Source organism: Endozoicomonas sp. (assembly GCF_965196975.1).
Classification (GTDB): Bacteria; Pseudomonadota; Gammaproteobacteria; order Pseudomonadales; family Endozoicomonadaceae; genus Endozoicomonas.
The window spans coordinates 115,343-173,013 of the sequence record NZ_OZ239981.1 but is presented as its reverse complement, the minus strand read 5'-3'; the positions used below and the strand labels follow the sequence as shown (position 1 = coordinate 173,013).

Genomic DNA, 57,671 nt, shown 5'->3' with positions numbered 1-57,671 from the left:
AGATGACTCTTGAAGAATTCAAGCAAAACCTGGAAGCCGATGGTCTGTCATTCAGTCAGGCTCGTGAAGAAATCCGCCGTGAAATGATTCTTAACCGTGTTCGTCAGCGTCAGGTTGCCCAACGTGTTCAGGTCAGCGAACAGGAAATCGATAACTTCCTGAGCTCTCCTGAAGGTCTGGCTCAAATGCAGACTGAATACCGTCTGGCCCATATCCTGATTGCAACTCCCGATAATGCAACGCCAGATCAAATCCAGAGTGCAGAACGGCGTGCTAATGATCTGTCCAAACAACTTCGTCAGGGAGCTGATTTTCAGGCCATGGCGATTGCTAATTCCAAAGGACAGAATGCATTGGAAGGAGGCGATCTTGGCTGGCGAAAAGCTGATCAGCTGCCCACCCTGTTTGCCGAACAGGCGATTAAAATGTCCAAAGGACAGACATCCGCACCTATCCGCAGCCCAGCCGGTTTCCATATTTTCAAACTGATGGATACCCGTGGCAATGAAAAAGTAGTTCAGAGTCAGATTCATGTCCGGCACATTCTGATCAAGCCTAACGAGATTCGCAGTAACCTGGAGTCGCAGATGCAGGCCAAGAAACTGTATGAGCGGATTAACGCGGGCGAACCGTTCAGTGAGCTTGCGAAAGCGTATTCTGATGATACCGCTTCTGCACTTAACGGCGGTGATATGGGATGGATTTCTCCTGAAACACTGGTTCCTGAATTCCAGACTGTAATGAACATCATTCCTGAAAAGACGGTCAGTGAACCATTCCGCACTACCTACGGCTGGCACATACTTGAAGTGCTGGGTAAGCGACAGTCTGACATCAGTACTCAGGTACGCCGTAACCAGGTAAGGGAACTGCTCAGCAATCGCAAGTTTGAAGAGGAGCTGCAAGTCTGGCTTCGGGAGATCCGCGATCAAGCCTACGTTGAGATTCAGCTCTGATATGACCGTCTCCGCTGACTTTATCAACCCCATCCCCCGGCTGGTAATAACTTCCGGGGAACCTGCTGGCATCGGCCCTGATCTTTGCCTGATGTTGGCAACACAACGGCATCAATTTTCAAAACCTGTACAGCTAGTAATAGCTGCTGACCCGGAGTTGCTGGCACAACGGGCAAAGCAGCTGGGCCTTTTGGTTGACTTTCAATTCTTTAATCCAAATATAAGAGAGCCTTCCAGAGAAAATACCCTTCTGGTAGCCCCCGTTTCTATGGCCACCACCGCGATAGCAGGTTCAGTGAACCCTGCTAACAGCGAATATGTTCTTGATACACTGACGCTTGCGCTTCAGGGATGCTTGAATGACCTCTTCGACGGAATGGTGACAGGTCCGGTTCACAAAGAAGTTATCAATAGCGCAGGAATTCCATTCAGTGGCCACACAGAGTTTCTTGCTGACCAGACACATACTGAAAAAGTGGTGATGATGCTGGCTACAGAGGGATTAAGAGTCGCTCTGGCAACCACACACCTCCCCCTTTCGCAGGTGTCTTCAGCCATTACTCATCACTCTCTTACTCAAGTCATTCACATTCTCCATCGAGAGTTACAGGATAAGTTTGCGATTAGTTCTCCCCATATTCTTGTATGCGGGCTGAACCCCCACGCCGGTGAAGGTGGACACCTGGGGATGGAAGAGATTGAGACCATTATTCCCGTTCTGAAGAATTGCAGAGCACAGGGAATGAACCTGACGGGCCCCTTGCCCGCTGATACCCTGTTCAACCCGAAACTACTGAAACAAGCTGATGCAGTATTAGCCATGTATCATGACCAGGGATTACCTGTACTCAAATACAAGGGCTTTGGGCAGGCAGTCAATGTCACCCTTGGACTTCCAATCGTAAGGACTTCTGTTGATCATGGAACTGCTCTTGACCTTGCCGGTACGGGAAATATTGACTCAGGAAGTTTATACACAGCAATTGAAACTGCACTGGGCATGGTGAACATCCCCATACCGTGCTGATAGGAGAAATGGGTTCTGAGCCTACCTCCTAGCAAAAACAGCAGCCGGGCGTTATCATTGCCGGTTTAACAGATATCCATGCCATAGATTTGCTATGGCCGATTGTCATCGACAGTTTCTCCCCAGATGAGCAATACTCCTCATGCCTCAGACAGCCGTTCCTTATCATAAGGCCCGCAAACGTTTCGGCCAGAACTTTCTTCACGATCACGGTGTAATCGGAGAGATCGTTGCATCGATCAACCCAAAACAGGGTGAGCATCTGGTTGAGATTGGTCCCGGCCAGGGAGCCCTGACAGCTGACATTCTTGAGCGTGCCGGTGGACTGGATGTTGTCGAGCTGGACAGGGATCTGATTCCTACCCTGCTCCTGCGCTTTGGCCTGAACCCAAACTTTCATATTCACGAAGCCGATGCGCTGAAATTTGATTTTGCCAGCCTGAAAACGGATGAGCGCCCTCTGCGAATCATTGGCAACCTGCCCTATAACATTTCAACCCCACTCATTTTCCACCTGCTGAGTTTTGAAAGCATGATTCAGGATATGCATTTCATGCTGCAGAAAGAAGTGGTTCAGCGCCTGGCTGCCGCACCGGGGGAAAAACATTACGGTCGACTGGGCATCATGGCTCAGTATTACTGCAAGATAGATTACCTCTTTACTGTTGGCCCCGGAGCATTCAAGCCTGCTCCCAAAGTCGACTCAGCCATTGTGCGAATGACCCCATATCATGAACTTCCCCACCCCTGCAAAGACATCCAGAAACTGGAACTGATTGTACGGGATGCTTTCAGCCAACGACGCAAAACGATCCGTAATACACTTAAGCAACACCTCAAAGCGGAAGAACTTGAAGCATTAGCTATTGATCCTGCTGCCCGACCAGAAGTGCTAACTCTTGCCGATTTTGTTCGAATTGCCGACTATTTAATCGATAGATGAAGTTAATAGCCCCATTATCAGGGGCCCTCAGGAAAATTCAATGGCCACTTATGCAGTTGGGGACATCCAGGGTTGTTATGACCCTCTGCGTCGCCTGCTAGACAAACTCAAGTTTGACCCTGACCACGATGTCCTCTGGGTTGCGGGTGATATGGTCAATCGCGGCCCAAAATCTCTGGAAACACTGCGATACCTGAAAAGTCTTGGCAACAGCTGCATAGCCGTTCTCGGGAATCACGACCTTCACCTTCTGGCCGTGGCTTGTGGTATTCGCAAGCAGAAAGGCAAAGACACCCTGACTGAACTGCTCACAGCACCTGACGCCGATGAACTGCTTAACTGGCTCCGCTTTCGCCCGATGCTACACCACGATGATCAGCGCGGAGTCACCATGGTTCATGCTGGCATCCCTCCAATCTGGACCATTGAACAAGCTATTGAACAGGCTCGAGAACTGGAACAGGCACTGCGCTCTGAAGACCACATAAAATGGCTGAGAAAGATTTTCAAAAACGCCAAACCCCAACCATGGGACAATGACCTCAAACTTAAGAAAAAACTACGGCTCACCGCCTCCTACTTTACCCAGATGCGCTTCTGTAATGCCCATGGCATGCTGGATCTTGAAAGTAAGGGGTCTACGCCTGAAAGCGGCTACGCTCCCTGGTTCAGCTTCCCGGAGAGCCCTTGCTATAGGGAGCAGATTATTTTTGGCCACTGGGCTGCCCTTGAGGGCATCAGTGGCCACGACAATATACACGCTATTGATACCGGCTGCGTCTGGGGTAAAAGCCTGACCGCCATTAACGTGGACACTTTTGAACGAACCGAGGTATTCGGTTAATGGCCATCTGAAATTGACCGAAACAAACAGTAATCAGTTCTCATTTTCAGAGGATTACCAGAATTTCTGCCCCCTCTGATATAAACTTGAGGTAAGTGAACTTATAATCTGCCAATCAGCAGAACAGCTATGGATCGCGCATAATATGGCCGCAAAACCAACTAAAATAGTCACTTTTGTCTGGCAGGGGAAAGACAAATCCGGCCGAAAGACTAAAGGTGAAATGCAAAGCTCCAGTATTGCGCTGGTTAAAGCTGAACTCAGAAAACAAGGTATCGTAGCCACAAAGGTTGGAAAGAAGCCTCCCTCTCTTGGCCTGGGAGGGGGCGGTAAGATAAAACCATTGGATATTGCCCTATTTACCCGGCAAATGGCCACCATGATGAAAGCTGGCGTTCCCCTCCTTAATGCTTTTGATATTACCGCTGAAGGGATTGAAAAAGAGTCAATGCGAGACCTTGTCGGCAAAATTAAGAATGAAGTAGCCGGCGGAAGTACATTTGCTGATTCACTAAAGAAACACCCGGATTACTTTGATGACCTGTACTGCAGCCTTGTCGCTTCTGGAGAACAGTCCGGTGCACTGGAGACACTGCTTGATCGCATAGCTACCTACAAAGAAAAAACTGAAGCATTAAAGGCCAAAATCAAAAAAGCAATGAACTACCCCATTGCGGTAGTGTGCGTAGCCATGATTGTGACGATCATCTTGCTGGTTAAGGTGGTTCCACAATTTGAGGAGGTTTTTGCAGGTTTTGGTGCTGAGCTACCCGCATTTACACAGATTGTCATCAATATTTCAGAGGCCGTCCAGAATTACTGGTATTTTGCCCTGGGAGGACTTGTCACTTTTGGCTTCCTGGCCAAACGAACACTGAAATCTTCTAAAGCTGCCAGAGACGCAGTGGACCGTCTGGTTTTAAAGCTGCCTATCATAGGGGAAATACTGGATAAATCTGCCGTGGCCCGATTTGGTAGAACATTGGCCACTACATTTGCTGCAGGCGTTCCGTTGGTAGATGCTCTTGATTCTGTAGCAGGTGCCGCTGGTAACGTAGTATATGCAGAAGCAACCCAGAAAATTAAAGAAGATGTCTCTACCGGGCAGCAATTGCAGTTTGCCATGAAAAGCTCTGGAATTTTCCCGGCCATGGCAGTCCAGATGGTATCAATCGGTGAAGAGTCTGGTGCCTTGGATGAGATGCTTGAGAAAGTGGCCACTTTTTACGAAGATGAAGTCGATAATATGGTTGATGGCCTGACCAGCCTTATGGAACCCATCATTATGTCAGTGTTGGGCGTGCTTGTTGGTGGCTTGATTGTTGCTATGTACTTGCCAATTTTCCAGATGGGTTCCGTTGTTTAATCCTCAGATACTCAGAGGGGGAGGCAACCCTCCCCCCTTTAGAAGTTCCTTCTCTTCCAGCTCGATAACAGATAAAGGCTGCGTTCAGCGCCTTCCTCGTCGAAACATCTTGAAAAATTCATAAGAAGGGTCATCCAGCCCCGGCTTGCCGATATTGGAACCAGCAATAAATGGATGTTCCAGGTTAACAACAGTCTGATCCTGAATATTCACCCAGTCCGCTAATACAGCGCGATAGGAGAACTTCCAGAGACCATCGCGTTTTTCATACTTATCCAAATATCGACCACCAATTAACACATCGAACAAACCCTGTTCGCCCTCGGCCTGATGAAAAGCAAGCACATACACCTCACCCTCAGCCTTGTGACCATCCAATTTGATATTATGGGTCGTGACATTGTGATGGAGTATTCTCATCGGTGCCTGAATGTCAGGCAGTTTGTCAATGAAGTCCATGGCAGGCCCATGGAAAAAAGCACCATGATCATCAATGGCGTCTTCATGGTAAAGCGAGCGCATTTTTGCATGGTCGTGACGGTCAGCAGCATTACAGTATGCCTGAACCAACTCCCGTATTGACTCTTTATCCAGCAATTCCCTCAATTGATTTTGAAGTTCATCAGTTACTTTATTATTCATTATTTTTTACGGCCAACTGTTCAAAGATCAGGGGGATGGACAAAGCTATCCCCCCAACTTCTGCTATCAGGGCTAGCCAGTAGTCTGCGGGCTTTGCTTTGCCCCCATTCGCCATTGCAGGGCAACCAATACCATAACGACTAATGCTCCCAGCAATGCACCTCCATATGGATTAAATAGCAGTACAGGCAGACTGGCCAGAGACATCAGCCGCTCCCATACGTAAAGCCTCCTCAGCAGATAACCTTCAATGGTCATTGCCATCGCCATAATAATGGCAACCGTTTGCAGGGTTGCTATAGCGAGCCCGAACAGATCCCCGGTGGTATTAATCAGCCCGGTATAGGCCATCATAATTGGAATGACAAACAAGCCCGCTGCCAGCTTAAATGCCTCAACCGAGGCTTTCATCGGGTTGGCATTGGCCACTCCGGCTCCTGCAAATGCAGCAAGCGCAATAGGAGGTGTTACGTTCGAGGTTTGCGACAACCAGAAAATAATCAGATGAGAGGTTAACAGTGGCAAACCAAAATCACCGAGTAGAGGTACAGCGATAACGGCAAGCACGATATACGCGGCAGTAACCGGCAACCCCATACCAAGAATCAGTGCAACAAGGCTGATCAGCAATAAAGCGGTAAACAGATAACCACCGGAAAGTGCCATAACAAACTGGGTAAACTGCAGTCCAATTCCAGTCTGCCCAACGACACCAACAATAATACCGGCGGCACCACAGGCTACAGAGATAGGAAGCGCCAGCAATGCCCCCGCCTTCATACCTTCAATGACCTTCGGAATACTGACACGACTGTGTTTTCGTAAAGCGGCAGTGACCAATATGGCTGCACAGCCAGCAACACCAACCAGTAAGGGGGAGTACCCCATCATTAGCAATGTAGTAATCAGCACAAGGGGTATCAAGAAATGAGCCCCCTGTTTCATCACCTTAAGAACGGCTTCTGTACGACTGACCGTTTGTAAATCCAACTTACAGGCCATGATATGCACATAAAGCAGTGTACAGAAGAAATAAAGCAATGCCGGAACAATGGAGGCAATCATAATGTCGCTGTAGGGCACACCGGTAAACTGTGCCATCACAAAAGCACCCGCGCCCATGATGGGCGGCATAATCTGCCCACCCGTAGAAGCTGCCGCTTCAATACCTGCCGCCTGCTCTGGTTTGTAACCCAGCCTCTTCATCATTGGGATGGTGATTGACCCGGTGGTTACCGTATTGGCAATGGCAGATCCAGAGATTGAGCCCAGCCCGGCAGATGCAATGACAGCCGCTTTCGCAGGTCCACCTCGATATTTGCCGGCAATGGCAAAGGCCAGATCAATAAAGAACTTACCGGCCCCCGTAACTTCCAGAAAAGCACCGAACAATACAAAGATAAAAACGGTTGTGGCCGCTATGCCCAGCGCTGAACCAAAAATACCGTTACTGGAGAAAATCTGGAACTGTACCAATTCCTGAAGCGTGTAAGCCTTGGTTGCAAGCGTTCCCGGAAGCAGATCGCCAAATGCACTGTAAGCCAAAAATATGACTGCAATAATCACCATGACCCAGCCTACAGTGCGTCGACAGGCTTCTAACAATAAAAGCGCAAAAACAGCACCAGCCATCAAATCCAGTTTGGCCAGGCCAAACAGAAGGTAGTTAATATCGTTATAGTCGAACTGGATGATCTGGTATCCGGCAAACACGGCCAGTGCACACAACCCAAGATCCACGAGTCGACCAGCCACTATAATCGGGGTGCCTTTTTGTTCATTCCTGGCGTCTTTAATCAGCGGATAGTGAAGGAAAATCAGCACCATCACCCAGGTCAGGTGAGCAGGCCTAAAGTACGTTGCAGAAATGGTTGAGGTCACACCCTGCCAGATCTGAAAAACTGACAACATCACTGCAAGGGCCAGCAACAAATAGCCCTGTCCCTGATTAAGCCTGCTCATAGAATTCGTCCAACAGATTTTGAAGAGGGGTAGGGGTAGCGATAGCAAACCGGCTGTCGCTACTCTTCAGTACTGAATAATAATTATTGAATGCTGTTCAGATACTTCTCTGCACCTGGATGAAGAGGAACTCCAGCCAACTGCTTGGCATTAGCCGGGATGGTGGCTTCAGCTACTTTTACGACCTTCCGGACTTCATCCATGTTTTCATAGGCAGCCCGGGTCAATTCAAAAGCCATGTCATCCGCCATATCTGCCCGCACCACCAGCACGTTCCAGATACTCAGCGTGTCAGTGGCTGGTACATTGTTATAGATACCTTCAGGAATGGTGTACTCACTGTAGGCGGGATACTCGGCGATAAATGCCTGCCTTTCTTCCTGAGAGACTGGAATAACACGCAGCTTATGAGTTAAAGCGATCTGGGTAACCGCGCCAACACCCTGTCCACCAACAATAAAGCCAGCATCAATCTGACCGTTGGCCAGCGCATTGGTGGTTTCAGAGTAATTGAGGTATACGGCATTGATATCCTTTTCAGGATTAATCCCCAGCGTTTTCAACAATGCCGCCGAGGTGACGGCAGTGCCTGAGCCTGGCGCTCCCAGGGAAACGCGCTTACCTTTCAGGTCATCCAGTGCCTGAATATCAGAGTTTTGCAGTGTCATGGGATGAACAAGGTTTGGATAGAGCGCAAACAACACTTTTACCGGCATTTTAGAAGGAAATTTACCCTCCCCCTGATAAGCATCCATTACCACATTTCCCATGGCAATGCCGGCCAGCATATCGCCACGGACAACCTTGATCGTGTTTTCAACTGAAGCGGCAGTCACCTCGGCTTTTACATTGATGCTATTCACTTCGTCCGACCAGACTTTGGCAAGTGCACCACCAAAGGGATAGTAAATACCACTTTGTCCACCAGTACCAATGGAATAGTTTTGTGCGAAAGCAATCATGGGCAACAGCATTGCGAATGCAGCAGCTATCCGTCTCATGTTGGTCATTCCCCTTTTACAGGTCACTTTGTAGTTATTAGCGGGCGGGATCTTCCACCCAGCCTTCGTTGTTTGAGCAGAGCTTACTATAGGAAGCGCTGATGGAGAATACTCTTTGAGAAAGGATCTCTGCCTCAACAATGCATTCCATTGCTGTAGTGCAGAAAAACGCCACTGATCAAAAAACAACCAACATCAGGATGAAACAAGACTACCGGTAGTCTCTCTGGTTTTCCTCACAAGACTCACAATCTTATCCACAGAATCTGTGGTTAAGTTTTTTGAGAAAAAATCATCGCAATAATTATTCCTGGGAGTGGCCGCCCACCAATAATAGCGCCATGTATGCTGATATCTACTAGATGTAAAATAGACGTATATCTACAACATCCGACACACCCTATTTATTATTTTTCGATGAAAAATATTTTTATTATGGAAAGCAACTTTAGACACATACATCAGCACAATAAATGAGCAAAAAATAAGGCGTACATATCAATTTACACAAGAATAAACCATTAAAAACCAGCCCGTTATTACGAGCATCCCACAGTTATTGCTAAAAAAAACTTCAATCAGAATGATGGTCCCACATAATATAGAAATTCGGAGCACTCAATGAAGCGCGTTCTCCTAGGGACAGTTCTGGCTACTTCTTCTGCAATGGCTTTCGCTGGCGGCAGTTATGTAACTGGTAACGTACAGAGCCACAGTAAAGATATTCACGGTTCCAGCATGACTTCCACTCTGGAAGCAGGCCACACTTTCGACACCACAGAGCGTGGCGGCCTGACCGTGCTGACTGAGTTTGATGGCATCCAGATTGGCAATGCTGTTGAAGGCAAGTCCAGCAGCCCTTACATCACTCTGGGTGTTGAACAGGCTTACAGCCTGACTGACAACCTGTGGGTTGCCGCTGGTTACCACCACCTGCTGCACGACGGTGACTTTATCCAGGCACGTCCACTGGTGAAAATTGGTTACAACTTTGACAATGGCGTAGCCATCAGTAACCGTACCCGCTGGCACCTGGACCAGACCAATGCTGCTGGTGCCGAAGATGATGTACGTACTGACAATGCCATCAGCTACCAGATGCAGAGCCAGCCAGTTCAGCTGAAGTACAACAACGTATATATGTGGGATGCCAAGGTAATGGACCACGAGGTTCGTGCAACCTGGACCAAAGCCGGCGTTCAACCCTACGTTGAGTGGCGCAATCAGGCTGACGACGCCAACAACGCCCTGGTACTGGGTGCTTCCCTCGGCTTCTGATTCAGTTACCTGTCCCCATTAGTAACTGATGTGCCGAAGGCCCTCAACTTATGTTGAGGGCTTTGTTACAGTCCGTTGCAGAACCATTGCTCTTAGCTTTTCAGCAGCAACACTAATTCTAATTCCCAGTTTGTGAAAAACTTCCGGTTTAGTATTCACCAGGGTCTGCCTTGAAAACTTTTTCAGAATACGCCCTTTTCTTCCTAAACCAACCTCCAATAGTTTTGGATCACACTCTTGTATTTCTCCACAAGCAAGCTCTTCCTGTCGAAACACATCAAGCACGCTGAATACAATCTCAGGAACAGAAGAAATAAAATCTATTTGTTTCTCAGTAAAAGGCTTTCTAAACCCATCCATTAATAACAGAGCAATTTCATCCAGTTTATCTAACGATACGAATGCTTGATGTAAACTCAAAACTTCTTGTTTTTGTGGTGTACACTCCAATCTTTCTTGCCCATATACAGAGTCAATAGCAACAGGGCAATGAAGATTACCTGTAACTCTTTTTCGTTGATTCTGAAGATCTGTCGAAGAATCAAAGTAGTCAATGCCTTGATGGCAATGATTGCTGAATAGATTGCGCCCTTTGGGGATTCTACAGCTCTGTATGTAATAATCCCCAAGAACTCGCTTGAACTGCGATCCATTCTCCACAAAATGTAATGGGCTATAAGTCCCTCCCTCATAAGGGTGTACTAGAAACTCTCTGTCAAGTGGAAAAGTATCTATAGGATGACCACCGAATATAGGAGTTAAGGATTGCATCACGTCAAAAGACTCAGGAGACATTTTGGATTGAAGATCATCATCCGGGCGTACTGTAAAGTTAGGAAAAACAGCATCTAAACTATACATCAAGTCCTCTTTTTTTAGTTACCTAACCATTTAACAGACCAATACAACCCATTTGCGTTCCATGCTCATAATCATCGACCTGAAAGGCAACCATAACCAAAGCCCCATTAAAATCTCGACCGATGACATTGAACCCCTGGCTCTGGAGCAAATGCGTAAAGAGACCGGTCTTCCATTTATCCACAGGTAAATAGCGGGTATGCCGGATATTCATCTCGGCACTGTCGCAACGGTCGGCTCTGTCATCGCTAAGGTAGATGCAGTGATCCCTTCAACTGTAGTTGTAGATATTGGTTGTGGAATTTAAACCCTTTACCCTGATCAAAGAGGCTATTAACTGTCACCATAGTTTTGTGGAAAAGGAGTGGCATGAAGGTCATGCACGCTAGGATAACGCGTAAAGACGCTAAAAAAGCCTTTACCGTGGACGATCTGATCGAGGCTGTACATACACTTCAAAAAATCGTCAATATCAAGGGCTAACTCATTTTCCCCCAGCACCCTAATCATTATCCTGCTTCTGATTTTCCTGACCTTGGAGCAGGCACTCCTGCCCAGCTCAACACCAACAATTTGAGACTAAAAATCAAAAAGACCAGAAAAAATAATTCATTAATAAAAAATAATCAGCAGATGCCGAAGTTAAACCTATACCGCTGGAGATATAACAATGAATGACCCCCAAGCCCGGTTTGAGCAACTGATTCAGCACTTGCGCGATCTTACTGGACTCGATTTTCCTTTGGAAAACAATAGCTGCACACTGGTTGACAGTAATGATGATGAGAAGATTGTGCTTGAACTTCCGGAAAAAAGTGACCTTCTCTTACTCCACAGGATGATGGCCAGACTCCCTTCAGATCCAGCCATCCGAACAGGTAGGGCTCTTCAACTTCTGGCACTGAACAGCCACCCGGAAAAACTTCGCGGAGCCTAGTTCTGTATTGATAACGAAGCCAGAGGCATTCACCTGATGCTGGGACAGTCGCTGGATAGTCTGAGTGACGGCAACTTCGAAAACTTGATTTTCAACTATGTTGAGCTGGCAGATAATCTGGCAAAAGAGATGCAGGAAGAAGAACAGGAACTTGGCCAGTCACCACGCCCCAACCTGCAAAATCCGGGGATACAAGTATGACTTCTATTACAGGACCATCCATTAACCCAGTTCCTGGCCAGAACCAACCTTCTGGGCAAATAGGAAAAACGAATGAGAGTTCTGATATCGCCCAGCTATTTAATGGCTGCAAGTGTGATAACAGTAAAAATTCTCTTTCCCTTGAAGGAAACTTTTCTTCTCTTTTCAGCGCTGCAGACAACGTTGCAGACCTAGCAGCCGGCAAACCTGGACAACCGATAAACAGCAACTCTGAAACAAGTACCCTAGACAGAGCACTCGATGTAACAGGTAAAATACTGGATGTTGGGTTGAGAATCGCAGATTTTATCATCTAGAGTAGAGAACATTATCAAGAGTCTTTCCAAGTAGGTAGACAAGCCGTCTTCCCCTCCTCTGCAACTACACCCAGATTATGGAAAACTACCGTAATCCCCGATATTCTATCGCCCTGATTTCATTAAGTTACAAGCTCATTCTCCAATGATCATAACACCCGAAGTAAAGAATGTTGTGGCACTTAACTGTTTCCCTCTCGGCTGTAAAGAAGCGGTTCAACGACAGGTTGACTATATTAGTTCCCAGCCAAAACTGAACAATGGCCCAAAACGTGTTCTGGTACTTGGAGCGTCTTCCGGGTTTGGTCTGGCTTCGCGTATTGAAGCCGCGTTTGGCGCTGGCGCTGATACGCTGGGCGTCTCTTTTGAACGGGGGCCTTCTGAGCACCGACCAGGAAGTGCAGGATGGTACAACAACCTTTATTTCAGGGAGATTGCTGAAGCCCATGGCCTTTACGCAAAAAACCTGGTGGGAGATGCGTTCTCGCCCTCCATGCGGGAACAGGTTCTCAACACCATAAGAAGCGACTTTGGTGGCAAGGTAGATCTTGTGGTTTACAGCCTGGCAACCGGCGTTCGTCCCGATCAAGATAACGGTAATCTTATCCGCTCAGCAATCAAACCCGTGGGGGCACCCTACACCGGGCTGACACTGAATATCGAAAAGGAACAACTTGAAGCAATAACGCTTGAGCCTGCATCACTTCAGGAGATTGACAGTACTATTAAGGTGATGGGTGGTGAAGACTGGGCAGACTGGATTGAGCTGCTCAACCATCACGAAATGCTGGCAGATGGTTTTAAAACCGTCGCGTATTCCTACGTTGGCCCGGAATCGACACAGGCCATCTATCATAAGGGCACCCTGGGCCACGCGAAAAAAGATCTGCAATACCATGCAGAAATGATGCATGAATGGTTAAAGCCATTGGGCGGTGATGCCTGGGTGGCCGTCTGCAAAGCACTGGTCACCAAAGCCAGCGTATTTATCCCCGGCCTGTCGCCTTACGTTATGGCTCTGTTCAAAGTCACCAAGGAAATGGGGCTACATGAAGGCTGCATTGAACAGATGTGCCGACTTTTTGCCACCCAGTTATACGCCCCGGCAGGCCCAACCCTGGACTCAGAGCGAATGATCCGTATGGATGATTGGGAGCTTCGTGATGATGTTCAGCTGCAGGTCAATCAGTTACTGGCAGAAATGACACCTGAAAATTTCAAAGAGCTTGTTGACTACCAGGGACTTCGTCAGGATTTTATGCAACTCAACGGCTTCGACTTTGGCAACATTGATTATGAGCAGAAGTAAGTAGTCGGAGCTTAACGGAATTATTGTTCAGACAAATTTGGGCGACAGATCCCAGTTTGCAGTTCAGTATTTATTTTCCTTAGGCTTCAAAGGTTTGATTACAGAAACAGTCATGCCAATATTGGACTATTAAAATATCAGGTACTGGTCAGGGAGGACTGGCCAGCCATACTGATAACCATCAGGGAACTGTGTGAATGTCGCCGATTATAGAACTTATTGAGACCTCAACCCCTTACCTGGCCTTTGTGCTGACCATCTTTGGATTGATTGTCGGTAGTTTTCTCAATGTGGTGATTCACCGATTGCCCATTATGATGGAAAGGCAGTGGCAGCAACAGAGCGAGGCCATCTTGCACCCCGAAAAGGAACCCGAACCACTGCCTGCCTATAACCTTGTCGTGCCTGTATCCACCTGCCCTGCCTGTCAGCATAAAATCCGTGCCTGGGAGAATATTCCAGTCATCAGTTATCTATTCCTGAGGGGGAAATGCTCGGCCTGTAAAACCCCAATTTCGCTCCGCTACCCAGCCATCGAGATTCTCAGTGCCGTCATGACGGTGATGATTGGCCTTACCTATGGCGTTACATTACACACCCTGATCTTGTGCCTTTTTGGCTGGTCACTGCTGGCCCTGACCATGATCGACTACGATACACAACTGCTGCCTGACGATATTACCCTACCTCTTCTCTGGGCTGGCCTGATTGTCAACAGCTTTGGCCTTGTCGTCACGCTTGAACAGGCGCTATGGGGAGCGGTTGCCGGCTATCTGTCCCTCTGGAGTGTTTACTGGGTATTCAAACTGCTTACTGGTAAGGAAGGCATGGGCTATGGCGACTTTAAACTGCTGGCGGCACTGGGAGCCTGGCTGGGCTGGATGAAGCTGCCCCTGATCATTCTGCTCTCTTCACTGGTTGGCACCATTGCTGCGATACTGTTGATCGTTACCAAACGTCAGGAACGATCCAACCCGATTCCCTTTGGCCCTTATCTGGCCATTGCTGGCTTTATTGCCCTGGTGTGGGGCGATAAGTTGATTGAGGCTTACCTGAGCTTTTCGGGATTGAACTGATGACAACTGAATCTTCACAGCATCCTCATCAACCACTCTCTCAACAAAAACGCCCATTCACTGTCGGTGTCACGGGCGGTATTGGCAGTGGCAAGACGGCAGTGACCGATTTTTTTGCCGGCAAAGGAATTCGTATTGTTGATGCAGATATCGCTTCCCGCGTGGTAGTTGAACCAGGAAAACCGGCTCTGGCTGAAATTGAGCAGCGTTATGGTTCGGAGATTCTGGTCGACGGCAGCCTTGACCGTAGAAAGCTGAGAACCATCATCTTTGATGATGCTGATGAACGAAAGTGGCTGGAAGGTCTGCTACACCCTCTCATCCGGGATCAGATTATCCTTGAGCTGACTCATGCTGAATCCCATTATGCTGTGCTGGTTTCTCCGCTGATGCTGGAAACCAGTCAGCATGAACTGGTAGACCGTGTGCTTGTCGTGGATGTGCCAGAGAGTATCCAGCTATCCCGCACGATGGCACGGGATCAGATGACAGAGGAACAGACCCGACAAATCCTCAATACTCAGATGAAACGAGAACAGAGGATTTCCATGGCGGATGATATCGTTGATAACAGTAGTTCTATGGCCCAGCTACACCAGTCATTGGACAAACTGCATCAGTATTACCTGAGCCTCACTTGAGGCTCAGGTTCCTCGGTAGCCAACAGTTAGTTAAACGCCAGGTCTCCACCCATTGGTGATCGGATAGCGACGATCCCGACCAAACCCTCTCGGTGTAATTCTGACACCAATCGCTGCCTGCCGACGTTTGTACTCATTGATATCCACCAGCCTCAGAACGCGATAGACCGTATCCCGGTCGAAACCTTCCTTCACAATGAACTCGGCACTCTGATCCTGCTCGATATAGAGCTCAAGAATACGATCCAGCTCATCGTACGGTGGCAGGCTGTCTTCATCCACCTGATCCGGGGCAAGTTCAGCGGAGGGCGGACGATCGATCACTCTCTGGGGAATCACATAGCCACGGGTATTACGGTACTCAGACAGTTTAAACACCAGCGTTTTCGGTACATCTTTCAGGACATCAAAACCACCGGCCATGTCACCGTACAGTGTGGCGTAACCCACCGCCATTTCACTTTTATTTCCCGTGGTCAGAACCAGATACCCCTTCTTATTGGAGATCGCCATCAGCATGACACCCCGGCACCTCGACTGAAGGTTTTCTTCCGTCGTATCCCGACCATAACCGGCAAACTCAGTGTTCAGAGTGTCCATAAAGGCATCAAACATGGGTTCAATCGGCAAAATCTTATATTCAACGCCCAGAATTTTCGCTTCTTCTGCCGCGTCCTCAAGGCTCATATCGGATGTATAACGATAGGGCATCATGACCGCCTGAACCCGGTCTTTACCCAGCGCATCAGTTGCCACGGCCAAGGTTAAAGCAGAATCAATGCCTCCAGACAGCCCCAGCACGATACCTTTAAAACCATTCTTATTGACATAGTCCCTGACGCCAGTCACCAGAGCATCATAAACCCTTGAGCAAACTCCAGGGATTTCAGCAACCTCTCCCTGGTCAAAAGCCATGGAGCCTTTATCAAAGGAAACGCAGAAAAGCTCTTCGGTAAAATACGTTGCCCCAAAAGCCACTTCACCATCGCCATTCATCGCAAAGGAGCCCCCGTCAAACACCAGTTCATCCTGCCCCCCCACCAGGTTGGTATACAGGACGGGAAGACCTGACTCCAGACAGCGCTCTCTGACCACCTGCTGACGCAGAGACTGCTTGTTCATATGGAAGGGTGATGCATTCAGACTGATAACCAGATCGGCTCCCGCTTCTTTAGCTCGGCGAACCGGCCCCTGGTACCAGAGATCCTCACAGATCAAAAGTGCAATATTCACGCCTTTGCAGCAATAAATAGCCGTGTCCTGACCTTTAACAAAATAACGTTTTTCATCAAACACCTGATAATTGGGCAGATGCTGTTTCCCGTAGCGGGTGAGAATCTCACCATCACGCATCACCAATGCCTGATTTTCAAGACCGTGTGACCCCATCAGAGGGACACCGATAATCAAGTCAATCCCCTTAACCACTCTGAGTCGACTCAGAGCCTGTTCTACCCGCACAATCAGACTGGGCCGCAACAGCAGATCTTCTGGCGGATAACCACAAAGGGTCAGCTCCGGAAAGACAACAACATCCGCATCCAGCTGATCCCGGGCCTGCTCGGCAGCCTCAATGACACGGGTCGTGTTCCCGTCAATGTCGCCCACCACCAGATTCAGCTGGGCCATGACCATATTGAGCTTTGCTGACATGGAAATACCTGTCTATCCCTTTTTAGAAAACATCTATCACCTCAAGGGGCGGTATTGTCTTGAATGTAATAGCGTCTGTAAATTGAAATACAAAATGAAGGCCATTAAGCCATATATAAGAGGAGGGATAAAGTGAACTGAATAAGGCGATATAAATTCCAGGAAAGGCAAGGTTAACCGTCTGAGCCGAAGTCAAAGTCCATACGTTCAGTTGCCGGCTGCATATAATTACCTTGAATGAAGTGAGCCCCAAACTGCCATATGGGGGTCATCTCTTCTGCAGTCTCAATACCGGGAACAATTATTTGGGTGCCTGCCTCATTAAGGGCTTTAATCATTTTTTGAAGCTCTTCGACATTATCACTATCGGTGAGTTCTTCAGTAAAAGATTCATCAAGCTTTACCAAGTCAACATCCAGGTGAGCAATGGCTTCCAATGGGTTCAAACTGCAACCAAACTCGCTGACTACCGTCTGACAGCCCATATCTTTCAGGGACCTGAAAAAACCAGGTATTACCTCTGAGTAACGGGCTAAATTCTGTTCGCTCAGTTCAATAGCAACAGCGCTGGCAGGAATCCCTGCGGCTTTAAGGGCTACCTTCATCCAGGGCAGGAATGTATCATCCGTTGCTGAAAACCCGCCAACGTGCATCAGCAAACGAGTATCACTTCCCTCCTTTCGCTTTGCCATCAAAGCCTTACTGGCTTCAATAAGCTGCCATCGATCCAACTTATTCCACAGATTGATCTTTTCCAGTTTGGGCCTGAAAGTCGATGCCTCATGATCTCTCCCCTGGGCATCTGTCATAACAAAAGAAACTTCGTAATATTCTGCGGAGGAGCCAGCAAGGGAGATAACTGGCTGGTAACTCAATCTGAATTTTTTATTTCTAAGTGCCTGACTGACCATACCAGCAAGCTGTTTTTCAACAGAACGAACTGAGCTTATCTTGCGCTTCTGGTAAAAGCACAATTGATTACCACCTTCTTTTTGTGCCAGCACAGTAGCCTGACGACTTTGAACCATCAGTGTTTTAGCATCATTAGTGGTATCACTGAGAGTAACAGCTCCTATTGATAATTTAACTGACAACAAATGCTGATCAATGACAACATGTTCTCCAGTCACCGTGGTCAGGAGCTTATCAGTTAATGCCTTAACCTCCTGCTCTTCACCCTCTCGGAGCAGGGCTGCAAAATTACCACCACCTACGCTGGACACCGGATGAATTCCTCCCAGGCCAGCAGTTATTTTAGAGGCAACTGCCTTCAGCAGCTTATGACTAACCTCTTTACCGTGCTGGTCGTGAATCGCTTTCAGCGTTTCTATATGAATACAGCACAGAGTGGCTTTCCCCTTACCTGAAACAGCCCTCTGAATAGCAACATCCAACTCCTGATCAAACTGCTTTCGATCTAAAAGACCCGTTTCACTGTCCGGTGCAGATTTTTCAATGGTTTTATCTGTACCACCCTGTCCTGCTTCCTGCTCATTGAATTTAATTTGCAGGCTAAGCGTAAATTCTCCATTAAATGAAGTCGGAGAGATTACCGCCCTAGTTGGTACTTCAGAACCGTTCTGGGCAACCAGCGGGCATTGAATGACAGCCAGAGCCTGTCCACTCTCTTCTATACCGAGCAGAAATTCCTCAACATCCTGCTGATCATTGGTACTGATTAAATCTTTGAACAACTTTCCATCCAGAGACTCTTCTTCAGGAAGCCCCAGTAGCTTCAAAAATGCCGAGTTGGCGTATTGAATGCGACCACCATTAACGTATACCACCGCATCAACCTGGTCATCCAGTAAGAGCCGTCGCTGCTTTTCTGATTCATGCAGTGCAACACTCATCCGCCTGTGATGACGCCTTATCTTTAGATCTTCCAGTTCCTTCTGTGCAACAGCAAGCAGGTAGTCATCACTCCCCAATGGAATAACTGCACGGGCCCCCATCTTCATTAAGGAAAGGTGATCGGTTTCATTATCTGGTGGCAACAAGATAATTCCCGGCAGATCCACATCTTTTTTATTAATATAATCAAATATTTGAGAAAAGTTTAATGGTACTGGAGGCTCTGTCATTAACAGCAAATCCCAATGCTGATGCCCAGACATAGCGGAAGTCAAATCATCCAGAGAGTTAATAAGGCTTGCACGGGTTGAATAGCCAGACTCACGAAACACATTCAGAAATGACTCTGCCTCCCCAGGGGATGAATCAATAATCAAAAAACGGATTGTATCCCTAACACCCGATGCCATGGACAAAAAATCTCTCCCTTATCTCAGGATAAGTTATCGACTATGCCTTCTGAAATTAAATAAAAAGAAAGTTTCTATTTTTAACAAATAGAGAGGGGCGATTAGCACCAACGGAGTGAATTAATTGATTAGAAAAATACCATTTTGTATTAAAATCAATAAAATAAAGGTAACTATTCAGCACCCAGCAAAGGCGTATTGTTGTAATTTCGAACCGCTTTAAGAAGCGCCTGAAATATGTTCAACCCCTGCTTTTTAGCAGATGATAAATAGCTTCGGATTCGGGTAAACATGGTACCTCCGTCTTCGCTTCTGAAGCAGCCTGAGATCTTCTGCTTAAGTTTGGCCATCCTGGCATCACGTTCACTGCCATTGTTATCGAAGGGAATTGAAAAGTCCGACATGAAGCGCAACGTTTCAACCTTAAACTCAATAAGCCTTTTGAACAGGTTGTAGGCCTTGGTATTCCTGACCTTCTTACGTCCAAGCACCTGTCGTTGTTTTTCCATATAAGCGGTTTCCTTCGTGAGAGCCCTTTGAAGGATTTGGTCGTATATCGTCTCAATGCGAAGCTGTATTGCACCAGGCATTTGAGTCAGACCGGCTGCTTTGTATTTCTTGCAGAAGTGCCAGGAGAGCGTAAGCAATTTCATCAGCCGCAGAGCCAGCTTATTCGCATCCCTATCGACAACTCCCTGAAGCTCTCTCAGATGATGGGCATTACAAAGCACATGCACTGCCGCATAGGCAAAGTAGGACTTCCAATGATCGTGAACCAGAATGCCTGCAAAAGTCAGCAGGATGCCCATTGCATCCATTGCTTCACAACCTCGCCTTTCTGAGAGGTAGTAAAGCGTCCATTGGTCATCTCGCATAATGTGTAACCACCACAGTGAACCGTCAACCCGCATGCCAGTTTCATCCGCTCCTGCAACCGGACTTTCTTGTAAAGCATCGCGGATACTCTGCTCAGTAGAGGCCAGGTTCTCATGGGTATAGGCAACAAAATTGGCAACAGAGCCTGCGCTGACACTCATGCAATAAATAGTATTGAAATACTCAGACACCCGGTGATATGGGATGAAGTGATACTGGTTTAAATGAACAGCCATTGCCTGAGTCACTTCTCCGTATTGAGCAGCGGCTTTCACTCCTTGGGGAAACTCAGCGGTGTTCCGTTTACCACAAGGACATACTTTAACGTCTGCCCAGTACGCGGTAACTTCAAATTCTCCGGGTCTACCTGGATCAAAAACCTGTCGCTCAATGTATTTGGTGGGTTTAATATCGATAAGCGAAGACTGGCAACAGCAACATTTTTCAACCTTCAGATGCCTGACATAATCGGGTAAGGCGACACGTCTCAAACAAGAGCCTTGATGACCTTTCTGGCCACCTGGTTTATTGCCTGAAGATGGTCTAAGGCTTTTGGGGTTCGGTGTTTCCTGTGAGGAGCAGGGGGCTTCTTTGGAAGATGTATCACCTTTATCACTCCCTTTTTTACTGGGCTTTTGATAACCATCTGACGATGGTGGCTTACTACTGTTTTGACTGTTTTTATTAACCCTTTCTTCCAGTTCGCTGCAACGTTCCCGTAAAAGCGCATTCTCGGTCCGAAGCTCTTCATTCTCTTTAAGGAGAGCTTCGGTAAACGGAGTAGCTGGGAAGTCTGGTTCCATACTGGAGATTTGTTAGAAAAATTGAGTATAAGATGATGGTCGAAAAATCAGAAAATTCCAGATTTATATGAAGGGTGCTGAATAGTTACAAATAAAGTTACCAACACCCCGTAGAAGTTGCCCCGTTTGAGTTTGTACTACCTCGTCTACCAACATTATCTAATGTTAATGTTCTGCAATTCGTATCCAGAAACTGAGTACTTGTATTTACTGCTGTTGCCGTCAACGTAAATGTACTGTCTGTCGCCGTCAGTGTAATTGCATAATGTCCCTCTGGAGATGCACTTCCTCCCAAATCATTAATATCGGTACTATACCTATTATCGTATATATAAAACCTTTCCTGTTCGGCTGCAGCAGCGGTAAGCGCTACATAAGCATCTGACCGTCTGCTATCTTGCACATATGATTGGTATGCAGGCACTGCAATTGCTGATAGAACAGCAATAATTGCAACAACAATAATAAGCTCAATCAAGGTAAAACCCTTATCTATTTTCCCCATCTCATCACCGTGGAATATTATGAATTTGTCTCCAAGATTGACGGCCTGGATCAGAAATACTGTACTCTAAACTCGTACTAGAGATGTTACCGGCTTCCCCCTGAACAATAACACTGGTTTGTCCATCACCAGATCGGTAAATTATAGGGGCTGGAGCCATACCAGCACCTAAAGCAATTCTTTTCACTGATATACTTGAATCTGTAATAGTTCCTACTGTTAACACCCTCTGAATATTTGCAGGAATAGCAGTTCCTGTCTGATAATGCTGGGCTCTTAGAAAGCTACTTCCATCAACCTGACATTGATCGGCAGGAGGTTGATATTCCGTAAAGAGCAGTAGGGCGAATGTACTGACTGGAGAACTAAGACTTTTATTACTTGGATTACTTCCATCATGTTCAAATAAATTAATCCAACCAGCTTCATTCTTAATTCCATTCCTTAAGGCAGTAAAGTTATCTACGGTTACACCAGGGCTTATGGTAAATGTTGATGAAAAGTCTCCATTTGCAAGGACCTCAATATCCGAGGTATCAATCAAGTCACTTTTCAACACTTGCCCAAAAGTAAACCCAGATGAATTTTGGGGTTCTTTAACGCCAAAGAAATACTCCTGGGATGTATCCAGACTATCACTTCTTATCAGCTCACGCCCTGTTCCAGAAAAAACCCAACGCTCATTATCATTATTTGTGATTGCCAGGGGCTTTGAAGTAATTGGCCTGCCAATATCAAGAAAGGTATTAACCGTCCAGTTATTCGGTGATGGATCTTCAATGTTAATTCTCATCAACTGTCCACTGAGCGTCGACGTTTGTACACTGCCAAAATAGACTGCATCATCATAATTGTTATTATCCCAGTCAACTACAGACATGTCACCAGAATAAGAGTTTGCCAAGCCAGTATCATAAGGATTAAAGCCGCTTAAAAACTGATTAGTCTTCAGGTTATAAACAAATACTTTCAGGCTCTGATCACTGGTGGCATTATCGAGAGCATTTCTAATTCCAGTTGAACCACTTCCTCTAGGCCCAGAACCAAACACTAAATACCATTCATTGGTTTGTGGGCGGCTGTAATCTCCAGAGCTATCAGGAAGCCTCCTCTGGATAAGCTCTGGTCTCATGGTGGTAAAGCCCATATCAGGATGGGTAATTTCGGCTAGAACTTTGGGTGGTTTTTCAGGGTTGGTAATATCCATCACAACATACGCAGAACGTCGGGTTACCGTACTTCCCCCGATGGATACGTCTATTGGCCCACCACCAAGTCCCATACCCATTACCAATACCGTTCCCCACCCCTTAGGATGATCCGCATCGTCTGGGAAAATATTCGCATCAAAAATAAGTGGCTGACCATCCATATAATAAACATGGGGGTAAGACGGGTCAGTTAACCATTGCAAGTGAGGCAGAAGGTTCATTGGTGCATAAGCCCATATCTCTCCACCTAAACGATGACTGGTCTCTGAGCTTTTACTTAAAGCAAAAAGCTGATTGGTTTCATCCCAGAACCCAGCATTAAACGCATGAATAAGGCCATCATTACCTCCAACATAAATAACCTGTCTCCGATTTTTGTAGTGCTCAATGAACTCTAAAAAGGTTGCGTCATTAGGATTGAAGGATCGTCCATCTTCATAAAAGCCTGACGGCTTTGAAACCGATAATGGGTTTGAATGAATGATATCGCCTAACCGCCATACATCCAGACTCCCATCATTGTCATAATCAACAGAGCGTGAGCGATATCCGGGTTGATCCTCACCACGGATATATTTTATTAATGGATCAACGGTACCTGAAGAAACTCCCAGAAAACCCTCATTACCACCACCAAATGTCGAGGTAATCAGCGGCTGTTCTTCACTCGCTCCAACAACACCATCATTATTGCTATCGATCCATGTAAACATGTACCTGCCCATATTTGATGGATCTGAATATGTCCTCTGCCATAGTACATTTGTCAAATCCATCAGCTCTTCATGAGCGCTCCATACTGGCTTTAAATCGTCCAGACTGACCGTACTTCCCTGAGGCACCAGCGTTTTTCCTCCATCTGTTGATGAGTACCTTTGCACAAGAGTCTGGTTGACTGAGGCATCAAAGAAGAGATTAACGGCAAAGTCAGTACTGAAATCATCAAGCGCATCATTGCCATTCGTGTCTTCACGAAGATTTCCTGATGCGTCAATAAACAAGCTGTTTAAAAGTCCTACCCACCCAATTTCAACATTATTTATTTTCACCTTGGGTCTGAACAGCGCCTGGACAGCAGTACCCACACCACTTGCGCTGTTGGAGACCAAGGCAACATTTGAGGCTGCAGAGATCCTGCTGGCAATGTCCTTTAAAATCCTTGAAAGCTGTTCCTCAAGCAGAGCTGGGTTATTTGAAAAAAAGTAATTGTCCGGAATACCATCGGCACCGAGGGAGCCCGTGAGATTATTTTTGTTATCCCACTCCCTTGAGTCATCTGGCGTACCGTCCCTGTCAGCATCATGCTTAGGTGTACCATCGCTGTCTAAGTCGGTAAAACCACCATATTTTGCCGCCATAAGCAAAGGCTTTGGCAATACATTGGCAAGGTTATTGTTTGGGGTAAAGTTTTTGGTTACATCGTCAGGTGTTACTTCCGCACAATCGTTTCCTCCGTTACATTGGAAAGGAGAACCTGTTGCATTAGCAGAAGTTCTGATAATTAATGCAGACTCACTGTCTCCATCATCATACGCAGTATTGCCCCCCCCCACACTGGCATAAGTACCGTTATAATCTGCATCCAACACCATACCACTATGATCACGTACGCCCGAAATCGAATATGCTAATCGAAATGCATTTGCACCTCTCCAAATTGGGTCATGCAGGCGCACTCTCAGGTTATTATTTTGAATCGTTACACTGTATGTTGCGGTAATATCTGTGTCCCCGTCTCCCCCAAACGTTTCATCAGCCCACCCCATTTGTAATACGATACTTTCTAAAAGGCCTGAAGCATTATAAGAAAAGCTCTGAACATCCACATCAAGGAACCGACAGGGGTAATAGCCCGTTTCATCCAAAGCTCCTCGATTGAATGATATGGTCTGACAAATCGGAGAAAAGCCAACAACATTTGTGTTTCCAGCACCATCCGGTACGGCAAATGACAATGTGGGAACAGTCTGTGCCAGTTCCACACCATATGTTACAACATTTTGAGTGCCATCAAGGTCTGTACGAAGATCATTGTTTTTGGCATAAGATGCCAGACCTGCAACATAATAACTTCCCTGATATTGAGGCACTTCCGGGCAAACACCTCGAGCCTGGGAAAGACCCGTTAAATTTTTGGCCTCACACTGAGTAATTCCAGCACTGCCATTACTGCCTACCAGAAAGTTTCCAGGAAACGTTAAACCTGGCTCGTTATTTCCAACCTGATCCGTTAATTGATTTAATTGGGTCAATCCACCACTTAACAGATCCCCGATATTGGAGTAATTATCACCATCATAAGAATTTTGCCCAGTCGAAAGAACGATAATTGCGCAGTTGGCACAGCGATTTGTTGTGGTATATGGGTCCTGCCATGTGGGAGTTGGTAAATTCAGATCACTACTAGAGGTCACCGAATAGTCACTGGACGGGCTACTTCTCCCCGAAATATAACGCAGCGCTTCAAGATATATCTCAGAAATAGGATTCCCCCAGTCCCGGCAACTTACGGGACTGGAACCATTGCAATTATAGCGCTCTCCTGAGTAGTTATATTCAGAAACACGAAAAGCATCAATTGTGGATATCATGCCGGAGTTATTGATAAAGCGACCGTTACCCTGATCAAATTCATCGGTTGCAAATGATATATTCTTCCTTAATACGCCTCCGCCGGTATTCCTGGCAAAACTCCCTGAAACCAGACCAAACTCCACCTGATCATGGTATTGTTGAATGAGGCCTATAGGCTTTCTGACAGAGCCATACTGTACACAACCACTGGAACTGAGTGTGGCATGACAGGCTTCAACACGGACGTTAAAATCAGCAACCGATGCCCCTTCGCATCGTCGCCCTCTTAGTGCTCCCCATGTGGCATCTGCAGAAGTCCGAACTCGCAGTAATGGAGCACCATTTGCTCTATCACTCAAGTTACAAAGGGTGATTGCTCCTGAGGTGTAGGGGGTCAACCTGTTAACATCAGGTCCATTGTAGATTTTACCGAATGCATGGAAGTCAAAGGGGATTTCAGCACGTTCAAGAACCGTCTGAGTTGGCGTGTCCGTTGACCGCTTTCCTCCATAGAGTACCTTTCGAATCAGGTCCATTCGCGTCATGGAAGCCCAGTTCAAAAAGTTACCACTCCATGGCGCTGCAGGGGTTGTGCAGAAATGTGAATTTGCGCCTGTTGCCGCTGAAACCGGCTGAAATCGTCCACTGCCGTAGTTATAACACCAGTTAGGTTCAAAATACCCATAGTAATCAATGCTATTGTCATAGACGACATCCATTCCCCCATCACCATCGACATCTGAATAATCACTGTATGCTTTTTTAAAAAGCTCGTGATCAAATGACATGGCAAAAAGAATCAAGGGAGGAGAGCTTGTCGTTCCCTGACTGGGGCTTGAAGAATATATGGATACATTCCCAAATACTGGCTGCTGACTCATCAGTAATAACATCAGTAGGAACTGTTTCTTAAAACAATTAACCTCTCTGAATCTGAATAACGATAAAATACTTGCAACAACACACTTAAACATTGGTGAATTTATCCCAAGATAAGTGCATACCTTAATTAAGGTGACATCTCTAAACCGATCCATAGTTATACTCACCATTTATAAGTTGATTGTAACATTACTCTTGCACCATCATTTGCCATAACAGACAGTGCAGTTATCCGATAAATTCTTGACCAATCCCCTGGATTCGCCGGACTTGGTGTTACACCTGTAGGATTTCTTGGCACGTAACACAAAAACTCAATTATATAGCGACCTGCTAAAGCCCCACTTACACTCGTAGCAGTTATATGTCTTGTATTATCAGTCCAAATAGCGGCTAGTTCCCATGGACGCTGATTTCCTGACCTACAACTGACAGTACTGGTTCTATCACTGCCATTAAAACAAAGGCCATTGGTGCAGTTATTATCAAATAGAGAGACATCTGAACAGGCCGTATTCTCACGAATGCACTGCTCTGCCTCAAGCAAGATGGTTTCAGCAGCAAAAAAAGTGGCTTGCTTTGTTCTGAAATTAGAAGAAGTACGCTGCTCCAGACTTGAAAACTGTACAGATGCTAACCCAGCCATAATCATCAATGTCATAAATATCATTGTATAGACAAGTGCGGTTCCTTGTTCGTACTTCAAATTCATTCTTCGCACCTTTAGTTCCGTACATCAATCGTCATCACATACTCTCTTCTTAAAAAACGATCGGTTGGTGTAACCGTCGAACCATCAAAAAAATAGTCTCTAGGAGATGGCACCAATGCACTATTACTTCTGGTTAGAAGATGAACTCTGATTGCCGTAACTTGCTGCCAGTCATCGTGTCGAAAGGTTCTGTCGCCAGCACGAATAAATCGATTAACAGAGCCATTTCCATTGGTATCCATGCCGTAATAAATTGTCATACTTTCAATCCCGCCAACAACAGGAAGAGCATTGGCATCTACCAGAGATTTTCTATATAAAGTACTCACTCCATTCGCGGGATCAGGCTTGATAAAATAAACAACTGAATCGAGAGGCCTCATTGAACCAGGATTAAAAGAGATTGTTCCTCCAGAAACAGAGCCATCATAACATTTAAAGTTGCCCCTTAAAGCCACTGAGCAATTACTGAACTGTGCTGAACCACCTGTTGTATAAGAAAGAGTATTACCAGTAGTAGCGGTTGTATAAACCAAGCTGACTTGTTGACAGTCCTGCCTGACAAAACCAACAGGAAAGTTTGCTGCGGCCGCAGTCCCCCAACCTACATCAAAAGTTACTATTCCAGTAGTGACATCGTGATTGGATACATTGAATACAACATCAGGAGACAACTTAAATATAATGATTCCTTCTGATGCCGAATTTGCATCAACCATATTGACAACATCAGCTTGACTGATACCCTGAATTTTTTCTTCAGTGATAATCCAACGATCTAAGGCATCCCTGTTATTCATTACATTCGATGTATCAAAATCATCACTACATCCTGTGTATCCAGCCTGGCGAATGTCATTTGAAATCGAATATAGCGCGATCCTTCCAGATTCCTGCATAAGACCGAACTGGTAATTTAACTGATCGGACAAGCTTGATGATGTAAAGAGTCGTATAGCCACCGTAATTATAAACAAACTAATGAGCATTGAAATTATCAATTCAATCAAAGTAAACCCATTACGATAGTTACTATTCACACTCCCCCCTGCAAAACAATAGATCTCCTAGAAGAGGTAGCTCCCTTAATATCATCAAAAAATATGGTAATAGTATATGATCTTCCTTCAGGAGTATCAGTAAATGTTATTGAACCATCGCCATTTGGTAACTGACGATTAACAATGAACTTCCACTGATTAACATCATAACTTGCCAACTCAGCAGGAGTGCAAGTTCCAATAACACAGTCGTTAGGATAAGCAGTAGGTATAGACCCTATAGCTACCGTGTAACCTGCCCCATCCACAGAAACAACTCGGTTAGCTTTAATTCGATCCAGCATATCATAACCTAAGGCATTGGCTGTATTATTAAAGTAAGCAATTTGTCCGTAAGACAAACTCCTTGATTGAATGGCTGAAATACCAAGCATGCCAGACGCCAGAATCAATACTGCAATTAAGACTTCAATTAATGTAAAACCATGATCCTTGCTAATCTTTAAAAAAGTCATGGACAAGTTACCGCATTATTTTCAGCCACCCGTCCTGAAATATTTACAGCAATACCTCTGACAATGCTTATATCTCCGTTAATATCACAAATTCTCAGATTTCCCTGAGCACCTGCCAAAACATCACCCTCTCCCCGAAACGTAATACTTCTAGTACCAGTCCATGTCAAATTGGCCACTCTTGGAATTGTTACCACTTTAATCAGCTGATCAGCTCCTGCATCTAAAACACCATTAGCATCAACATCCAAAAAAATTATCCATCCGTCATTCCATGAGTTAGAAGTGGCCAAACATGTTGCACTGTCATTAGATGGACAAACTGTTACATTACCACCCTGTTTCATCGCTTCAGCCCTGGCAAAAAACAAACTGGAAATCAAGGAACGCTGAATTGAGTCAAAATTTATTGAATTCGATACCCCTTGCAATCTTGGAAGCGCTATAGACATAACAATCGAAATGATGAATATCACAATCATCACTTCAATTAATGTAAATCCCTTGTAGACCTGAAGTGGCATCACTAACACCCTTATCAATCCCTTAGATAAATTCTAGCAATAGTTTTTTATATTTATTAACTATCAGTAAGTATTTAACAAACATCTCCTACTGACAGAAAACCATCTTTTTTTAAAAAAAATATTTTTTCCACAATAGAAACATTCATTTATTGGCTAACCAATAAAAAAATTAAAAAAAACAACTTAGATCAAAGTATTATTTCCAACACGACTCAGGTGCCTGGATTCCAAAATGATCCAGAGTCAGTGCTGTACAACCTGAATCACTTGCTTGAACTTCTGTAGTGATGGCTGTCGCCGTCAGGGTAAATGCAGAACCATCAGCTTCAACGCTGATCGAGTAATACCCTTCTGGAGAGCCACTCCCACCCAGGTTATCAATAGAGTCGGTATAGGTATGATTTATGGAGTACCAGCGCTCCTGAGCCGCAGCGGCAGCCGTCAGGCCTGACCAGGCATCGCTGCGTCGAACTTCATACATATACTGGCTATATGATGGGTAAACAATTCCCGCCAGAATACCAATAATGGCAACAACAATAATCAGCTCAGGTAATGAAAAACCCTTTTCATGACTCATTGCCATTGGTTTGCCTCTATTCATATTAATCAATCCATGGAATTCTGAAAATCTGCCACCAGCTCTGCCGTCCTTCCGAACTGAAACTGTACTCAAGATTCGTTGAGGTAATGCTTCCTCCCGCTCCCTGGGTCACAGCAGTCAGCTTTCCATTTTCTCCCTGGTGCGCCACCGGAGAAGAAGCATAACCAATGCCCAGACTCACCTTATCCAGTGAACGCTCAACTTCCAGATTATCCACTGGCACACTGCCCAAAACGGCATCGGGCGACGCAGTACCGGTTAAGTAATGCACAGAATACAGAGAGCTAGTACCATCAATGGAGCAACTGTCTGCTGGTGGGCTGTATTCAGTAAAGAGGATTTGAGAGAACAAGCGGGCAGCCTTATTCACACTGCGCCCCGAAGGATCAGAGCCATCGAAACTGAGGGGCAACTTCCATCCCCCCTGCTCAGCCACCACATCCTGTAAGGTTCCAAAGCTGTTGATGGTTTGGGAGCCTACAGTAAATGATGTGTAAGAGGAGCCTGACCTCTTCAAAACATCGCCATTGGTAAAGACAGCCACATCGCCTACATTGACCAGGTCACTCTGACTTACAGATGCATAGGTAAACTCTCTGGTACTGTTTAATGGCTCCTTAACACCATAAAAATAGTTGGCTGCTGTATCACGATTATCGCCATTAGTGAGCAACCGCCCTGTACCAGAATATACCCAGAAGCTGTTTTCATCGGTCACCGTCATGGGGGGCGCCATAATCGGCTGCCCGGCATCCATAAACACATTCAGGCTGGAGCTGCCCAGCGTCGATGTCAGCCTGAGCCTCATCAGCTTCCCGCTCAAACTGACTCCCCCGGTCTCAACCGTGCCAAAGTAAACGGCATCATCCTTGTAATCCCTGTCCCAGTCTTCCACAACCATATCTCCTGCATAAGCCGAAGAATAAGAGGTTGCCAGGGGGGCAAAGCCAGGCACAAATCCCTTATTACTCAGGTCATAAACAAAAACCTGTAAGTTCTGATCCGACGTTCCCTGCTCCAGGGCTGATCTCAAGGCAGCACTACTGCTACCTGCTGGTCCGGAGCCAAACACCAGATACCATTCATTTTGTGATGGATCGCTCCAGTCCGTCTCTCCATTGGCATTAACACCAGCCTCACGTCTTTTAACCAAGGCGGGTCGTGAAGTTGTGAACCCCAGATCGGCATGCGTAATTTCAGCCAGCAACTCGGGTGGCTGCTCCGGATCAGTGATATCCAGTACAACCCAGGCAGAACGCATGGTTCGAGTTTCGCTATCGATGGTGACATCAATATCACCTCCACCCAGCCTCATACCCACCACCAGGACTGTTCCCCAGCCACCAGGGTGGGTACTGTCATCAGAGAAGATATTGGCATCAAAAACCAGTGGTTCTGAATCCATGTAATAGACATGGGGATAATCCGTTTCAGTGAGCCAGCGAAGATGGGGTAACAGGTTCATGGGTGCATAGCTCCAGAGCTCAGCACCCAGCGGATGCTGCACCTCACCATTACTGGTTGTACGCTGGTAACTGTAGGAGCTCTCTTCCCAGAACCCGCCATTAAAGGCATGAATCAAGCCATCATTGGCCCCAACGTAGAGAACATGCCGACGGTTAAGGTATTGGTTGTGGAAGGTTCGATAGCTGCTGTCGTTGTAATAAGAGTCATAACGACTGTCCGGTGCGGCCACCAGTCTGGGGGTTGAGTGAACGATATCGCCAAGACGCCAGACATCATCAATACCGTCTTCATCAAAATCGATGGTACGGGAGCGGGTTCCGACCACTTCCTCTCCCCGAACATAATTAATGACAGTAGCTACCTCGCTGGCAGAGATGCCCAGATACCCCTCATTTCCAGTAAAGGTTGAGGACATAAAAGGCAGCTGTTCTCCATCATCCACCTGCTGATTATTATTGATATCCAGCCAGGTCAGCATATGTCTGCCACCTGAGGCTAGCGCGCTGTAAGTCCGCTGACTGGTCAGATTGGAGAGTAAAGACAGCTGTTCTCTGGCATCCCAGATGGTTTCCAGTGACGAAAGTGGTTTAAGAGCCCCGTCTGCGGATAACGTTACACCAAAGTCATTGGAGGTATATCGCTGAACCATTGTCTGTCCAGCATTAGGATCAAAGAACAGTTCAACGACTTTGTCAGAGCTATAGTCATCAAGCTGGGCATTACCATTACCGTCTTCACGAATATAACCTTTGCTGTCAATAAATAATGAATGCAGTAGCCCGCCCCAGCTAATGGATTTGCCATCGACCTCCAGACTGGGTTGAAACAGCGCCTGATACACGGCACCGGTTCCCGTAGAACTGTTCGCAAACAGTGCAGCATTGGTTGCTGAAGATACCCGGCTCGAAATATCGGATAGCACCTGTTCAAGCTGCTCTGCCAGAAGCGTTGGGTTTCGGGAGAAAAAGAAGTTATCTGGAAGGCCATCAGAGCCAACGGCTCCCGTTTCATTAACTCTGTTATCCCACTCCCTGTAGTCATTTGCCTCTGGAATGCCATCACCATCAAGGTCAAAACCGGGAGTCTCATCACCATCCAGATCAATGAAGCCCCCATATTTGGCGGCAAACCATATGGGCTTGGGTAATATGATCGCTGCACTACCAACCACGGCATCAAAGATTCGTGTAACCGCCGTGCCCTGCCCCTGAGTGGTTGCTGAGCCGGTATCGACTGCAAAAGGAATCTGGATACCATCCTGTGAAGTGCCTGTCACCGTGTAGGAATACCAGGTTTCAGCTCCGGCATTCTTGGCTTCCTGCCGGACTGAAATCTGAACCTGAGACTCTCCAATGGCTGGCGAACAGGCATCGCCGATGCAGTACTCAATACTTGAGCTGGCGTCGTAGTCATAGTCGTTTCCCCACAGAGAGTCTTCCCAGGTGAAGATAAAGCGCCCACTTTTAGAGTCCGCTGACAGGTAGTCCACCACCACATCCGTCAGCGAACACTCACTTCTACTACTGTGAGCCTGGCATACCGGCTGAAAAGCGACTGTTTTTCCGCCAACATCCAGAGAAAATGAAGGGACATTTTCACTCACCTGAATAACATAGCTCTTTACCGACTGAACGCCATCCAGATCTTCCCGAAGATCCGTTTTCCGACCATGCCAGGCTAAACCAGCAATCTGGTACCCGCCCTCAAGCTGAGGGAGCTCAGGGCAAATCCCCCGAATATCTGAAAGTCTGGATATTTCCGCTTCTTCACACTGCCGGTCGCCACCATTTTTATCGACGAGATAAGTTCCCGGAAAGCTGACCGCAGGATTCGTAGCCGCCTCAATAACCCCGACAGCATCTGTAAGAGTGTCGACTCCAGAGGATCCATTAATCCCGGGCACATCATTGGCTGCACCAAACTGATCGGCATCAAATGAATTCAAGCCGGTGGAAAGCAGAATGATGGAGCAGTTAGCGCAGGGGTTGTCTGACGTTTGAGGTGAAACCCAGTTCGCAGCAGTGATGCCCGGAACAAAATAGTCATCATCCTCTGTGTGATACTGATTCGAAGGCACCACTTCGCCAGAAAAATAGCGCAGTGCCTCCAGGTACATCTCTGCAAGGGGGTTCCCCCAGTTGCTGCAGTGACGGCTGGATGTCAGGGATCTGGCAAGTCCTCCCTTAAATGTATCCACTTTAATCCCATAGGTACTGCAATCCAGGTATTTGCTATCACTGAAACTGTATTTGGCAATTCGGAACGTATTAATGTGCTGAATAATACCATTTACACTGCTGTTGAACTGTCCGGTAGCGAGAATGACTTCATCGTTACTGGCATCTTCATTGCCCGCCAACCGGATAATATTCTGACGAAGGACACCACCGGCAATATTATTATCATAACCACCACTGATCAGACCAAAACGAATGCCCCCACTTTCCCCATACTTCTGCAACAAACCTGTTGGTTTACTGACACCAGATGGGTACAACTTGCAGCGGCTTTCATTACTATCATCTTTCCCGCTGACACAGCTCTCAACGTAAACACTGTTTTCAGCCAGAACCTGACTATATGGCGGGCTGTTAGGATCACTGGAGCTCCACTGACACTGTCTGACTTCCGTTGATGCCCAGCGCGGCCAGGTATCTGAAGCCACCCTGACAACCGGAATACCATTCTCACTGGCTGCAACACTGCAGAGGCTGATATCACTATTGTTATAAGGGGTAAAATTTTCTGTTGGAATGCCAGAAACACTGCTTCGGTAAACCTTAACAAACGCATGAACATCTCTGGGAATATAGGCTCTTTCCAAAATGGTCTGACTGATAGTATCGGTGGTGCGTTTGCCCCCAAACAGCACGGTACGAATAACATCCATCCGCGTCATGGTGGCCCAGTTCAGAAAGTTACCGCTCCAGGGAGCCTGAGACGTGGTGCAATAATGCCGGTTATCACCAGTGGCTTCCGCTACCGGTGAATAGCGCCCGGAAGCGTATTGATAGCACCAGTTACTGTCGAAGTAACCCAGATAATCAAAACTGTCCACATAGCTGGTATCCAGCCGTCCATCCGAATCCAGGTCGGTATAATCGCTGTACGCTTTTTTGAAGAGCTCATGGTCAACGGACATCACCAACATGACCAGTGGATCCGAGGTGTTACTGACTAAAGGTGGCGTTGCTGCATAATCACTGGAAACAGCTTCAGCACTGGCCCTCAAAGAAAACAGCAACAGCAGTCCTAGCAATATGCATTGCTTGAGCGTAAATCGTTGTGAGGTACATCGATCCATGATCACCTCCACTTCCCTGTTAATATTCCACAGTTAACTCAACTATCAGCTGCTCTTCTTATACGACGATTGAAGCATGACCCGTGAATCACTGGAACCACCCGTAGCCAATGCCGTAATCCGGTAAAACTGAGCCCAGTCCCCTTGGTTAGCCGGGTCTGGTAAAGGCCCGGGAGCTTCCTTAGCGATATAGCAGCGAAACTCAATAATATATTTAGCCTGAGCCGATATACCGCTGATAAAGACCGTAGTCACCCTGTGCTGGTTGCTATCACTCCATACAGTACCCGTCAGCCATGGCTCAGAAGTACCGGGTTCACAGCTACCTATGTCGTTAATATCATTTCCAGAAAAACAGTATCCATCGTCGCAGCCTACACTGAAGCTAGATAAAGCAAGCTCATTGTTGGCAATGAAGTTTTCAGCTTCCTTCAGCGCCGCCTCCGCAGCGTAAAAAGCCATCTGTTGATCCTGATAATTTCCACTCATCTTTTCTTCAAGGGTTGCCATCTTTACGGCGGTTAAACCGGCAACCGTAATGACCAGTAACATCACCAGGCTAACCAGCAATACACTACCTCGCTCACACTCTGAGAGAGTTAATAAAGGGTGTTCATCAAGAGCAGCAGAATACGGCTCTAACCGAGGTGCATCAGTGATATGCCTCATCAAAGCCCCCGATTCCTTAATTTAATGGTTTTCATAAAGCTTCGGCGAACGTACAGATCGTCTGGTAATACTCGCTGGCCTGCAAAGAAATAGGCCTGTGCCTCCGGAGCCACTTCAGTAAAACTCCGAACCAGCAATTCAAGTTTGATGGTAATTATGTTCAGCCACTCATCACTGTAGGGTGTCATTTCACCAACCGACATATACCGGTTGGCAATACCATCATTATCACTGTCCACCCCGTAGCGAACACTCAGCCCTTCAATGCCTTCAACCAGCGCTTCCGCATTGATGCTATTACCACTGGCGTATTCCCCCGCAAGTTTCCGGTAGAGTGTTGGCACATTGTTGCTTTCTCTCAGATAAAAGGCATAAGACTGTAAAGGTGCCAGTTTTGACCCCTGGTGGTTTATATTGCTGGAATCCACTGTACTGCCATGACAGTTGAAGTTGCCCTGTAGCTGACTGATGCAGTTGTAAAGGCTGCCGCTGGCAGAAGCTGGGTGGGTAACCACACTGTTCGCTGTCGAAGCTCCTGCTCTAAAAACAGAAACCTGCCCACATCCCGGTGAAATCAACGCCAGAAGATCACCTTCATCGTAACCATGGCCACTGCTTAGAGTGACTGTTGCCGTTCCGGCATTATGTCCACTGACCACGACTGCCTGATCACTATCAATACTATGGATAACGATTGCTTCCGAAATCGCATTGCTATCCAGTTGTTCCTCAACACTATTTCCAGAAGGGATGCCCAGAACTCCTTTATCAAAGTGCATCATCCACTGCCGGTTATCGGTTTCGGTATATAGAAGATTCGCTAGATTGGCCTGGGCTGGACAACCTGTATAGGCTGCGGTACTGATACTCTGACCGAGAATATCAAGTGCCAGTCGGGCACTTTCCTGAACTCTTGCAAGTTCATCCTGCAATGCCCACGAGCGGCTGGATGAGAGAACCAGATGACCAACCCCCGCAAAAAGAACCAGTCCAAGAGCCAGGGCAATCATCAACTCAACCAATGAGAATCCTTTCTCAACTCGTTTCATAATACCCCCCTCAATACGACATCATTGAGAGGAACCCGGTCACCCATATCAGGAAAGCTGAGGCGAATGATATAAGTGCGAATATTCCCACTGTCCAGGAAAGAAATAGAACCCTGACTGCCCGGAAGCTGACAAGCCAGTTGGAACTTCCACTGCAGAACATCGTAGGCAGCCATCTCCTGAGGGTTACAGCTTCCTGCTTCACAATTATTGGGATAGCTACTTTCAATGCACTGACTGTATTCAAGGTCATTCAAGCCTACCTGATAACTCGTACCACTTTTGGCCAGGCTATTGTTGGCCTGAATACGATCCAGCATATCGGTTGCCAGAAAGGTTGCCTGTGATTGCACATAAGATGACTGGTTATACTGCAGGCTACTGCTGTGTACACCGGCCATTCCAAGTATGCCAATGGTGATCACCAGTAAACTGATCAGCACTTCGATCAATCCGACACCGCGGTTTTTTTTCTCAATATTTTTTCCCCCCTCAAGACTCAAATGCATAGAGGGACATTTGTTAGCCTTGTATCTGTATCCCCGAATCTTTGGGATCAATACAGTTGTTTTGTTCCCGCCTATCGCGAACGGTGAATCAGCAACAGAAAAGTAATTGCTTAACTGCATGATCCCTGCTCCTCCGTCCGCAAACGTCCTGTCATACTGATAACAATCGCTTTCGAATCACTGTTGTTTTCCTGATCACAGATCTGGAAAGTACCAGCCTGAGTGGTCTGCCCACGGCTATTGAAACGCAGGCTATAGCCCCGGTTCCAGACAATTGAGATAAGGTCTGACTGCTCTGCTACTCGACGAATCAGCTGGTCGCTGTCATTCAGTAACCCGTCATCACTTTCATCCGTAAAGATAAGCCAGCCATGGTGCCAGCCAGCGTTATTTTCATCACAAGTGAGATCATCTACGGTACTGCATAGTGAAACCGTCCGCTGCCGCTTGATCGCTTCCGACCTTGCCAGCATCAAGCTGCCATACACTTCATCCGTCACATTATCGATCCGGTTATTAACGATTAGCGCCTTCATACTGGGAGCAGATACGGCGATTAAAATTGCAGCAACTGACAGTGACACCAGTAGCTCAATCAGAGAAACCCCCAATGACTTTGATGGAATAGAGGCAACTTTTGAGGTGGGGAAAAAAAAGAAAGGGCCATAGCTCTCACAAGTACTATGAGAGCTGACAAAATGACGCGTTGTGAAATGCCTAACCTTGTACTTCATCGCCCAATCCCTGGCATTCAGTCTCACCTGATGTGTTACCGACCCCGATCTTAAACCCTGAAATCGGATGTAATCGTTAGTCAGATTTTCACACTGCAAAACATAGGTGCTTTTCAACCATTATTAAGCCCATAAATAGAAGTGGTTACGTTTATTCTATTAAAGGTTTTTTTCCTGTGACCAATGGTTCACGAATAGACAAAAACCCCGTAACTATCGAAGAAAAGCCGGCCGAGTGCTTTTTAGGCAACACGATGCAGCTCATCGCTTTTCAATGCCATTGATCGACTTTTATTAGACGAAAATGACGTCCTATGACCTAATGCGCGCGAACTCATTTAATACAGTGTAAACCTGCTCATACACCAATAATGACAAAATCATTCGCTAACGGATTTACGCTGCTTGAACTGGTTATTACCGTAGCAATACTCAGCATTCTGGCCGCCATAGCCTACCCCAGTTTTGAAAGCAGTATTCAGGACAATCGACTGACCTCACAAACCAATCGACTACTTGCAGCCCTTCAGTTTGCCCGTAGTGAAGCCGCTGCCAACAACACCACTATTACGGTCTGCAGTTCCGGAAATGGCCAAACCTGTGATGGCAATAACGGCAACTGGAGTAATGGCTTTATCGTTATGGAAGGAGCCACAGTCCTACAGGAATTTGAAGGGCTGGAGGGCAACAATACCGTCAGGGGAAGCGCTCAAATAGCTTTCAGCGATCGGGGAACGCTTGCTAACAGCATTCAGCTAAGTCTTTGTGACAGGCGAGGCAACGACGCAGCCAGAGGCATCTGGATAAACGGCGCTGGTCAGGCAAGAGTTGGAGGAACACCTCAATGTATTTAAGGACAAAAGGCTTCACTCTGATTGAGGTTCTGGTCGCCATGCTGATTCTCAGCATCAGTTTATTGGGTATGGCAGGGCTGCAGATCATGAGCCTTCAGTCCTCTGGCAGCTCGCTCTCTCGGAGCCAGGCAACCATGCTGGCTTATGACCTGGCCGAAAGAATGCGCCGAAACTCTGATCAAACCGGCTTTTATATAAATAATCTTGATCAGACGATTACTTCCCCAGACTGCCTGAGCACCGGCTGCTCACCCGAAGAGCTGGCTAGAGAAGATATTCTCCAGTGGCAGACCAGTCTGCAGGATATCAATGGCACAGCAACTATTGCCTCGATCAATAATGAAATCACGCTGGAAATCATCTGGAGCGAAAGCCATTACGGTAATGGCCTGTTAGACCAGTCCTATGAAATGACCTTTGAGCTGTAATTAGCATGGAAAGACTACAGTTTGCCCGCTCTCAGCAAGGCATCAGCCTTATTGAGCTGATGATTGCCCTGACACTCAGTTCATTACTGATGCTTGGGGTCATGCGAATGTTTATGGACAGTTCACGCTCCAACGCCTCAGACAGTGCGCTGGCACAGGTACAGGACAGTGCCCGAATCGCCATGGAAATGATCAAACGAGATGTTCGTATGGCGGGATACCGAGGCAGCTGTGTCTCTGCAGATGCGGAAGTAACGCCAGGCTCTCTGGTAGACTTCAGCAGTCAGTCCGTTATTGGTGTAGAAGGCAATAATACCAACAGCGATACACTGGCGATCCTGACCGCAGAAGAACTGGTGCGACCCGACGATTTTACCAACCCAGGCAGTCCTCTGAACCCCGTTTACGTTACGGCTTTTGATAATGCGGGAAAGATAAGCCTGAGTAATGATATTTGCTATTCATCAGATGACGTATTCCTGATTTCAGACTGCCGTCAATTGGCAGTATTTTCTCCACAGGAGTCACTTTATGAGTGCAAGAATGACCCCAGTGAAACGACCACTGCGAACAGTATGACGGCTATTGGAGCAGGGAATAATACTATTTCTTTAAAAGACTATGTTGTTCCGCCCGAGTGCAGCACCGATGTTACCACCTGCCCGACGCTTCATAACCTTGGTTCAACCACTGGCCTTATTTATGACATTCGGAATTCTGGTAGAAATGGCTCCGACGGCTCACCACTCCAGGCCTTGTTCCGGGATGGAGAAGAGATGGTAGAAGGTGTCGAAAACATGCAGGTGCTATACGGTGTCAGGGACGGGAACAATATTCGTTATACCTCAGGATGCACCCAGGCAAGTTTTGATAATGGCACCTGTAATCCTGGCAATACCTCGCATATCCGTATCAGCCTGGTTGTGGCCTCCAGTAATAATGTCACCAACACCAATGAGCAGCGGGTGTTTGACATCCTGAATCTGAACAATAACACCACATTAACAACCAACGACCGACGCTTAAGAAGAGTCTTCACCACGACCATACAGCTTCGTAACCAGGGGTAATCACTGTGACCATCAGGGGGAGTCAGCAGAGTGGCAGACAGCAGGGCGCCATTCTGTTTATCTCATTAATCATTCTGCTGTTAATCACCATGGTTGCTATTGGCAGTACCCGCCTGTCGACAATGGGACAACGGGTTTCAATGACCTATCAGCTTCAGAATACGACTTTTCAGGCTGCCGACAGCGCACTTAGAAGTACGCAGCGTTTACTGGAAGAAAGTGCCTTTGCTCTTGAACAGGCGACAAATGGAAACTTTCAGCCTGATCCCTACGAATATACCAACGGTACGAACAACCTCACGGTGAGAGCGGTTACCGAAACCACACTGCGGGAAAAAATATCAGACTCTGGCAGCAGCCTCGGCGTAGGCAAAGGTTTGCCACAGACATTTATATATGAAACCACCAGCACCGCACGGATTGATGGGTATGACATCGTTACGGAGCTGGAACAGGGTTACCAAATCAGAACACTGGATCAATAACAAGGCAGTTTTATGAAAGGCTACTCACTCCTCAAAAAGGGACTGGTCACCTTAGCCAGTGTCTTTTATCTGTCATCCGCCACTATCACCTGGGCTGATGATACGGATATCTATCTTCACAATCCGAACCTGGATAGCAGTGTTAAACCAAACGTGCTGTTTATTCTCGACAACTCCGGATCCATGGCCTGGGACATCAATGGTGATGATGACAGTCGTGAGCCTTCCCGTATGGAAATCATGCAGGAAGCCTTTGAAGATATTATGAAGAGTTCTTCAAACCTCAATGTTGGCCTGATGAAACTGTGGGCCCGTCGGGGTGAAGACAGCCGCCTGACGTTCCCAGTCACGGATATGGATCAGCCAATGGGCAGCTCCATCATTATTGATGGTTCCCCTGACCTGCTTGAATCATCAGACGATGCTTATGAGCTGGCCAATCAGGTTACTTTGGATAGCTTTTCTCTTCCTCTTGGGCGATATGTCCAGCAAGGTGGAGACTACAGCACAGATACCTCCGTAAAAGTTTGGCAGGATAACGTAGAAAGCAGTATTTTTGGCGGGCTTGATTTTGGTGGGTCCCAGATGAACTTCACCTGGGGACAGGAGAATGCATTACGCTTCCGGGATTTAAAGATTCCAGCCAATGCCACCATCACCAAAGCATCGGTTGAGTTTATAGCTGTTACCAGTGATAGTGGTGATTCAAGAATAGAAGTCTCTGCAGAACGAGCCAAAATGCCCAGTGACTTTAAAGGCTCAGGTATTACAGAAAATCGCACCCCGGCACTTTCCTGGTATCCTGGAAACTGGAGCAAGGACAGGGCTTATAGCGTTGACGTAACATCAGTAGTTGAGGACTTACTGAATGATCAATCACTCAACTGGAACGACAGCGAATACCTGACAGATATCGTTTTAATCTTTGAGCGTAAAAGTGGATCCCGCTCTGCCTATAAAATCAAACAGGATGGTAGCCAAAAAGATAAAGCAGCTCATCTGACTATTGAATACTCCGTCAACTCATCCATCAATCAATCATTTTTTACCGGTTTAAGATTTCAGGATGTTGGCGTCCCACAAGGGGCGACCATAAAATCCGCATCAATCGATTTCACAGCAAGTGCCACTGATGATTCACAACTTCAGGTGGAAATCTTTGCTGGTAACCCTGGTAGCACTGCAAATCAGCCTTTTTCCAACTCGAATGGTAATTTAACAATACGCCCGAAATGGGACTCTGGCAGTGTTGTACGCACTCTTGACCCATGGGTAAAAGGCACTCTTGATAATCACACCGTATACCCTGTTGATATCACCAGCCTGATGCAGCGATTGGTAAACCATAATAACTGGTGTGGTAATGATGTCGCTACTTTCTACTTTTCTCCTCTCTCAAATGGTCTTAAGCATGCTTACAGTATTGATGGCAACAGAGGCCTGAAACCGCGACTGAAAATTGAATACTCCGGCGGTGAGAATGGCTGCAGAAACGAGCTGCTGAACACCCGTATTCAGAGTTCTGAGAATGACGCTTATCAGACAGGGAAAACCGTCGAAGACCGTGAAAACACGCTATTAATCCATAGTAAAAGCAGCAAAAGCAAAACCATTGCGGGTCTGCATTATCCCTCTCTACCCATCAAGCAAGGGGCCAATATCCTCTCGGCAACTATTGAGTTAACTGCCAGGGAAGATTCCAACAATTTTTCCCGGATTCTTATTGAGGCGGATGCTGCGGCGAATTCCAACTCTATTACGCCATCCAATAACAACCTGTCAAAGCGAAGCAGAACAACAGCAAGTGTCAGCTGGGAAAACGATCAATGGAAACGGAATGAAGTTTATAGCTCTGATATCACCGCAATCATTCAAGAGCTGGTTGATAAATCTGGCTGGGTTGCTGGTAACAATATTACGCTGCTTCTGACGGGTAACAGTGGAACCCGAAAAGCCATCAGTTATGATGATAATCCGTCACTGTCTCCCCGCCTCAAAATAAAAGTCGCATCCGGAGGGATTGATCAGGAAAGCGGTTACAAGGTACGCGACCATCTGATATCTCTGGTCAACAACATGTATCCAGATGGAGGCACACCGCTTACACCGACCTTTTACGAAGGCGCTAAATACTTTCGTGATGGTAAAGGGTCTCATCCCAGCCCTATCAATAATGTTTGCCAATCCAACTACACCGTATTGCTAACCGATGGTGAAGCAAACTCCAGTGAAAGTGATGACTGGAATGACATTAATAAGTTAACCGGGGGATATACACGCCCGGATGGATCTACTGTCCACTGTAAAAATGACTCGAGCCGTGATGGTGAAAGATGTGCCCGCACCCTATCAACGTGGCTAAATACAACAGACCTGAGTACCGGCAGCAACATGGACGGTACTCAGAATGTATTCACCCATACCATTGCGTTTGGTTTGAAAGATAACCAGACCGTTCAGCGGTTCCTGAAAGATATTGCGACTAATGGTGGTGGTGAGTTCTATACCGCAGATAATGCAGCAGAACTGGCCAAGGCTTTTAACAACATCATCACAGGTATCATCGAAGATGAGTCCAGCTTTGTCAGTCCAGGTGTTACTGCAAACCAGTTCAATAACTCAAGACACCTGTCGCAGGTTTATTACTCGGTATTTAAACCATCCAAAACTGACCGCTGGCAGGGGAATCTCAAGCGTTATCAACTTACTGGCGACCCACTTGATGTTTATGATGCCCGCCCGGCACTGGCTGTAGATTCCAAAACAGGCTTCTTCAAAGAAGAAGCCTTCAGCTACTGGAGCAAGCAGGTTGATGGCCGTAAAGTCAATGTCGGTGGAGCTGGAGACAACATTCCTGAAGCATCAAGCCGTAAGCTGTTCACCTATACAGGAGCCAATCCAAAAGGCAATGCCGTCAACCTGAACAGTAATGCCCATCGATTACACAAAGACAACGCAAATATCTCAGCGACGGATCTTGGTCTTACTTCATCCAACAATTCGCGCAGAACTGCCCTTCTGGACTGGATTCGTGACCCAAACACCTGGTATGGAGACCCACTTCATTCTGTACCTGCTCTGGTAACCTATGGGTGCAGTGTGCAGGAAAAATATTGCCCGGAAGAAAATCAAACACTGGGTATCTTCTTTGGCACTAATGATGGCTTCATTCACTCGATAGATGCAGACACCGGAGGAGAAAAATTTGCATTTATGCCTCAAGAGTTGCTGAAAAACCTGGATCGACTGGAGTCCAATGCCGTCACCAACCGTACCCCCGGTCACGGACGCCCCTACGGCATGGACGGCTCCGTCACGCTCTGGGTCAATGATGTCAATAAGAACGGCGTCATCTGGGGGGGATACGACACCTTAAACTATGACCAGAACAGTGATTTTTTAAGCAGCCAATCCATCAATAAAGGTGAGTTTGTCTATGCCTATATCGGCATGCGCCGAGGTGGAAGAAGCTACTATGCACTGGATGTAACAACCCCCGACTCTCCTGAGCTCCTGTGGTTTATCTCTGGTGGGGACAGTGGTTTTGAGCGGCTAGGCCAGACCTGGGCAAAGCCGGTGAAAACAAAAATCAAGATTGGCTCAACCATCAAGGATGTTCTCATATTCAGTGGTGGTTATGATGACCAACGCCAGGATGGAGCCAAGCTCTATCAAACCGACACGATGGGTAATGCGATTTACATCGTGGATGCCAAAACAGGAGAGCGCATCTGGTCCGCAGGCAATGACACAGATACCAGCGCCAATCTGAAACTCAGCAAAATGAACTACAGCATCCCCGGTGGCGTACGAGTTATTGATCTGGAAGGTGACGGTCTGGCAGATCAACTACTCTTTGCCGATGTTGGTGGTCAGGTCTGGCGACTGTTTATTAATAACTGCACCTCAACCAATACCAGTGAGTGTGCAGTTCCAAATACAACCTCCATCAAGAACCTGGTTTGGCCAACTGACAGTGATGGTGATGGTACATGGGACCGTCACGAAGGTATCTTTGCCTATATTGGCCCAGATCTTCAGAATCCCGACCATATGGATGGTGGCAAAGAGCAGAGAACTCAATCCAGACGCTTCTTTGTGGAACCGGATGCTTCCCTGTTCCGACTGAATGGAGCTACTCACCTTGCTCTGGCCATTGGTACCGGTAGTCGGCCAGATCCACTGAGCCGGGTCAATGAAGATGTTCAGGACAGAGCCTATGTGCTGGCATCACCGGCTTATGCAAACCCTGCCGTCAATAAAGACAATGTCGATAAAAAAGCCGTTCCAGCTCATAAGCTGCTGAAGCATGACAGTCAGGACACTCAGCTGTTCAATATCACCAATGAGATGCAGGCAACGGCAGAAGATGCCTTTGGTAATTCATTGTCTTCTGCCCGAAAAGGCTGGTTCCTTGATCTGGATTACCAGGAAAAGGTCATGACTGAGTCGGTGACCTTTGAAGAAGTGATTTATTTCAATACCTACCTGCCTTCCGATGAGGTGTCAGCCAGTTGTAACCCGGTTGCCGGTAAAGCCAGAGCATATTCTGTAGACCTTCTGACGGGCAAGCCTGCCGACAGTGATCTGACGAACCCTGAGGACAGATACAAAGAGCTGGCCAACAGTGGACTTCCACCCACTACCAGTATCCTGTTTCCGGAAGGCAGTAAAGATGCACTGGTCTGCGTAGGGGCGGAGTGTGACCCTCTGGAAATCGGGGATGATAAACAAACGACCTACTGGCGACAGATCCGATAGCCTCTGAGCCAGCGTTTAGGAAAAATCGGGTGGATAGCCACCCGGAACATCAAGGTTTCACACGCAGAGAAAAGAGAAATGAGTCGTAGCAAAGGGTTTACACTGGTTGAATTGATGATTGCTGTGGCAGTGCTAGGGATTCTTGCTGCCATCGCAATTCCTAGCTATCGACAACACGTCGAGGACAGTGCTATCGCTGATGCAAGAGCTTCACTTATGGGACTGGCCAATGCCATGGAGCGACACAGGGCACAAAATGGCAGTTACCTGGGGGCTGCAACCGATGGTGATAATGATGGAACAGGTGATAATACCGGATCACCTGGCATCTATCATCAGCAGAGCCCTGAGTCGGGAACCGCATTCTTCAACCTGACCATCAGTGCAGCGACAGCCAATAGTTACACCCTGACGGCAACAGCTTCTGCTAACTCTCCTGCATGGGATGGCAATGGCGCGGCCCCTACCATCACCTTGACATCAGTCGGCACCCGTGGCGGCACGATGGCTGGAGCTTGGTAAAAAATCAAATTCTCCTAATAAATCAAGATGATGGGGCGATTTTCCCCACCCATCACCTTTATTACTTCCATGATCAGTAAATTCCCCCCAACCAATAAACAGGCTGTTTTCCTGTTTTGTTAAAACCCTGTTTCCTGAACCAGTCAAATATCTGCCACGCCCCTAAACCACCTGAAAACAATGCCTTTACTCACTATGGTAAGCAGTGACAGGAAACCATGATTTTATGAATTAGAATTAATTAGATATAGATACATTCAAAACAGGATTTTAAATCAGGAAGATTGAATTATGCTGGAGTCTGTAGATCCTCTTCTGGTCGCGTATTTACCTAAATAGAACTTACGCATTGACAGCTCTGATAAAAGATGGTCTCAGCCAGTCTTTACCATCAGAGAAGCTCTTAATGAAGTCCCAAATAGCATCCTTGAGCGCATCATTCTTAACGCGATAGATGCTACTGAGAGATTCAGATACTTTCTTGGCCTGAAGGCAGGCATACCCAAAGATAGAGGCAAAAATATGGTTCCTGACCTGCTGCTTTCCTCTCACCTGAAAGCGCTCAATACTGCAGAGTTGTTTCAGCGCCCGGTGATACTCTTCGATCGCCCAATGGTGCAGGTGAAGTTCATTAAAGCCTACCTGTGGTGATACCTCTGATCCAGCATGGGGTGTGTAGACGACGTAATGGCGCAGCTCGTTTTTTAGCCGCGTCCGGTACAAACGCACAGAACCAAAATTACGTAGCCAAACGGTTATTCCCTCTTCAGGAATCTCCAGGCTCTGCACTTGTTGGTAGTCACCCTTTTGGATAGAAACAGTACGGTTGCTTTTAACGGCAAACATAAAACCCAGACCGTTGTTTTTCACAGTCTTCAGGTTTGCGGCACTGCTATACCAGGAATCCCCCGTAACAAATGCAGGTCGTAAGCCCCATACAAGTACTTCTTTCAGCATCTCGAGAAAATAATCATTTTTGGACTTTCCGTCCGCAGAGTCATAGATACGGAAATTGACAGGAAGGCTATAGCCTTTGATATCGGTGTAATAGAGCGTTATGAGATTAATGCCCTTGACGGCTTTATGATGCTTGCCCGAGTAATGATAGCCGATGAATGCCGTGTAGTTACTGTACGGCTTATCCAGCACCGTATCATCAACCGATAGCGTGCCCCCATCAAGAATCAGCCTTGCGGCTACTTCCATGAAAAGGTCATTGGGAGCAAAGTCTTCACGTTGTAGAAAACGGTTAACGCTGTGGTGTGACATATCTCCGATCTCACTAAGGCGAGTACAGGTTGCTGATTTCGGCTCACACAATAGAAACCCTGTATATTTCGGCAAATCACACCCAGCTGTTGTAGGTCTTGTTATCTTTCTACGCACGACGACATCCGCTATTTTTTGCTGATCTAGCAATTTTTACAGCTGCCTGTCAATGCGAAAGTCCTACTAAAGATATTCGTTCGTCCTTCTTTCCCTATGCCAGTGTCAGTCTGGCATCATTAATGCTCAATCTGGTGATTGGTTATATTCTTGCCAGCCTGATAGGCATTCATTTTCGTAAGTACTCGACCGCCTTTGGTAATAGAAAAGACTTTTCCCGACTATTCCCGATTCTGATGCTCTCGGTGATTCTTATCATTACGGTAGTAAAGGCTTCGCTGGCTCTGGCTCTTGGTCTTGTTGGTGCGCTATCGATCGTACGTTTCCGAACGCCTATAAAAGAACCGGAAGAGCTGACTTACCTTTTCCTGAATATAGGACTGGCAATCGCATTGGGGGCAGGCCAGACATTTGCCGCCATTACCGCCTGTGCGGTTATCTTAATTCTTATTGCCGTTTCCAAAAAAAGAATGGCCAGATCATTTCAGGAAAACGGCCTGTTTCTTTCCATCAGATACACGGTTGATCAGGAAACATCAAGGGAGCATGTGCTTTCAGAGTTAAAAAACACACTGTCTCAGCACGTTCTAAGAATGGATTTAAGCAGGCTCGACTTTTCCAACGCCAAAGTAGATGCCCTGTTTTTTATCAATGTACACACCGCTGAAGAGCTGGACGCCATTATTGCAAATCTGAACAGCAAATTCAGTCAGGTACAAATCTCCATTCTGGAACAGAATGACATTTCCGGGCTGTAATCATGAAGCTCCGCCTTGATCGACAAGCACACGTTGTCTCTAAACGTGAAAAGCGATTTATATGGATTGGCATACTCTGTATAGCCATCCTGCTGATCCCATCTCTTGATGTTGCAAAAACATTATTAATTCAGGGAGGCTACCGCTCACTGCATACCAGCCCGCAAGATCGTATTCTGCAACTGGTTAGAGATGTAAGGGATGCTCCGGCCAAGCTGCTCAAGGCTGAAAGGGATATTCCCTCATTAAGACTGGATATCAAATACAAAGAGTGGCAAAAGCTGGTAGACGATCGACAAGCTGCGTTAGCCGACGGATTAATACCGGATTCGCGACAATATGCAGAAGGCGACCTCTATTTTCAACAGTCAAAGTATGACACTGACTTGAGACTGCAGGGTGACCTGCTCGACCATGTGAAAGGTCAGGATCGCTGGTCACTTCGCCTGGAGCTGAAAAAAGGCAAAGCCATCTTTTCTACTTCCCGTTTTGCACTGCTCAGCTCAAATGTCCGCTCCCATCAGGGGCCTGAGCTGTTTCGTCAAACCATGAATATTGCCGGTTTTGACATCCTTTCTCCACAGCACTTTCCGGTCAATGTGATAGTCAATGGTGATGACTGGGGCGTAATGTTGCTTGAACAGGCTTTTGGCCAAGACCTTCTGGCAACCAATAATCGCACGGAAGGTCTGGTTGTCCGGCTGGATTTGCTGGATGAACGTATAAATAGCCAAGGACAGAGACTTCGTGAGTTCAAACCCAGAGCCATTCAAGGAAAGAAGATCTCCAAGAAAGAGGAGCTGGCACGGCAACAGCAAATCGCACTGTTACTCATCAGTGACTTTATCAATGGTAAGCGTGCTGCCAGCGATGTTTTCGATGTTGAAAAGCTGGGGCAGTATCTGGCTACGGTGGATATCTGGGGAGCCTGGCATGCGCTGACCTGGAATAACTGGCGCTGGTATTATAATCCACATACGGCACGCCTTGAGCCAATACAAAGCGATGTTGCTGTTTCACCAGCAAAACACACCTGGTTAATGAAGCAACCGAGTAAGTACTCCCTGATCAGCGCAACCATGCTTTCTGACCCCAAGATTGCTGCCAGTTATGAGCTGGCGCTACAGCATCTCAAGGATCAAATCGACACTGACTACCTGTTCAACAAGCTTGAAGATGTTCAGGAGAGCTTCAGCCGCATGCTCCATTCAAGCGTCCCTTTCCTTGGTAATTACGATTTACAGCTAATGAAAGCACAGGTTGACTGTTTAGGAACTGATTATCAAGTATTACCCTGCTCCGGCTATAGAGAGCTGAGCAGTGACCTCCACACACCCATGCAGGCTATGTCTTCACTGTTTCAGTCAGTTGACGATATTGATCCTCTCTCGTTTATTCCCAGACCTGGACAATCACCTCATTTGAAAAAATACCCATTCATTAAACAGAGAGAATCCTTCTGGGAAATCCAGTCGGGCACCTGGACAATCGATGACTATCTGGTTACCCCAGATAACTGGAAAGTCATCATTCAGCCTGACACCCGGCTGGAGTTTTCTGAGGGTGCAGGTTTGATGGTATTTGGGGAGCTGGAAGTCAATGGCACTGAGAAAAAACCGGTAACTCTCAACAAACAACCCAATAGCGACCATTGGTCAGGATTAGCAGTAATTGGCACTACTCAACGCAGAGAAAGCAAAGTTCGTCACTTGCTTGCCAGTCATGCCAAAAGCCCTAAGCTGGGCTTCTGGCAACCTAGAGGTGCGGTTTACTTTGTCAATTCGATCGTTTCTGTCAACCATTTATCAATAAACGACAATGATTCGGAAGATGCACTGAATATCATTAACAGCGACATTGATATCAGCAACCTTGAGATACGTAATGCACTCTCCGATGGTTTTGACTGTGACTTCTGCAGGGGCACAGTGAAGCACAGTCGCTTCTTCAACATTGGGTTAGTGTCCGGTGGTGATGCCATTGACACCAGTGGCTCGGTATTCAAAGTGCAACACAGTTTATTTGACGGGGTCAGCGATAAAGCAATATCGGCAGGAGAAAACAGTCGTCTTACTATTGAGAACAGCACCATCTCCAACAGCAACATCGCGGTTGTTGCGAAAGACCGATCAGAGGTGACAGCAAATAGCCTCAAACTGGAGAACATTAAAGAGTTCTCACTCATGAGTTACATGAAAAAAAGCATCTTTGGCCCTGCCAGGCTCAGCGCTAATGACATCAATTGCCTCAATTTCTCATGCAAAAGTAAGAGCCTTGTAGAAAAAGGCAGCGTGTTATTACTGGATGGAATCGAGATCAATAGCAAAGACGTTAATGTAAAAGCCCTCTATAAGGGCATCATGAAATCGGACAAACCAAAGTGATGGAAGCACTGAGATTTGAAGTCAAAATTCCCATACCAGCTGCTCAGCTGCAAAAGGTGCTTTTATGGCTGAAAGCGCACCCGCTGCTGTTTTCTCAGCAGTATGATCAAAGAGCGATTAACAGCCTTTACCTGGATAGCTGTGGACTTGCCCGCTACGAAGAGAACCTCAATGGAATCAGTGAGCGAAAAAAAGTGCGCTTACGCTGGTATGGTGATCTTCAGGATGCCAGTACTGCCAAACTGGAGTTCAAGTTAAGACGATCGGGCAAAGGCAAAAAGATTTTATTTCGCGCCCCACTGAATCTTGAGCACAATAACTTCAGCTGGCGGAATGCCCTGCATGACTGTTACGAGCAATTACCCGATAAAGGACGGATATACCTGGGCAATGGCATTATGCCTATACTGATCTGTCGCTATCAGCGGGATTATTTTATTTCAGCCTGCCAGAAAATCCGGGTAACGATAGACAGTGACATCAAGGTATATGATCAGCGCTACAGTGATCGACTCAATATCTCCAAGCCACAGTCACTGGGTCATTACTATCTTCTGGAACTGAAAGCTGATGAAGCCTTTGAACATGAACTGTCAGACTTGATTGCTTCATGCCCTCTGCGTCCATCCAGACACTCAAAGTACGTAAACAGTATTAGAAAACTGATCTGGAAGTAATTACACTCATACGGCCAATAACAATAATAAGGACACGGTCCGGTGAGTCTCTCTGCTTTCACGTTCAGTATGCCTGTGGCGCTTTATACGCATGGTACCGTAGCAGCTCAGAAAATAAATACCCGACAAACACCAACCAGCTTATCTGCAACGCGCTCTCTGAACACAGATGAAACCACCAAGCTCATGGATGTCGTTTTCCCATGGGCAACTACCTTCAGAGAATCAGTATCAGGCAACGTCGTCTTTAACTGATCAATCAGACTCATGTTGCATGTTTAAAAAAAGCAGGATTTCTCCCATTAAATAAGGATAAACCCAACATGTCAGACTCTGACTTCGCAAAACAATATGGATCATGGGCATTGATTACCGGTGCCAGTGCGGGTATCGGCAGGACGTTTGCCGAAGTGCTGGCAAAAAAAGGGCTGAACCTGATTCTTGTGGCTCGTCGTGAATCACTACTGGACGAACTCGCTCAGCAGTTGGAACAACACCATGAAATCAGTACCCGTGTCATTGTTGCTGATATGTCGGATACATCAGAGGTCAACCGGGTGATAGAACAATCCGCCGACCTGGAAATCGGTCTTGTGATCCCCAATGCGGGCATAGAAACCCATGAACTGTTTGATCAGCAGAGCTGGCAACAAGTGGATAGCCTGCTGCAAATCAATATGGCGGCACCGACCCGGCTGGCTCACCACTTTGCTGGACAAATGCGTCAGCGGGGGCGGGGAGGCATTTTATTTGTGTCCAGCATCATGGCTTATATGCCTTCAGCCTATCTGGCACAGTACGCAGCCAGTAAAGCCTATATCCAGCTTTTAGCTGAAGGGATGCATAAGGAACTGAAATCTTCCGGCGTTGATGTCACCGTACTTGCACCAGGATTAACCGATACGGATATGGGGCAGTCCGTCACTGGAGGCCTGAATGCAATGTTCAGACAGCCACTGATGGATCCAAAGGCTGTCGTTCAAGCGGGCCTGTCGGCTCTGGGGAAACGCCCGGTGCGTATCGCAGGATGGATGAATCAACTGAATGTTTTTATGGTTTCCCGTTTATTACCACGGGCATTTTCAACCGCTCTGACCCATAAAATGTTTAATAAGCATTGATCCATAGAGACGGAAGAGCACACAAAGCAACCGCTCTTGTGTGCTTCATTCAATGTTGTACCAACCGTACTAGTCAGAAACGGATTTCAAACGCAGTTCTTTGGGCATGGTAAAGACGATGTTTTCGGCTTTGCCATCCAGCTCCTCTGGTAATTCTGCGCCAAGTTCTTTCAAGCGTGTGATAACTCCCTGAACCAGAATATCCGGTGCCGAGGCACCTGCTGTGATACCAATGGCAGTTTTGTCCACCAGCCATTCCGGTTTGACATCTTCTGCATTGTCCACCAGATAAGCTTCAGCACCCGTACGCTCAGCCAGCTCCCGCAGACGGTTAGAGTTTGAACTGTTAACTGAACCGACCACTAATACCAGGTCACACTGTCCTGCCAGAATTTTTACCGCATCCTGTCGGTTCTGCGTGGCATAGCAGATATCGTCTTTCCGTGGTCCCTGTATCTCTGGAAACTTAAGTCGCAACGCTTCAATAACTTTGGCCGTATCATCCATGGAGAGTGTTGTCTGGGTGACATAGGCCAACCGGGATGGGTCTGATACCTCAAGAGCACGGACATCGTCTTCGTTCTCCACCAGGTACATAGCTCCACCGTTTCGCGAGTCATACTGCCCCATGGTGCCTTCCACTTCAGGATGCCCATGGTGACCAATCAGTACGCACTCCATGCCATCCCGGGAGTAACGAACCACTTCCATATGAACTTTTTTGACCAGCGGACAGGAAGCATCAAAGACTTTCAGGCCACGTCGCTCTGCCTCATCTTCCACAGCTTTGGAAACACCATGAGCACTGAAAATAACGATGACGTCATCGGGCACCTGATCCAGCTCATCGACAAAGATTGCCCCGCGCTCCTTCAGGTTTTCCACCACAAATTTGTTATGTACCACCTCATGACGGACGTAAATAGGAGGACCAAAAACATCAAGCGCTCGGTTGACGATCTCAATGGCACGGTCCACACCTGCACAAAAGCCACGGGGATTAGCCAGTTTGATTTTCATAGGGGAATCACCAACCTTTTCTACCACTACTTTTTATAGCTCTGGGCTATTAGTTATAGCTCAGGGTGTCTGTACATCCAGAATCTGTACCTCAAAGATCAGGTGTCGACCTGACAGAGGATGATTGAAGTCAACTTCAACCACTTCATCATCAAAAGTCCGGACCACGCCGGGAAGCTCACTGTTGGCTGCATCAGAAAAGGACATCACCAGCCCTTCTTCCAGTTCAACCCCACTGGCAAAGCTGCCCCTGGGAATGCGCTGCACATTATTGGGGTTTGGCATGCCAAACGCTTTTTCCGGAGGAATCCGGGAAACCCGGTCTTCACCAGAAGCCAGGCCGTACAGTGTTTCTTCAAAGCCTTCCGGGAGATTACCATCACCAATGGTCAGAAATGCAGGTTTCTCCGATGGCGTACTGTCCACCAGACTCCCATCATCCAGCTTCAGGGAAAAATGCAGAGTGACCTTACTGCCTTTCTCAATTACTGCTGACACCGTAACTCGCTCCTGCTCTTCTATTTATCGTTACTGCTACCTTCAGGCGAAGGGTTATTCCGGAACATATCCAGAATCAACATGGCAGCTCCCACGGTAATGGCCGTATCTGCCAGGTTGAACGCAGGAAAATACCAGTTTTTGTAGTAAAACAACAGAAAGTCGGTGACATGCCCGTGCAACAGACGGTCAATCAAATTCCCCAGTGCACCGCCCAGTATCAATGACAGAGAACAGGCCTGCCAGTTTTCACCTGAGCGAAGCTGCTTCAGCCAGCCAACCAGCATGATGCTGACAATAATGGCCACACCACTGAGGAACCAGCGCTGCCAACCGGATGCATCACCCAGAAAGCTGAATGCTGCCCCGGTATTGTAGGCAAGAGTCAGGGAAAAGAATGGCAACACCTGTAATTGCTGGTACAGGGAGAACTCCTGGATAACCCACCACTTTACCAGTTGATCAAGGCCGAACACGATTGCACTGAGCCAGAGCCAGTGAAGCTTTCCTGATGTATTACTCTGCATGGCCGGTTCCTGCTAAAAAAATCCATATCATTCAGTGAGTCTTGTAAATACTAAGTGTCTTGAACAGCCAAGGGATAGTGCGAATTACCGAAATCCATCAAAATTTAACCAGTTACAACACCCAAGCGTTTAATAACACGTAATAAAATAGACTACTGTCCAAAAAAATACCCGGTACTGACCGGGTATTTTTTATGCCAAAAGTTAGGGCCTGTTGACGTTTCGTTACATGCTCAGTGGCCCAGAAAAGCGTCTTATGCGCGAAAGACTTGCGCAGCGTGTAGTTATTCTACATCAAGCAAGTCTGACAAAGCAGATGGCGCTTTTCTGGACCACCCTTCGGGCGGATCAGGGCGCCCCTATGACTTTGTTGCAGCATTTTGAAAGGCAACCAGCCTTCCTGCAATGCCGCGCCCCGTCATAGGAGCGCCCTGATCCGCTGAGCTCGGAACGAAACGTCAACAGGCCCTAATATCAAGCAAATTGACGCTGTTCGCCACCACCTTCAACGTTTTCGACACAGCGACCACAAAGATCAGGGTGTTCCGCAATGGTGCCAACATCTTCACGACGATGCCAGCAGCGATCACACTTCTTGTGCTCAGACTTCTCTACCTGCACTTTAAGCCCTGCCAGTTCAGTAGCCGCAGCATCACCGGCATCAGCCAATGGCTTAACGGTAGCTGCTGAGGTAATCAGAACAAAACGCAGCTCATTACCCAGACGGTTCAGTTTCTCGGTCAGCGCGTCATCGGCATACAGCGTCACTTCCGCTTCAAGAGAGCCACCGATGGTTCCAGCAACACGGGCATCTTCCAGCGCTTTGTTAACGGCGGTCTTCACTTCCAGAACGGTATTCCAGTATTCACGACCCAGCTCGTCACCTTCCAGGCTGTTCAGTCCTTCATACCAGGTTTCCAGGAAAACCGAAGCACCACGCTGGCCAGGAATCGCTTCCCAGATTTCTTCAGCGGTAAAGCTGGTGATTGGCGCCATCCAGCGGGCAAAGGCCTCGATGATATGGTACATCGCGGTCTGACAGCTGCGACGGGCCAGACTGTTCTGCTGAGTGGTGTACTGACGGTCTTTGATGATGTCCAGATAGAAACCACCGAGATCCAGTGAGCAGAAATTGTGAACCTTCTGGTATACGGAAAGGAAGTTATAGCTGTTGTAAGCTTCCACAACTTCATTCTGCAGTCTCAGCGTACGATCCACAGCCCACTTGTCCAGTGACAGCATATCTTCCCAGGCAACCGCATCCGTTTCCGGGTTGAAGCCGGTCAGGTTGGACAGCAGGAAGCGCGCGGTATTACGAATACGGCGATAGCTGTCTGCCGTGCGCTTGAGGATATCATCAGAAACGGTCATTTCTGAGGTATAGTCTGTCGCAGAAACCCAGAGACGCAGGATATCAGCCCCCAAAGACTTGAAAACCTTCTGGGGTGCAATCACATTGCCCAGGGACTTGGACATCTTCCGGCCATTGGCATCCACGGTAAAGCCATGGGTCAGCAGGCCTTTGTAGGGAGGCACGCCATTCATGGCAATACTGGTTTTCAGAGACGACTGGAACCAGCCGCGGTGCTGGTCAGAACCTTCCAGATAGAGATCTGCAGGAAATTGCAGCGCTTCACGCCGTTCGATAACCGAATAGTGAGTAACACCGGAGTCAAACCAGACATCCAGGGTATCGGTCACTTTGACATACTGCTCAGCATCTTCCGCAGAAAGCATGTCAGCAGGCTCCAGATCAAACCAGGCATCCATCCCTTCCTGCTCAACTTTCAGCGCGACTTTTTCGATCAGTGCCTGAGTATCCGGATGCAGTTCTTCTGTCTCTTTATGGATAAACAGAGCAATCGGTACACCCCAGGTACGCTGACGGGAGATACACCAGTCCGGGCTCTGGCCCAGCATGGCTTCCATTCGGTTACGGCCCCAATCCGGGGTGAACTCTACCCCCTTCAGGGATTCCATGGCGGTATCCAGTAGACGCTCTTTGGTCATGCTGATAAACCACTGAGGCGTCGCACGGAAAATCAGTGGTGTTTTGGTACGCCAGCAGTGAGGGTAACTGTGCGTCAGTTTTTCCTGAGCCAGCAGTCGACCTTTCTCAACCAGAACCTCAACAACTTTTGGGTCAACCTTATAAACGTGTTCACCAGCAAACCGTTCTACGTTGGAACGATAGTAACCACTATCATCCAGATAGTTCAGTGTACCAATACCGTATTGACGACCAACATTAAAGTCATCAACACCGTGGTCAGGTGCCGTATGAACATTACCGGTACCCGCATCAATGGTGACATGGTCACCCAGTATCAGAGGCAGCTCACGGTCATAAAATGGGTGAGCCACTTTCTTGTTTTCAAAAGCGGCACCCTTTGCCCGAGCAATAATCGTGTAGTCTTCAATGCCATAGCGCTGCATGGCACTTTCCACCAATGCTTCAGCCAGAACGAGACGAGCCGGCTCACCATTGACCTGACACTGCACCAGGGCATAATCCAACTCGCCCCCCATGCTGACCGCCTGAGAGGATGGCAGAGTCCATGGGGTTGTCGTCCAGATAACAACAGCAACCTCACCTTCACCTTCTGAACTTTCAAAAGTGAATGCACTTAACAGATCCGCTTCATCAAGCGCTGCGTAACGCACGTCAATCTGGGTAGAGGTTTTATCCTGATACTCAACTTCCGCTTCAGCCAGTGCAGAGCCACCCACAACACTCCAGTAAACCGGCTTATAGCCTTTTACCAGATGGCCATTGGCAGCAATTTTTCCGAGAGAACGAATGATGTCCGCTTCGGTCTGGAAATCCATGGTCAGGTATGGCTTGTCCCAGTCGCCAAAAACCCCCATTCGTTTAAAGTCTTCGCGCTGGCCATCCACTTGCTTGGAGGCGTATTCACGGCACTTCTTGCGGAAAGTTTTGAAATCGACCTTATCGCCCGCCTTGCCAAGCATACCTTCAACCTTATGCTCAATAGGCAGGCCATGGCAGTCCCAGCCAGGAACATAAGGTGCATCGTAGCCACTCAATGTTTTGGCTTTAACGATAATATCTTTCAGGATCTTGTTAACGGCATGGCCAATATGGATATCACCATTGGCATAGGGAGGGCCATCATGCAGAATAAACTTATCCCGTCCCTGGCTGATCTTGCGAATTTCTTCGTAGAGATCCATGTCATACCAGCGCTTGAGCATTTCCGGCTCACGCTGGGCCAAATTGCCGCGCATAGGAAAATCGGTCTGCGGCAAATTCAATGTATGCTTGTAATCGGACATAGTTGTTTACCGGAATCTCTACGGACTATTCATCACCAAAAATCTTGCGGGCTGATTCGATATCATTAGCAATCGCTGCCCGCAAGGCTTCAAGCGATTCAAATTTCTGTTCATCCCTGATTTTTTCAACAAATTCTACCCGCAGGGTCTGATCATACAAATCTCCCTTGAAGTCGAGCATATGTACTTCAAGCAGAGGTTTGACACCCGATACGGATGGCCTGATGCCCAGGTTGGCAACCGCATTAAAACGATGGCCATCCACCAGTGTACGAACAGCAAACACGCCCTGCAAAGGCAGACGCCGACGGCATACCCTGATGTTTGCTGTCGGGAAGCCCAGGGTTCTGCCCAGCTGCTGGCCCTTCACCACCCGTCCAATCATGGTAAATGGCCTGCCCAGCATATGTTCCGCTTCGGTAAACTCATTTTCAGCCAGCGCCTCTCGAATGCGGGTGCTGCTGATACGTCCCTGCTGCATTAATACGGTCTGGGTATCACAGACTTCAAATCCGTGTCGCTCACCCATCATTTCCAAATGAGTAAAATCGCCTTTTCGGTCACAACCATAGCGAAAGTCATCACCGACAATCAGATAGCGAATATCCAGTCCTTCGACCAGTGCACGGAAGACAAAATCATCAGCACTGAGACTGCGCAGCC

At 47.2% G+C, this 57,671-nt stretch carries 50 protein-coding genes (2 of these 50 running past the window's edge); 23 read left to right on the top strand and 27 right to left on the bottom strand.

The annotated features are described in order from the left end of the window. The 5 genes from ACOCLE_RS00830 to ACOCLE_RS00810 form a co-directional block, all read left to right on the top strand. Nucleotides 1-956: the 3' portion of a peptidylprolyl isomerase gene (locus ACOCLE_RS00830; protein WP_419535118.1), read on the top strand. The gene continues 400 nt to the left of window position 1, outside the view; the window shows 956 of its 1,356 coding nt (coding positions 401-1,356); its start codon lies beyond the left edge, outside the window; its stop codon occupies nt 954-956. 1 nt (nt 957) lies between these two features. Next, the gene (pdxA, locus tag ACOCLE_RS00825; RefSeq protein WP_419535117.1) at nt 958-1,983 is read left to right on the top strand and encodes a 4-hydroxythreonine-4-phosphate dehydrogenase PdxA; all 1,026 of its coding nucleotides are present in this window, start codon (nt 958-960) and stop codon (nt 1,981-1,983) included. Between the two features lie 142 nt (nt 1,984-2,125). After that, nucleotides 2,126-2,926 carry a 16S rRNA (adenine(1518)-N(6)/adenine(1519)-N(6))-dimethyltransferase RsmA gene (gene rsmA, locus ACOCLE_RS00820; RefSeq protein WP_419535116.1) on the top strand — a complete coding sequence of 267 codons (801 nt, stop codon included), beginning with the start codon at nt 2,126-2,128 and terminating at the stop codon, nt 2,924-2,926. Between the two features lie 40 nt (nt 2,927-2,966). Continuing rightward, a complete protein-coding gene (locus ACOCLE_RS00815; protein WP_419535115.1) occupies nt 2,967-3,770 on the top strand; it encodes a symmetrical bis(5'-nucleosyl)-tetraphosphatase in 804 nt (267 codons plus the stop codon). Nucleotides 3,771-3,915: 145 nt separating this feature from the next. Beyond that, nucleotides 3,916-5,136, top strand: a complete 1,221-nt coding sequence (locus ACOCLE_RS00810) for a type II secretion system F family protein (protein WP_419535114.1) — start codon at nt 3,916-3,918, stop codon at nt 5,134-5,136. Between the two features lie 84 nt (nt 5,137-5,220). On the opposite strand, the gene ACOCLE_RS00805 is transcribed toward ACOCLE_RS00810, so the two are convergent. The 3 genes from ACOCLE_RS00805 to ACOCLE_RS00795 all read right to left on the bottom strand — a co-directional run bounded on the left by ACOCLE_RS00805 (nt 5,221) and on the right by ACOCLE_RS00795 (nt 8,741). Continuing rightward, nucleotides 5,221-5,778, bottom strand: coding sequence for a nuclear transport factor 2 family protein (locus ACOCLE_RS00805; RefSeq protein WP_419535113.1), 558 nt, complete (start codon nt 5,776-5,778; stop codon nt 5,221-5,223). 72 nt (nt 5,779-5,850) lie between these two features. Next, entirely contained in the window at nt 5,851-7,740 is a 1,890-nt protein-coding gene (locus ACOCLE_RS00800) for a TRAP transporter permease (protein WP_419535112.1), read from the bottom strand. An 83-nt stretch (nt 7,741-7,823) separates the two neighbouring features. Beyond that, nucleotides 7,824-8,741 (bottom strand): TAXI family TRAP transporter solute-binding subunit, encoded by a 918-nt coding sequence (locus ACOCLE_RS00795; protein ID WP_419535111.1) that lies wholly within the window; start codon nt 8,739-8,741, stop codon nt 7,824-7,826. A 621-nt stretch (nt 8,742-9,362) separates the two neighbouring features. Here ACOCLE_RS00795 and ACOCLE_RS00790 point away from each other — a divergent pair. After that, the gene (locus ACOCLE_RS00790) at nt 9,363-10,019 is read left to right on the top strand and encodes a porin (RefSeq protein WP_066017716.1); all 657 of its coding nucleotides are present in this window, start codon (nt 9,363-9,365) and stop codon (nt 10,017-10,019) included. A 48-nt stretch (nt 10,020-10,067) separates the two neighbouring features. On the opposite strand, the gene ACOCLE_RS00785 is transcribed toward ACOCLE_RS00790, so the two are convergent. Continuing rightward, nucleotides 10,068-10,880, bottom strand: coding sequence for a hypothetical protein (locus ACOCLE_RS00785; protein ID WP_419535110.1), 813 nt, complete (start codon nt 10,878-10,880; stop codon nt 10,068-10,070). A 22-nt stretch (nt 10,881-10,902) separates the two neighbouring features. Continuing rightward, a complete protein-coding gene (locus tag ACOCLE_RS00780; protein WP_419537284.1) occupies nt 10,903-11,094 on the bottom strand; it encodes a hypothetical protein in 192 nt (63 codons plus the stop codon). Here ACOCLE_RS00780 and ACOCLE_RS00775 point away from each other — a divergent pair. The 7 genes from ACOCLE_RS00775 (at nt 11,080) to coaE (ending at nt 15,361) form a co-directional block, all read left to right on the top strand. Beyond that, nucleotides 11,080-11,187: an RtcB family protein gene (locus ACOCLE_RS00775; protein WP_419535109.1), complete on the top strand. Its 108-nt coding sequence runs from the start codon at nt 11,080-11,082 to the stop codon at nt 11,185-11,187. The two genes, ACOCLE_RS00780 and ACOCLE_RS00775, sit on opposite strands and share 15 nt — an antisense overlap. Nucleotides 11,188-11,550: 363 nt before the next feature. Beyond that, nucleotides 11,551-11,817, top strand: coding sequence for a CesT family type III secretion system chaperone (locus ACOCLE_RS00770; RefSeq protein ID WP_419535108.1), 267 nt, complete (start codon nt 11,551-11,553; stop codon nt 11,815-11,817). A gap of 36 nt (nt 11,818-11,853) precedes the next feature. Next, a complete protein-coding gene (locus ACOCLE_RS00765) occupies nt 11,854-12,018 on the top strand; it encodes a hypothetical protein (RefSeq protein WP_419535107.1) in 165 nt (54 codons plus the stop codon). Further along, nucleotides 12,015-12,335 carry a hypothetical protein gene (locus tag ACOCLE_RS00760; RefSeq protein WP_419535106.1) on the top strand — a complete coding sequence of 107 codons (321 nt, stop codon included), beginning with the start codon at nt 12,015-12,017 and terminating at the stop codon, nt 12,333-12,335. Before ACOCLE_RS00765 ends, ACOCLE_RS00760 begins: the two co-directional genes overlap by 4 nt. A gap of 175 nt (nt 12,336-12,510) precedes the next feature. After that, nucleotides 12,511-13,644, top strand: a complete 1,134-nt coding sequence (gene fabV / locus ACOCLE_RS00755; protein ID WP_419535105.1) for an enoyl-ACP reductase FabV — start codon at nt 12,511-12,513, stop codon at nt 13,642-13,644. 197 nt (nt 13,645-13,841) lie between these two features. Next, complete coding sequence (locus ACOCLE_RS00750) at nt 13,842-14,720, top strand: prepilin peptidase (RefSeq protein ID WP_419535104.1); 879 nt, start codon at nt 13,842-13,844, stop codon at nt 14,718-14,720. Next, on the top strand, nt 14,720-15,361 hold the full coding sequence (gene coaE, locus ACOCLE_RS00745; RefSeq protein ID WP_419535103.1) for a dephospho-CoA kinase: 642 nt from the start codon (nt 14,720-14,722) through the stop codon (nt 15,359-15,361). Before ACOCLE_RS00750 ends, coaE begins: the two co-directional genes overlap by 1 nt. A 30-nt stretch (nt 15,362-15,391) precedes the next feature. Here the strand turns inward: coaE and ACOCLE_RS00740 are convergent, their stop codons facing one another. From ACOCLE_RS00740 to ACOCLE_RS00670, 15 genes are all read right to left on the bottom strand, one after another. Further along, nucleotides 15,392-17,014, bottom strand: a complete 1,623-nt coding sequence (locus ACOCLE_RS00740; protein ID WP_419535102.1) for an NAD+ synthase — start codon at nt 17,012-17,014, stop codon at nt 15,392-15,394. A gap of 173 nt (nt 17,015-17,187) precedes the next feature. Further along, a complete protein-coding gene (locus tag ACOCLE_RS00735) occupies nt 17,188-19,278 on the bottom strand; it encodes an EAL domain-containing protein (protein ID WP_419535101.1) in 2,091 nt (696 codons plus the stop codon). 173 nt (nt 19,279-19,451) lie between these two features. After that, a complete protein-coding gene (gene tnpC, locus ACOCLE_RS00730) occupies nt 19,452-20,957 on the bottom strand; it encodes an IS66 family transposase (RefSeq protein WP_419532963.1) in 1,506 nt (501 codons plus the stop codon). A 97-nt stretch (nt 20,958-21,054) separates the two neighbouring features. Then, nucleotides 21,055-21,462, bottom strand: coding sequence for a type IV pilin protein (locus ACOCLE_RS00725; protein ID WP_419535100.1), 408 nt, complete (start codon nt 21,460-21,462; stop codon nt 21,055-21,057). A gap of 4 nt (nt 21,463-21,466) precedes the next feature. Then, nucleotides 21,467-26,140 carry a pilus assembly protein gene (locus tag ACOCLE_RS00720; protein WP_419535099.1) on the bottom strand — a complete coding sequence of 1,558 codons (4,674 nt, stop codon included), beginning with the start codon at nt 26,138-26,140 and terminating at the stop codon, nt 21,467-21,469. A gap of 152 nt (nt 26,141-26,292) precedes the next feature. Further along, nucleotides 26,293-26,841 carry a pilus assembly PilX family protein gene (locus tag ACOCLE_RS00715; protein ID WP_419535098.1) on the bottom strand — a complete coding sequence of 183 codons (549 nt, stop codon included), beginning with the start codon at nt 26,839-26,841 and terminating at the stop codon, nt 26,293-26,295. Between the two features lie 11 nt (nt 26,842-26,852). Further along, on the bottom strand, nt 26,853-27,881 hold the full coding sequence (locus ACOCLE_RS00710) for a PilW family protein (protein ID WP_419535097.1): 1,029 nt from the start codon (nt 27,879-27,881) through the stop codon (nt 26,853-26,855). Beyond that, complete coding sequence (pilV, locus tag ACOCLE_RS00705; protein WP_419535096.1) at nt 27,878-28,357, bottom strand: type IV pilus modification protein PilV; 480 nt, start codon at nt 28,355-28,357, stop codon at nt 27,878-27,880. Before pilV (ACOCLE_RS00705) ends, ACOCLE_RS00710 begins: the two co-directional genes overlap by 4 nt. Continuing rightward, nucleotides 28,354-28,881: a GspH/FimT family pseudopilin gene (locus ACOCLE_RS00700; RefSeq protein WP_419537273.1), complete on the bottom strand. Its 528-nt coding sequence runs from the start codon at nt 28,879-28,881 to the stop codon at nt 28,354-28,356. Before ACOCLE_RS00700 ends, pilV (ACOCLE_RS00705) begins: the two co-directional genes overlap by 4 nt. Before the next feature lie 199 nt (nt 28,882-29,080). Beyond that, nucleotides 29,081-29,488: a type IV pilin protein gene (locus tag ACOCLE_RS00695; RefSeq protein WP_419535095.1), complete on the bottom strand. Its 408-nt coding sequence runs from the start codon at nt 29,486-29,488 to the stop codon at nt 29,081-29,083. 1 nt (nt 29,489) lies between these two features. Further along, nucleotides 29,490-34,259, bottom strand: coding sequence for a pilus assembly protein (locus ACOCLE_RS00690; RefSeq protein ID WP_419535094.1), 4,770 nt, complete (start codon nt 34,257-34,259; stop codon nt 29,490-29,492). A 45-nt stretch (nt 34,260-34,304) separates the two neighbouring features. Further along, complete coding sequence (locus ACOCLE_RS00685; RefSeq protein ID WP_419535093.1) at nt 34,305-34,829, bottom strand: pilus assembly PilX family protein; 525 nt, start codon at nt 34,827-34,829, stop codon at nt 34,305-34,307. A 98-nt stretch (nt 34,830-34,927) separates the two neighbouring features. Beyond that, nucleotides 34,928-35,977 (bottom strand): PilW family protein, encoded by a 1,050-nt coding sequence (locus tag ACOCLE_RS00680; protein ID WP_419535092.1) that lies wholly within the window; start codon nt 35,975-35,977, stop codon nt 34,928-34,930. Further along, nucleotides 35,974-36,486 carry a type IV pilus modification protein PilV gene (pilV, locus tag ACOCLE_RS00675; RefSeq protein ID WP_419535091.1) on the bottom strand — a complete coding sequence of 171 codons (513 nt, stop codon included), beginning with the start codon at nt 36,484-36,486 and terminating at the stop codon, nt 35,974-35,976. The genes ACOCLE_RS00680 and pilV (ACOCLE_RS00675) overlap by 4 nt, the downstream gene beginning before the upstream one ends. 110 nt (nt 36,487-36,596) lie before the next feature. Continuing rightward, entirely contained in the window at nt 36,597-37,220 is a 624-nt protein-coding gene (locus ACOCLE_RS00670) for a GspH/FimT family pseudopilin (RefSeq protein WP_419535090.1), read from the bottom strand. 371 nt (nt 37,221-37,591) lie between these two features. On the opposite strand from ACOCLE_RS00670, the gene ACOCLE_RS00665 reads away from it, so the two are divergent. The 6 genes from ACOCLE_RS00665 (at nt 37,592) to ACOCLE_RS00640 (ending at nt 45,340) form a co-directional block, all read left to right on the top strand. Beyond that, nucleotides 37,592-38,074, top strand: coding sequence for a GspH/FimT family pseudopilin (locus tag ACOCLE_RS00665; RefSeq protein ID WP_419535089.1), 483 nt, complete (start codon nt 37,592-37,594; stop codon nt 38,072-38,074). Further along, nucleotides 38,065-38,502, top strand: coding sequence for a type IV pilus modification protein PilV (gene pilV / locus ACOCLE_RS00660; RefSeq protein ID WP_419535088.1), 438 nt, complete (start codon nt 38,065-38,067; stop codon nt 38,500-38,502). Before ACOCLE_RS00665 ends, pilV (ACOCLE_RS00660) begins: the two co-directional genes overlap by 10 nt. Nucleotides 38,503-38,507: 5 nt before the next feature. Then, nucleotides 38,508-39,572: a PilW family protein gene (locus ACOCLE_RS00655; RefSeq protein WP_419535087.1), complete on the top strand. Its 1,065-nt coding sequence runs from the start codon at nt 38,508-38,510 to the stop codon at nt 39,570-39,572. Between the two features lie 5 nt (nt 39,573-39,577). Then, nucleotides 39,578-40,057, top strand: a complete 480-nt coding sequence (locus ACOCLE_RS00650; protein ID WP_419535086.1) for a PilX N-terminal domain-containing pilus assembly protein — start codon at nt 39,578-39,580, stop codon at nt 40,055-40,057. A gap of 12 nt (nt 40,058-40,069) precedes the next feature. Continuing rightward, complete coding sequence (locus ACOCLE_RS00645; protein ID WP_419535085.1) at nt 40,070-44,818, top strand: hypothetical protein; 4,749 nt, start codon at nt 40,070-40,072, stop codon at nt 44,816-44,818. Between the two features lie 78 nt (nt 44,819-44,896). After that, entirely contained in the window at nt 44,897-45,340 is a 444-nt protein-coding gene (locus ACOCLE_RS00640) for a type IV pilin protein (RefSeq protein WP_066016491.1), read from the top strand. Between the two features lie 342 nt (nt 45,341-45,682). Here ACOCLE_RS00640 and ACOCLE_RS00635 read toward each other — a convergent pair whose 3' ends face one another. Next, on the bottom strand, nt 45,683-46,726 hold the full coding sequence (locus ACOCLE_RS00635; RefSeq protein ID WP_419533005.1) for a transposase: 1,044 nt from the start codon (nt 46,724-46,726) through the stop codon (nt 45,683-45,685). A gap of 122 nt (nt 46,727-46,848) precedes the next feature. Here ACOCLE_RS00635 and ACOCLE_RS00630 point away from each other — a divergent pair, with 122 nt between their 5' ends. From ACOCLE_RS00630 to ACOCLE_RS00620, 3 genes are read left to right on the top strand one after another with little or no spacing between them, the layout of a single operon-like run. Then, the gene (locus ACOCLE_RS00630) at nt 46,849-47,484 is read left to right on the top strand and encodes a DUF4956 domain-containing protein (RefSeq protein ID WP_419535084.1); all 636 of its coding nucleotides are present in this window, start codon (nt 46,849-46,851) and stop codon (nt 47,482-47,484) included. A 2-nt stretch (nt 47,485-47,486) separates the two neighbouring features. After that, entirely contained in the window at nt 47,487-49,868 is a 2,382-nt protein-coding gene (locus ACOCLE_RS00625) for a CotH kinase family protein (protein WP_419535083.1), read from the top strand. Then, complete coding sequence (locus ACOCLE_RS00620) at nt 49,868-50,545, top strand: polyphosphate polymerase domain-containing protein (protein ID WP_419535082.1); 678 nt, start codon at nt 49,868-49,870, stop codon at nt 50,543-50,545. The genes ACOCLE_RS00625 and ACOCLE_RS00620 overlap by 1 nt, the downstream gene beginning before the upstream one ends. Before the next feature lie 107 nt (nt 50,546-50,652). Here the strand turns inward: ACOCLE_RS00620 and ACOCLE_RS00615 are convergent, their stop codons facing one another. Then, entirely contained in the window at nt 50,653-50,814 is a 162-nt protein-coding gene (locus ACOCLE_RS00615) for a hypothetical protein (protein ID WP_419535081.1), read from the bottom strand. A gap of 54 nt (nt 50,815-50,868) precedes the next feature. Between ACOCLE_RS00615 and ACOCLE_RS00610 the strand changes: the two genes are divergently transcribed. Continuing rightward, nucleotides 50,869-51,666 (top strand): SDR family NAD(P)-dependent oxidoreductase, encoded by a 798-nt coding sequence (locus ACOCLE_RS00610; RefSeq protein WP_419535080.1) that lies wholly within the window; start codon nt 50,869-50,871, stop codon nt 51,664-51,666. A gap of 69 nt (nt 51,667-51,735) precedes the next feature. On the opposite strand, the gene ispH is transcribed toward ACOCLE_RS00610, so the two are convergent. From ispH to ribF, 5 genes are all read right to left on the bottom strand, one after another. Next, nucleotides 51,736-52,686 carry a 4-hydroxy-3-methylbut-2-enyl diphosphate reductase gene (gene ispH / locus ACOCLE_RS00605; RefSeq protein ID WP_419535079.1) on the bottom strand — a complete coding sequence of 317 codons (951 nt, stop codon included), beginning with the start codon at nt 52,684-52,686 and terminating at the stop codon, nt 51,736-51,738. Nucleotides 52,687-52,746: 60 nt separating this feature from the next. Next, a complete protein-coding gene (gene fkpB, locus ACOCLE_RS00600) occupies nt 52,747-53,184 on the bottom strand; it encodes an FKBP-type peptidyl-prolyl cis-trans isomerase (RefSeq protein ID WP_419535078.1) in 438 nt (145 codons plus the stop codon). A 20-nt stretch (nt 53,185-53,204) separates the two neighbouring features. After that, nucleotides 53,205-53,711: a signal peptidase II gene (gene lspA, locus ACOCLE_RS00595; protein ID WP_066016485.1), complete on the bottom strand. Its 507-nt coding sequence runs from the start codon at nt 53,709-53,711 to the stop codon at nt 53,205-53,207. 474 nt (nt 53,712-54,185) lie between these two features. Then, the gene (gene ileS, locus ACOCLE_RS00590; RefSeq protein WP_419535077.1) at nt 54,186-57,008 is read right to left on the bottom strand and encodes an isoleucine--tRNA ligase; all 2,823 of its coding nucleotides are present in this window, start codon (nt 57,006-57,008) and stop codon (nt 54,186-54,188) included. 25 nt (nt 57,009-57,033) lie between these two features. After that, nucleotides 57,034-57,671 carry the 3' portion of a bifunctional riboflavin kinase/FAD synthetase gene (ribF, locus tag ACOCLE_RS00585; RefSeq protein WP_419535076.1) on the bottom strand. The gene runs 289 nt beyond the window's last position, so 638 of the gene's 927 nt are visible here — the last part of the coding sequence; the start codon falls outside the window, past its right edge; it ends in the stop codon at nt 57,034-57,036.

Excerpts from the sequence above, each read along its gene's own strand:
- pdxA (WP_419535117.1), top strand. The coding sequence starts at position 958 with ATGACCGTCTCCGCTGACTTTATCAACCCCATCCCCCGGCTGGTAATA.
- rsmA (WP_419535116.1), top strand. The coding sequence starts at position 2,126 with ATGCCTCAGACAGCCGTTCCTTATCATAAGGCCCGCAAACGTTTCGGC.
- ACOCLE_RS00815 (WP_419535115.1), top strand. The coding sequence starts at position 2,967 with ATGGCCACTTATGCAGTTGGGGACATCCAGGGTTGTTATGACCCTCTG.
- ACOCLE_RS00810 (WP_419535114.1), top strand. The coding sequence starts at position 3,916 with ATGGCCGCAAAACCAACTAAAATAGTCACTTTTGTCTGGCAGGGGAAA.
- ACOCLE_RS00805 (WP_419535113.1), bottom strand. The coding sequence starts at position 5,778 with ATGAATAATAAAGTAACTGATGAACTTCAAAATCAATTGAGGGAATTG.
- ACOCLE_RS00800 (WP_419535112.1), bottom strand. The coding sequence starts at position 7,740 with ATGAGCAGGCTTAATCAGGGACAGGGCTATTTGTTGCTGGCCCTTGCA.
- ACOCLE_RS00795 (WP_419535111.1), bottom strand. The coding sequence starts at position 8,741 with ATGAGACGGATAGCTGCTGCATTCGCAATGCTGTTGCCCATGATTGCT.
- ACOCLE_RS00790 (WP_066017716.1), top strand. The coding sequence starts at position 9,363 with ATGAAGCGCGTTCTCCTAGGGACAGTTCTGGCTACTTCTTCTGCAATG.
- ACOCLE_RS00785 (WP_419535110.1), bottom strand. The coding sequence starts at position 10,880 with ATGTATAGTTTAGATGCTGTTTTTCCTAACTTTACAGTACGCCCGGAT.
- ACOCLE_RS00775 (WP_419535109.1), top strand. The coding sequence starts at position 11,080 with ATGCCGGATATTCATCTCGGCACTGTCGCAACGGTCGGCTCTGTCATC.
- ACOCLE_RS00780 (WP_419537284.1), bottom strand. The coding sequence starts at position 11,094 with ATGAATATCCGGCATACCCGCTATTTACCTGTGGATAAATGGAAGACC.
- ACOCLE_RS00770 (WP_419535108.1), top strand. The coding sequence starts at position 11,551 with ATGAATGACCCCCAAGCCCGGTTTGAGCAACTGATTCAGCACTTGCGC.
- ACOCLE_RS00765 (WP_419535107.1), top strand. The coding sequence starts at position 11,854 with ATGCTGGGACAGTCGCTGGATAGTCTGAGTGACGGCAACTTCGAAAAC.
- ACOCLE_RS00760 (WP_419535106.1), top strand. The coding sequence starts at position 12,015 with ATGACTTCTATTACAGGACCATCCATTAACCCAGTTCCTGGCCAGAAC.
- ACOCLE_RS00750 (WP_419535104.1), top strand. The coding sequence starts at position 13,842 with ATGTCGCCGATTATAGAACTTATTGAGACCTCAACCCCTTACCTGGCC.
- coaE (WP_419535103.1), top strand. The coding sequence starts at position 14,720 with ATGACAACTGAATCTTCACAGCATCCTCATCAACCACTCTCTCAACAA.
- ACOCLE_RS00740 (WP_419535102.1), bottom strand. The coding sequence starts at position 17,014 with ATGTCAGCAAAGCTCAATATGGTCATGGCCCAGCTGAATCTGGTGGTG.
- ACOCLE_RS00735 (WP_419535101.1), bottom strand. The coding sequence starts at position 19,278 with ATGGCATCGGGTGTTAGGGATACAATCCGTTTTTTGATTATTGATTCA.
- tnpC (WP_419532963.1), bottom strand. The coding sequence starts at position 20,957 with ATGGAACCAGACTTCCCAGCTACTCCGTTTACCGAAGCTCTCCTTAAA.
- ACOCLE_RS00725 (WP_419535100.1), bottom strand. The coding sequence starts at position 21,462 with ATGGGGAAAATAGATAAGGGTTTTACCTTGATTGAGCTTATTATTGTT.
- ACOCLE_RS00720 (WP_419535099.1), bottom strand. The coding sequence starts at position 26,140 with ATGTTATTACTGATGAGTCAGCAGCCAGTATTTGGGAATGTATCCATA.
- ACOCLE_RS00715 (WP_419535098.1), bottom strand. The coding sequence starts at position 26,841 with ATGAATTTGAAGTACGAACAAGGAACCGCACTTGTCTATACAATGATA.
- pilV (WP_419535096.1), bottom strand. The coding sequence starts at position 28,357 with ATGACTTTTTTAAAGATTAGCAAGGATCATGGTTTTACATTAATTGAA.
- ACOCLE_RS00700 (WP_419537273.1), bottom strand. The coding sequence starts at position 28,881 with ATGCCACTTCAGGTCTACAAGGGATTTACATTAATTGAAGTGATGATT.
- ACOCLE_RS00695 (WP_419535095.1), bottom strand. The coding sequence starts at position 29,488 with ATGAATAGAGGCAAACCAATGGCAATGAGTCATGAAAAGGGTTTTTCA.
- ACOCLE_RS00690 (WP_419535094.1), bottom strand. The coding sequence starts at position 34,259 with ATGGATCGATGTACCTCACAACGATTTACGCTCAAGCAATGCATATTG.
- ACOCLE_RS00680 (WP_419535092.1), bottom strand. The coding sequence starts at position 35,977 with ATGAAACGAGTTGAGAAAGGATTCTCATTGGTTGAGTTGATGATTGCC.
- pilV (WP_419535091.1), bottom strand. The coding sequence starts at position 36,486 with ATGCATTTGAGTCTTGAGGGGGGAAAAAATATTGAGAAAAAAAACCGC.
- ACOCLE_RS00670 (WP_419535090.1), bottom strand. The coding sequence starts at position 37,220 with ATGAAGTACAAGGTTAGGCATTTCACAACGCGTCATTTTGTCAGCTCT.
- ACOCLE_RS00665 (WP_419535089.1), top strand. The coding sequence starts at position 37,592 with ATGACAAAATCATTCGCTAACGGATTTACGCTGCTTGAACTGGTTATT.
- pilV (WP_419535088.1), top strand. The coding sequence starts at position 38,065 with ATGTATTTAAGGACAAAAGGCTTCACTCTGATTGAGGTTCTGGTCGCC.
- ACOCLE_RS00655 (WP_419535087.1), top strand. The coding sequence starts at position 38,508 with ATGGAAAGACTACAGTTTGCCCGCTCTCAGCAAGGCATCAGCCTTATT.
- ACOCLE_RS00645 (WP_419535085.1), top strand. The coding sequence starts at position 40,070 with ATGAAAGGCTACTCACTCCTCAAAAAGGGACTGGTCACCTTAGCCAGT.
- ACOCLE_RS00640 (WP_066016491.1), top strand. The coding sequence starts at position 44,897 with ATGAGTCGTAGCAAAGGGTTTACACTGGTTGAATTGATGATTGCTGTG.
- ACOCLE_RS00630 (WP_419535084.1), top strand. The coding sequence starts at position 46,849 with ATGCTCAATCTGGTGATTGGTTATATTCTTGCCAGCCTGATAGGCATT.
- ACOCLE_RS00625 (WP_419535083.1), top strand. The coding sequence starts at position 47,487 with ATGAAGCTCCGCCTTGATCGACAAGCACACGTTGTCTCTAAACGTGAA.
- ACOCLE_RS00620 (WP_419535082.1), top strand. The coding sequence starts at position 49,868 with ATGGAAGCACTGAGATTTGAAGTCAAAATTCCCATACCAGCTGCTCAG.
- ACOCLE_RS00615 (WP_419535081.1), bottom strand. The coding sequence starts at position 50,814 with ATGAGTCTGATTGATCAGTTAAAGACGACGTTGCCTGATACTGATTCT.
- ACOCLE_RS00610 (WP_419535080.1), top strand. The coding sequence starts at position 50,869 with ATGTCAGACTCTGACTTCGCAAAACAATATGGATCATGGGCATTGATT.
- ispH (WP_419535079.1), bottom strand. The coding sequence starts at position 52,686 with ATGAAAATCAAACTGGCTAATCCCCGTGGCTTTTGTGCAGGTGTGGAC.
- lspA (WP_066016485.1), bottom strand. The coding sequence starts at position 53,711 with ATGCAGAGTAATACATCAGGAAAGCTTCACTGGCTCTGGCTCAGTGCA.
- ileS (WP_419535077.1), bottom strand. The coding sequence starts at position 57,008 with ATGTCCGATTACAAGCATACATTGAATTTGCCGCAGACCGATTTTCCT.